The sequence below is a fragment of the Mycobacterium sp. ACS4054 genome (assembly GCF_001667275.1).
Classification (GTDB): Bacteria; Actinomycetota; Actinomycetes; order Mycobacteriales; family Mycobacteriaceae; genus Mycobacterium.
In genome coordinates this window covers 288,356-346,026 of record NZ_LZHV01000041.1, presented here as the reverse complement: position 1 = coordinate 346,026, position 57,671 = coordinate 288,356, and the positions used below count along the sequence as shown (strand labels likewise).

51 protein-coding genes, 2 tRNA genes and 1 pseudogene (2 of these 54 running past the window's edge) are annotated in these 57,671 nt (G+C 68.0%); 34 read left to right on the top strand and 20 right to left on the bottom strand.

The window, feature by feature from the left end:
• The 11 genes and pseudogenes from A5730_RS10450 to A5730_RS10400 form a co-directional block, all read left to right on the top strand.
• On the top strand, positions 1–603 hold the 3' end of the coding sequence (locus A5730_RS10450) for an aromatic ring-hydroxylating dioxygenase subunit alpha (RefSeq protein WP_067899163.1). The gene continues 666 nt to the left of window position 1, outside the view; 603 of the gene's 1,269 nt are visible here — the last part of the coding sequence; the start codon falls outside the window, past its left edge; its stop codon occupies positions 601–603.
• Positions 600–938 carry a hypothetical protein gene (locus tag A5730_RS10445; protein ID WP_197506224.1) on the top strand — a complete coding sequence of 113 codons (339 nt, stop codon included), beginning with the start codon at positions 600–602 and terminating at the stop codon, positions 936–938. The genes A5730_RS10450 and A5730_RS10445 overlap by 4 nt, the downstream gene beginning before the upstream one ends.
• The gene (locus A5730_RS10440) at positions 935–2,197 is read left to right on the top strand and encodes an amidohydrolase family protein (protein WP_067899161.1); all 1,263 of its coding nucleotides are present in this window, start codon (positions 935–937) and stop codon (positions 2,195–2,197) included. The genes A5730_RS10445 and A5730_RS10440 overlap by 4 nt, the downstream gene beginning before the upstream one ends.
• Complete coding sequence (locus A5730_RS10435) at positions 2,181–2,633, top strand: MarR family winged helix-turn-helix transcriptional regulator (RefSeq protein ID WP_067899158.1); 453 nt, start codon at positions 2,181–2,183, stop codon at positions 2,631–2,633. The genes A5730_RS10440 and A5730_RS10435 overlap by 17 nt, the downstream gene beginning before the upstream one ends.
• Before the next feature lie 115 nt (positions 2,634–2,748).
• Positions 2,749–3,018 (top strand): annotated as a pseudogene (locus A5730_RS10430) (2Fe-2S iron-sulfur cluster-binding protein); the annotation flags it as partial.
• Between the two features lie 11 nt (positions 3,019–3,029).
• Positions 3,030–3,773: an SDR family NAD(P)-dependent oxidoreductase gene (locus tag A5730_RS10425; RefSeq protein ID WP_067899653.1), complete on the top strand. Its 744-nt coding sequence runs from the start codon at positions 3,030–3,032 to the stop codon at positions 3,771–3,773.
• 19 nt (positions 3,774–3,792) lie between these two features.
• A complete protein-coding gene (locus A5730_RS10420; protein WP_067899151.1) occupies positions 3,793–5,061 on the top strand; it encodes an aromatic ring-hydroxylating dioxygenase subunit alpha in 1,269 nt (422 codons plus the stop codon).
• A 16-nt stretch (positions 5,062–5,077) separates the two neighbouring features.
• Positions 5,078–5,401, top strand: coding sequence for a hypothetical protein (locus tag A5730_RS10415; protein ID WP_067899147.1), 324 nt, complete (start codon positions 5,078–5,080; stop codon positions 5,399–5,401).
• Positions 5,402–5,429: 28 nt separating this feature from the next.
• Entirely contained in the window at positions 5,430–6,269 is an 840-nt protein-coding gene (locus A5730_RS10410; protein WP_067899144.1) for a TauD/TfdA family dioxygenase, read from the top strand.
• Positions 6,270–6,271: 2 nt separating this feature from the next.
• Positions 6,272–6,814, top strand: a complete 543-nt coding sequence (locus tag A5730_RS10405) for a carboxymuconolactone decarboxylase family protein (RefSeq protein WP_231994661.1) — start codon at positions 6,272–6,274, stop codon at positions 6,812–6,814.
• Between the two features lie 11 nt (positions 6,815–6,825).
• On the top strand, positions 6,826–7,230 hold the full coding sequence (locus tag A5730_RS10400) for a hypothetical protein (protein ID WP_231994660.1): 405 nt from the start codon (positions 6,826–6,828) through the stop codon (positions 7,228–7,230).
• A 9-nt stretch (positions 7,231–7,239) separates the two neighbouring features.
• On the opposite strand, the gene A5730_RS10395 is transcribed toward A5730_RS10400, so the two are convergent.
• The 5 genes from A5730_RS10395 to A5730_RS10375 are packed head-to-tail and all read right to left on the bottom strand — an operon-like array spanning position 7,240 to position 12,992.
• Positions 7,240–8,742, bottom strand: a complete 1,503-nt coding sequence (locus A5730_RS10395) for a class I adenylate-forming enzyme family protein (RefSeq protein WP_067899139.1) — start codon at positions 8,740–8,742, stop codon at positions 7,240–7,242.
• Positions 8,739–9,674, bottom strand: coding sequence for an acyl-CoA dehydrogenase family protein (locus A5730_RS10390; RefSeq protein WP_067899136.1), 936 nt, complete (start codon positions 9,672–9,674; stop codon positions 8,739–8,741). The genes A5730_RS10395 and A5730_RS10390 overlap by 4 nt, the downstream gene beginning before the upstream one ends.
• A complete protein-coding gene (locus A5730_RS10385) occupies positions 9,671–10,828 on the bottom strand; it encodes an acyl-CoA dehydrogenase family protein (protein WP_197506223.1) in 1,158 nt (385 codons plus the stop codon). The genes A5730_RS10390 and A5730_RS10385 overlap by 4 nt, the downstream gene beginning before the upstream one ends.
• On the bottom strand, positions 10,825–11,931 hold the full coding sequence (locus A5730_RS10380) for an acyl-CoA dehydrogenase family protein (protein WP_067899134.1): 1,107 nt from the start codon (positions 11,929–11,931) through the stop codon (positions 10,825–10,827). Before A5730_RS10380 ends, A5730_RS10385 begins: the two co-directional genes overlap by 4 nt.
• On the bottom strand, positions 11,928–12,992 hold the full coding sequence (locus A5730_RS10375) for an acyl-CoA dehydrogenase family protein (protein ID WP_067899130.1): 1,065 nt from the start codon (positions 12,990–12,992) through the stop codon (positions 11,928–11,930). Before A5730_RS10375 ends, A5730_RS10380 begins: the two co-directional genes overlap by 4 nt.
• Positions 12,993–13,069: 77 nt before the next feature.
• Here A5730_RS10375 and A5730_RS10370 point away from each other — a divergent pair, with 77 nt between their 5' ends.
• Positions 13,070–13,942, top strand: coding sequence for an LLM class flavin-dependent oxidoreductase (locus A5730_RS10370; RefSeq protein ID WP_067899127.1), 873 nt, complete (start codon positions 13,070–13,072; stop codon positions 13,940–13,942).
• Here A5730_RS10370 and A5730_RS10365 read toward each other — a convergent pair.
• Together A5730_RS10365 and A5730_RS10360 are read right to left on the bottom strand one after the other, a co-directional pair.
• Entirely contained in the window at positions 13,905–14,624 is a 720-nt protein-coding gene (locus A5730_RS10365) for an SDR family oxidoreductase (protein WP_067899125.1), read from the bottom strand. The two genes, A5730_RS10370 and A5730_RS10365, sit on opposite strands and share 38 nt — an antisense overlap.
• Before the next feature lie 10 nt (positions 14,625–14,634).
• Positions 14,635–15,456, bottom strand: coding sequence for a FadR/GntR family transcriptional regulator (locus A5730_RS10360; protein ID WP_067899122.1), 822 nt, complete (start codon positions 15,454–15,456; stop codon positions 14,635–14,637).
• 96 nt (positions 15,457–15,552) lie between these two features.
• Between A5730_RS10360 and A5730_RS10355 the strand changes: the two genes are divergently transcribed.
• On the top strand, positions 15,553–17,937 hold the full coding sequence (locus A5730_RS10355) for a CoA transferase (RefSeq protein WP_067899119.1): 2,385 nt from the start codon (positions 15,553–15,555) through the stop codon (positions 17,935–17,937).
• 17 nt (positions 17,938–17,954) lie between these two features.
• The gene (locus tag A5730_RS10350; RefSeq protein WP_067899116.1) at positions 17,955–18,146 is read left to right on the top strand and encodes a ferredoxin; all 192 of its coding nucleotides are present in this window, start codon (positions 17,955–17,957) and stop codon (positions 18,144–18,146) included.
• Here the strand turns inward: A5730_RS10350 and A5730_RS10345 are convergent.
• Positions 18,143–19,426 carry a cytochrome P450 gene (locus A5730_RS10345; RefSeq protein WP_369829870.1) on the bottom strand — a complete coding sequence of 428 codons (1,284 nt, stop codon included), beginning with the start codon at positions 19,424–19,426 and terminating at the stop codon, positions 18,143–18,145. The two genes, A5730_RS10350 and A5730_RS10345, sit on opposite strands and share 4 nt — an antisense overlap.
• Positions 19,427–19,529: 103 nt before the next feature.
• On the opposite strand from A5730_RS10345, the gene A5730_RS10340 reads away from it, so the two are divergent.
• From A5730_RS10340 to A5730_RS10320, 5 genes are all read left to right on the top strand, one after another.
• On the top strand, positions 19,530–20,657 hold the full coding sequence (locus tag A5730_RS10340; protein ID WP_055402513.1) for an aromatic ring-hydroxylating dioxygenase subunit alpha: 1,128 nt from the start codon (positions 19,530–19,532) through the stop codon (positions 20,655–20,657).
• Complete coding sequence (locus tag A5730_RS10335) at positions 20,657–22,234, top strand: AMP-binding protein (RefSeq protein ID WP_067899113.1); 1,578 nt, start codon at positions 20,657–20,659, stop codon at positions 22,232–22,234. Before A5730_RS10340 ends, A5730_RS10335 begins: the two co-directional genes overlap by 1 nt.
• A gap of 95 nt (positions 22,235–22,329) precedes the next feature.
• Positions 22,330–22,755: a nuclear transport factor 2 family protein gene (locus A5730_RS10330; protein WP_067899111.1), complete on the top strand. Its 426-nt coding sequence runs from the start codon at positions 22,330–22,332 to the stop codon at positions 22,753–22,755.
• 62 nt (positions 22,756–22,817) lie between these two features.
• Positions 22,818–23,291 (top strand): MaoC family dehydratase N-terminal domain-containing protein, encoded by a 474-nt coding sequence (locus tag A5730_RS10325; RefSeq protein WP_197506228.1) that lies wholly within the window; start codon positions 22,818–22,820, stop codon positions 23,289–23,291.
• Complete coding sequence (locus tag A5730_RS10320; protein WP_067899108.1) at positions 23,288–23,740, top strand: MaoC family dehydratase; 453 nt, start codon at positions 23,288–23,290, stop codon at positions 23,738–23,740. The genes A5730_RS10325 and A5730_RS10320 overlap by 4 nt, the downstream gene beginning before the upstream one ends.
• A 17-nt stretch (positions 23,741–23,757) precedes the next feature.
• Here A5730_RS10320 and A5730_RS10315 read toward each other — a convergent pair whose 3' ends face one another.
• Positions 23,758–25,224, bottom strand: a complete 1,467-nt coding sequence (locus tag A5730_RS10315) for an aldehyde dehydrogenase (RefSeq protein ID WP_067899105.1) — start codon at positions 25,222–25,224, stop codon at positions 23,758–23,760.
• Positions 25,225–25,317: 93 nt separating this feature from the next.
• Here A5730_RS10315 and A5730_RS10310 point away from each other — a divergent pair, with 93 nt between their 5' ends.
• Positions 25,318–26,664, top strand: a complete 1,347-nt coding sequence (locus tag A5730_RS10310) for a lipocalin-like domain-containing protein (RefSeq protein ID WP_067899102.1) — start codon at positions 25,318–25,320, stop codon at positions 26,662–26,664.
• 60 nt (positions 26,665–26,724) lie between these two features.
• Here the strand turns inward: A5730_RS10310 and A5730_RS10305 are convergent, their stop codons facing one another.
• Positions 26,725–27,873, bottom strand: a complete 1,149-nt coding sequence (locus A5730_RS10305; protein ID WP_067899101.1) for an aromatic ring-hydroxylating dioxygenase subunit alpha — start codon at positions 27,871–27,873, stop codon at positions 26,725–26,727.
• 40 nt (positions 27,874–27,913) lie between these two features.
• Between A5730_RS10305 and A5730_RS10300 the strand changes: the two genes are divergently transcribed.
• The 5 genes from A5730_RS10300 (at position 27,914) to A5730_RS10280 (ending at position 41,102) form a co-directional block, all read left to right on the top strand.
• Entirely contained in the window at positions 27,914–28,807 is an 894-nt protein-coding gene (locus A5730_RS10300) for a MerR family transcriptional regulator (protein WP_067899098.1), read from the top strand.
• 60 nt (positions 28,808–28,867) lie between these two features.
• Entirely contained in the window at positions 28,868–29,590 is a 723-nt protein-coding gene (locus A5730_RS10295) for a DUF1906 domain-containing protein (RefSeq protein ID WP_067899095.1), read from the top strand.
• A gap of 541 nt (positions 29,591–30,131) precedes the next feature.
• Positions 30,132–39,356 (top strand): type I polyketide synthase, encoded by a 9,225-nt coding sequence (locus A5730_RS10290; RefSeq protein WP_067899092.1) that lies wholly within the window; start codon positions 30,132–30,134, stop codon positions 39,354–39,356.
• Positions 39,357–39,367: 11 nt separating this feature from the next.
• Positions 39,368–39,766, top strand: coding sequence for a holo-ACP synthase (locus A5730_RS10285; RefSeq protein WP_067899090.1), 399 nt, complete (start codon positions 39,368–39,370; stop codon positions 39,764–39,766).
• 10 nt (positions 39,767–39,776) lie between these two features.
• The gene (locus A5730_RS10280; RefSeq protein WP_067899087.1) at positions 39,777–41,102 is read left to right on the top strand and encodes a dipeptidase; all 1,326 of its coding nucleotides are present in this window, start codon (positions 39,777–39,779) and stop codon (positions 41,100–41,102) included.
• Positions 41,103–41,126: 24 nt separating this feature from the next.
• On the opposite strand, the gene A5730_RS10275 is transcribed toward A5730_RS10280, so the two are convergent.
• Complete coding sequence (locus A5730_RS10275) at positions 41,127–41,633, bottom strand: DUF3060 domain-containing protein (RefSeq protein WP_067899084.1); 507 nt, start codon at positions 41,631–41,633, stop codon at positions 41,127–41,129.
• A gap of 66 nt (positions 41,634–41,699) precedes the next feature.
• Positions 41,700–41,993 carry a hypothetical protein gene (locus A5730_RS10270; RefSeq protein WP_156745754.1) on the bottom strand — a complete coding sequence of 98 codons (294 nt, stop codon included), beginning with the start codon at positions 41,991–41,993 and terminating at the stop codon, positions 41,700–41,702.
• Between the two features lie 178 nt (positions 41,994–42,171).
• Between A5730_RS10270 and A5730_RS24250 the strand changes: the two genes are divergently transcribed.
• Entirely contained in the window at positions 42,172–42,435 is a 264-nt protein-coding gene (locus A5730_RS24250; RefSeq protein ID WP_082946789.1) for an MmpS family transport accessory protein, read from the top strand.
• A gap of 12 nt (positions 42,436–42,447) precedes the next feature.
• On the opposite strand, the gene bcp is transcribed toward A5730_RS24250, so the two are convergent.
• Positions 42,448–42,921, bottom strand: coding sequence for a thioredoxin-dependent thiol peroxidase (bcp, locus tag A5730_RS10265; protein ID WP_067899079.1), 474 nt, complete (start codon positions 42,919–42,921; stop codon positions 42,448–42,450).
• Positions 42,922–43,018: 97 nt separating this feature from the next.
• On the opposite strand from bcp, the gene A5730_RS10260 reads away from it, so the two are divergent.
• Complete coding sequence (locus A5730_RS10260; RefSeq protein WP_067819696.1) at positions 43,019–43,246, top strand: DUF3618 domain-containing protein; 228 nt, start codon at positions 43,019–43,021, stop codon at positions 43,244–43,246.
• 4 nt (positions 43,247–43,250) lie between these two features.
• Here the strand turns inward: A5730_RS10260 and A5730_RS10255 are convergent, their stop codons facing one another.
• Positions 43,251–44,993, bottom strand: a complete 1,743-nt coding sequence (locus A5730_RS10255) for a DUF3556 domain-containing protein (protein WP_067899075.1) — start codon at positions 44,991–44,993, stop codon at positions 43,251–43,253.
• Between the two features lie 291 nt (positions 44,994–45,284).
• On the opposite strand from A5730_RS10255, the gene A5730_RS24675 reads away from it, so the two are divergent.
• Positions 45,285–45,677 carry a hypothetical protein gene (locus tag A5730_RS24675; RefSeq protein ID WP_156745753.1) on the top strand — a complete coding sequence of 131 codons (393 nt, stop codon included), beginning with the start codon at positions 45,285–45,287 and terminating at the stop codon, positions 45,675–45,677.
• A 256-nt stretch (positions 45,678–45,933) separates the two neighbouring features.
• Positions 45,934–46,947, top strand: coding sequence for a cupin domain-containing protein (locus A5730_RS24245; RefSeq protein WP_369829869.1), 1,014 nt, complete (start codon positions 45,934–45,936; stop codon positions 46,945–46,947).
• A 374-nt stretch (positions 46,948–47,321) separates the two neighbouring features.
• Here the strand turns inward: A5730_RS24245 and A5730_RS10250 are convergent.
• A tRNA-Lys gene (locus A5730_RS10250) sits at positions 47,322–47,394 on the bottom strand.
• Positions 47,395–47,551: 157 nt separating this feature from the next.
• On the bottom strand, positions 47,552–48,790 hold the full coding sequence (locus tag A5730_RS10245; protein WP_067899071.1) for a GNAT family N-acetyltransferase: 1,239 nt from the start codon (positions 48,788–48,790) through the stop codon (positions 47,552–47,554).
• A gap of 193 nt (positions 48,791–48,983) precedes the next feature.
• Between A5730_RS10245 and A5730_RS10240 the strand changes: the two genes are divergently transcribed.
• The 3 genes from A5730_RS10240 (at position 48,984) to A5730_RS10230 (ending at position 53,620) form a co-directional block, all read left to right on the top strand.
• The gene (locus tag A5730_RS10240) at positions 48,984–51,338 is read left to right on the top strand and encodes an MMPL family transporter (RefSeq protein ID WP_067899069.1); all 2,355 of its coding nucleotides are present in this window, start codon (positions 48,984–48,986) and stop codon (positions 51,336–51,338) included.
• 51 nt (positions 51,339–51,389) lie between these two features.
• Positions 51,390–52,292, top strand: a complete 903-nt coding sequence (locus tag A5730_RS10235) for a DMT family transporter (protein ID WP_067899066.1) — start codon at positions 51,390–51,392, stop codon at positions 52,290–52,292.
• 131 nt (positions 52,293–52,423) lie between these two features.
• Positions 52,424–53,620, top strand: coding sequence for an Ig-like domain-containing protein (locus A5730_RS10230; protein WP_082459959.1), 1,197 nt, complete (start codon positions 52,424–52,426; stop codon positions 53,618–53,620).
• Between the two features lie 4 nt (positions 53,621–53,624).
• On the opposite strand, the gene A5730_RS10225 is transcribed toward A5730_RS10230, so the two are convergent.
• From A5730_RS10225 to orn, 3 genes are all read right to left on the bottom strand, one after another.
• A complete protein-coding gene (locus A5730_RS10225; protein ID WP_156745752.1) occupies positions 53,625–54,014 on the bottom strand; it encodes a hypothetical protein in 390 nt (129 codons plus the stop codon).
• A gap of 86 nt (positions 54,015–54,100) precedes the next feature.
• Positions 54,101–54,176, bottom strand: a tRNA-His gene (locus A5730_RS10220).
• Positions 54,177–54,206: 30 nt separating this feature from the next.
• The gene (gene orn / locus A5730_RS10215; protein ID WP_067899061.1) at positions 54,207–54,854 is read right to left on the bottom strand and encodes an oligoribonuclease; all 648 of its coding nucleotides are present in this window, start codon (positions 54,852–54,854) and stop codon (positions 54,207–54,209) included.
• A 110-nt stretch (positions 54,855–54,964) separates the two neighbouring features.
• On the opposite strand from orn, the gene A5730_RS10210 reads away from it, so the two are divergent.
• Positions 54,965–56,524 carry a helicase HerA-like domain-containing protein gene (locus A5730_RS10210; protein ID WP_067899631.1) on the top strand — a complete coding sequence of 520 codons (1,560 nt, stop codon included), beginning with the start codon at positions 54,965–54,967 and terminating at the stop codon, positions 56,522–56,524.
• On the opposite strand, the gene cmrA is transcribed toward A5730_RS10210, so the two are convergent.
• Positions 56,525–57,331, bottom strand: a complete 807-nt coding sequence (gene cmrA, locus A5730_RS10205; RefSeq protein ID WP_067899059.1) for a mycolate reductase — start codon at positions 57,329–57,331, stop codon at positions 56,525–56,527.
• A gap of 100 nt (positions 57,332–57,431) precedes the next feature.
• On the opposite strand from cmrA, the gene A5730_RS10200 reads away from it, so the two are divergent.
• Positions 57,432–57,671: the 5' portion of an MFS transporter gene (locus A5730_RS10200; protein ID WP_067899625.1), read on the top strand. 1,101 nt of this gene lie beyond the right edge of the window; the window shows 240 of its 1,341 coding nt (coding positions 1–240); the start codon lies at positions 57,432–57,434; the stop codon falls past the right edge of the window.

Below are 57,671 nucleotides of genomic sequence, written 5' to 3'. Positions count from 1 at the left end.
CATGCGAACCAGTCACCGACCGCGTACTCAAAAGCCGCCGCCGAGGCCGGGTTCGAGGCCCCGCACTATCGATTGGACGGCCCGCACCGGTTGGTCAGCACCTCGGGCGTGCGGGCCTGGGAGATGTCGGCGGAGATGCGCAAGCCCATCGAGGACATCTGCCAGAGCGGGCTGTTCGGCCCGTGGGACAAGCCGGATCTCGGCGAGATGCCCGCCGGGCTGAACCCGGCGAAGTGCGACCCGTGGGGGCTGGACTCCTTCCAACTGTTCCCCAACTTCGTGATTCTCTTCTGGGGGCAGGGCTGGTATCTGACCTACCACTACTGGCCGACCTCCTACAACTCGCACATCTTCGAGGGAACGCTGTACTTCCCGCAGCCGCGCACCCCGCGTGAGCGCGTCGCCCAGGAACTGGCGGCGGTCTCGTTCAAGGAATACGGGTTGCAGGACGCCAACACGCTCGAGGCGACGCAGAGCATGATCGAGTCCCAGGTTCTCGACCGGTTCTTGCTGTGCGACCAGGAGATCCTCATCCGGCACCTGCACAAGGAGACCGCCGCGTGGATCGATCAGTATCGCCGCACCTTGCCGGCGGGAGTGTGAGCGCGATGTCGCCCATGCTGCCAAGCGAATTCGCCGACCTGGAGCCGTTCACGGACTGGTGCCTGGGTTCCGAGCCGGAGCGCTACGCCAAGAGGCTGGCGAGCACCATGACGGACATGAAGGCCTTCTACGACGCCATCACGCCGCGGGCGGAAGAGGCCCTGGCGTACTGCGACAAGTTCTCCCTGGACGACCTGCCCGACGACGTGCTCAATCTCATGCACCTGCTGTATTCGATGATCATGGTGTCGTTTCCGGTGGAGTGCTGGAAGCAGCCGCGGGTGCCCGACTCCGGTGCGTCCACCCTGGATTGCGTGTCCGAGCCCGTTCCATGACCACCGTCTTACGGGCCGCGCGGTGGGCCGACGTGGTCGACGGCCGGGTGCGCTCGCCGGCGGTGGTGGTCGTGGAGGGCGAGCGCATCGCCGCCGTCAATCCCGAAGGCGGGGTGCCGGATTCGGCCACCGTCATCGACCTGGGCGACGTAACGCTGCTGCCGGGGCTGATGGACATGGAACTCAACCTGCTGATCGGCGGCCCCGGTGGACCCGAGGGTTTGCCGTCACCGATGCACGGCGTCCAGGATGACCCGGCCTATCGCACGTTGCGGGGTGCGGTCAATGCTCGCACCACGTTGGATGCGGGCTTCACCACCGTCCGCAACCTGGGGCTGATGGTCAAGACCGGGGGCTACCTGCTCGACGTGGCGCTGCAGCGCGCCATCGACCAGGGCTGGCACGCGGGGCCGCGGATCTATCCAGCCGGCCACGCCGTGACGCCGTACGGCGGGCACCTGGATCCGACGGTGTTCCAGCGGCTCGCGCCCGGCATCATGCCGCTGTCGGTGGCGGAGGGCATCGCCAACGGTGTCCCGGACGTGATCGCCTGTGTGCGTTACCAGATTCGGCACGGTGCGAAGCTGATCAAGGTGTCGGCGTCCGGCGGCGTGATGTCGCACAGCACGGCCCCGGGCGCCCAGCAATACTCCGACGCCGAGTTCGCCGCGATCGCCGACGAAGCGCACCGGGCCGGGGTGCGGGTGGCCGCACATGCCATCGGCGACTCGGCGATCCGGGCTTGCATCCGGGCCGGGATCGACTGCATCGAGCATGGATTCCTGGCCAGCGACGACACGATCCAGATGATGGTCGATCACGGCACCTTCCTGGTTTCGACCACCTATCTGACCGAGGCGATGGCCGTCGACCGCATCGCGCCGGAGCTGCGCAAGAAAGCCGAAGAGGTGTTCCCCCGGGCAAAGGCCATGCTGCCGAAGGCGATTGCCGCCGGGGTGCGCATCGCGTGCGGAACCGACGCGCCGGCGATTCCGCACGGCCACAACGCCAAGGAGCTTGGGGCGCTGGTGCAGCGGGGGATGACGCCGATGCAGGCGATCCGGGCCGCCACGGTGGTGGCCGCGGAGCTCATCGACGCCGACGACGAACTGGGCCGCCTGGCTCCCGGGTGCCTCGCCGACGTCATCGCCGTCCCCGGCGATCCCTCGCAGGACATCGGCACCACGCTCGAGGTGTCGTTCGTCATGAAGGGCGGCGAAATCTTCAAGCAGGGAGGCGGCGATGGAACTCACCGATAACATCTTGTGGTTGCTCAAGCAGGCCTTCTATTACTCGCTGACCACGATCAACGATTCGATGCGGGTGCACGGGGTCAGCACCGCCCAGATCGGCGTGCTGCGCCAACTCGCCAACGAGCCCGGCCTTTCCGGAGCCGAACTCGCGCGACGCCTGTTGATCAGCCCGCAGGGCGTTCAGCTCGCGCTGACCGCTCTGGAGCGCCGCGGCCTGGTGGAAAGGAAGCGCGACCCCCAGCACGGCCGCATCCTGCAGGCCTACCTGACGCAGGAGGGCCGCAATGTCGCGGGGACGGTCGTCAACGATGCCATCGCCGCTCACGAGAGGGTTTTCGGTGTCCTCACCGTGCAGGAGCAGCAGACCCTGCGGGAACTGTTGGGCCGCGTGGTCGAAAAGGGCACCGGCCATGAGCTTTTCAACGATCACGTCGACAACTGAAGAGCGAATATCTAGTACTTGATAATGATCGCAAGTAGTTGATATTGTCGGGGGGATGTCAGAGCCCACTGCGACCACCGGGGCGGGGTCGCGCGATAGCGACGGGGTCGTGACCGAGAAAGTGACCATAGAGCTGGACCGGCGCACCACGACGGTGCCCTACAGTGCGGGCGACACCCTGCTGCAGACCGCCCGCATGGCGGGTTTGGCCGCACCGTCGTCGTGCGAAACCGGTTCCTGCGCAACGTGCATGGCGCGCCTGACGCAGGGGAGCGCGCGCATGCTCAACAACGACGCGCTCGACGACGACGAGGTCGACGAGGGTTGGGTGCTGACCTGCCAGGCGTTGCCGACCAGTCGCACGGTGCACGTGGTCTACGAGTGAACGGAGAGTCGATGGGCAGGGTGGCCGTGGTGACGGGTGGCGCCTCGGGCATGGGCGAAGCGACCTGCCACGAGCTGGGCCGGCGCGGCCACCGGGTCGCCGTGCTCGACGTCAACGAGCAGGCGGCGCAACGCGTCACCGACGACCTGCGTGCGGGGGGCGTGACCGCGATCGGCGTGGGCGCCGATGTCACCGACCGGCCCGCGCTCGAGCAGGCCTTCGCCAAGGTTCGTAGCGAGTTGGGCTCGGTCACGGTGTTGGTGACGAGCGCCGGCCTGTTCGATTTTTCGCCCTTCGCCGACATCACCGCCGAGGCCTGGGCACGGATCGTCGACGTCAATCTGACGGGCACCTTTCATTGCTGCCAGATCGCGCTGCCGGACATGGTCGACGCCAATTGGGGCCGGATCGTGATGATCTCGTCGTCGAGCGCCCAGCGCGGCTCACCGTTCGCCGCCCATTACGCGGCGTCCAAGGGCGGCGTTATCACGCTGACCAAATCCCTGGCGCGCGAGTACGCGTCGCACGGGATCACGGTCAACACCATCCCGCCCTCGGGCATCGAGACGCCGATGCAGCATCGGGGCCAGGCCGCCGGCTATCTGCCCTCCAACGAGCAGATCGCCGCCAACATCCCGCTGGGCCACCTGGGCACCGGGGCGGACGTCGCCGCGGCGGTGGGGTTCCTGTGCTCGGAGGAGGCCAGGTTCATCACCGGCCAGGTCTTGGGTGTCAACGGTGGGGCGGTGTTGTGACGTCGATCAGGAGGCTGCGATGACGCGATCAGGCAGGCCCGCGGAGGGGTCCTGGACCGAGCACTATCCCGAATTGGGCACCGGCCCGGTGTCGTTCGCCGACTCCACCTCGCCCGAATTCTACGAACTCGAACGGGAGGCGGTCTTCAAGCGTGCTTGGCTGAACGTCGCCCGGGTCGAGGAGCTGCCCCGCGTCGGCAGTTACCTGACCAAGGAGATCGACGTCGTCGGGACGTCGGTGATCGTGGTGAAGGGCCGCGACGAGCGCATCCGCGCCTTTTACAACGTCTGCCGACACCGGGGAAACAAGTTGGTATGGAACGACTTTCCCGCCCAGGAGACGAGGGGTACCTGCCGGCAGTTCACCTGCAAGTACCACGGATGGCGCTACGACCTCGAGGGCGCCCTGAAATTTGTGCAGCAGCAGGGCGAATTCTTCGACCTCGACCCGTCCGAGTACGGGCTGCGGCCCGTGCACTGCGACGTCTGGAACGGGTTCATATTCATCAACCTCGACGCCGAGCCCCGCCAGACGCTGCGGGAGTTCCTCGGGCCCATGGTAACCGGCCTCGACGGTTACCCCTTCGACAAGTTGACCGAGCGCTACGAGTGGGTGGCGCACAACAACAGCAACTGGAAGATCTTCGCCGACGCGTTTCAGGAGTACTACCACGTGCCCTCCCTGCATCCGCAGCAGGTGCCGCCCGACGTTCGGGACCCGAACGCCGGATTCACGTGCGGGCATTTCCAGCTCGACGGACCGCACCGGTTGGTGTCGACGGCCGGGCGGCGACGGTGGCTGTTGCCCGAGGAGTACATGTACCCGATCGAGCGGGCCACCAAGAGCGGGCTGGTCGGACCCTGGCGCACACCGGATGTCGGCGAGCTGCCGCCCGGCCTCAACCCGGGCGGCATCGAGCCGTGGGGGATCAGCAATTTCCAGATCTTCCCCAACATCGAGATATTGATCTACGGCGGCTGGTATCTGCTCTACCGGTATTGGCCCACCTCGCACAACACGCATCGCTTCGAGGCCTACACGTACTTCCACCCCGCCCGCAGTGTGCGCGAACGCGTCGAACACGAGGTGGCGTCGGTGGTGCTCAAGGAATTCGCGCTGCAGGACGCGGGGATGCTCGGTGGCACGCAGGCGGCGCTGGAATACGGCATCGTCGACGAGTTTCCGCTGAGCGACCAGGAGATCCTGGTGCGCCATCTGCACAAGGTCGTCGTCGATTGGGTCGACGCCTACCGGCGCGAACGCGCCGCCGAGCCGGCGGGGGTGTAGCCCGGTGTCCGATGCCATGCTGCCCAGCGCGTTCGCCGAGTTGGAGAAGTATGCCCAAAGGTGGTGTTTGGCAACCGAAACCGAGCGCTGGAACGCCAGGGTCACCAGCTCGATGCCCGAGATGCACGAGTTCTACGACGCGTTCTTCCCGCGGCTCGAAGAGGCGATCGATTATTGCGACAAGTTTCCCCTCGACAGCCTGCCCGACGACGCGCTCAACCTCCTGCGCATGATCTATTCGCTGATCATGGTCGCGATGGCGGTGGAGATCATGCACCAGCCCGTTCCGGTCAGCGCCGCGGACGCGGTCATGATCCGGACCGTCGAGCCGGCGCCGTGACCCGGCTCTCAACCAGGAAGGACGGACCATGAGTCTGCTCACCATCACCAAGCTCACGGCGTCCGTCGGCGCGGAGGTGACCGGCCTCGATCCGGCCCGCCTGGCTGCCGACGAGGGCGGGGCCATCCTGGATGCGTTGGAGCACAACGGCGTTCTGGTGTTCCGCGGTCTGGGGCTCACCCCCGAGGTCCAGGTCGAGTTCTGTCGCCGGCTGGGGGAGGTCGATCACTCGGCCGACGGCCACCACCCGGTCGCCGGCATCTATCCGATCACGCTGGATCCGTCGAAGAACTCCTCGGCGGCCATCCTGAAGGCGACGTTCGACTGGCACATCGATGGCTGCACGCCCCTCGACGACGAGTACCCGCAGAAGGCCACCGTGCTGTCGGCGGTGCAGATCGCCGACTGGGGCGGCGAAACGGAATTCGCCAACTCCTACGCCGCCTACGACGAATTGACCGACGAGGAGAAGCGCCGCTTCGGTTCCCTGCGTGTGGTGCACTCTTTGGAGGCCTCGCAGCGGCGCGCCCATCGGAACCCCACACCCGAGCAGGTGGCCGCCTGGCGATCCCGGCGCACCCATGAACACCCGCTGGTATGGACCCATCGCAGCGGCCGAAAGTCACTGGTGCTGGGCGCGTCGGCCGACTACGTGGTGGGCATGGACCTCGACGCGGGCCGGGCGCTGCTCGAGGAACTGCTCGAGCGGGCCACGGGGGCGGACAAGGTGTACAGCCACACGTGGTCGGTGGGTGACACCGTCATCTGGGACAACCGCGGGGTGCTGCACCGGGCCGCTCCCTATGATCCGAGCTCGCAGCGCGAGATGCTGCGCACGACCGTGCTCGGTGACGAGCCGATCCAATAGCCGTGACCGGTCCGCGCCCAATTCGGTTGACGCCCTTGCCCGCCGAGGAATGGGATGAGCGCGCCCGCGCCTCGCTGGCGTCACTGATACCCGCGGAGCGGGCGAATCCCGGCGGCGCGGGCAACGTCTTGTCGACCCTGGTGCGCCATCCCGACCTGACCCGCGCCTACCTTCCGTTCAACGCCTACCTGCTCAAGGGCTCGACGCTGTCGCCGCGGATTCGCGAGGTTGCGCTGCTGCGGGTGGTTCACCTCGCCGACTGTCACTACCTGTGGTCGCACCACCTGCCCATCGCGGAACGAGCCGGACTGAGTTCGCGGGATATCGACGGCATCCGCTGCGGGGAGGGTCTGGATCCGTTGGACCGGACGGTGATTCGCGCCGTGGACGAGTTGACGGCCGACAGCAACGTCAGCCAGTCCACCTGGGACGAGCTGGGCCGCGCCTTCGGCGACCGGCAACGCATGGATCTGGTCTTCACCATCGGCGGATACCTGTTGCTGGCGATGGCCGTGAACACCTTCGGCGTTGCGGACGAGTCGTAAGGTTGTCTCCTGTGTTGACAAAATCGCTGACCGCCGCGGCGACCGCCTTGGCCGGTGCCGTTGCCTTCGTTCCCTGCGCCGCCGCGGATCCGGACAACTACGTGGCCTTCCTGTCCCCGTCGCGCAACATCAGCTGCGAGATCGACTACCAGCGCCGCGGCATCCCCGATGGGGCGTTCTGTTTCAGCATCACCCCGCCGCAGTCGGTGACCATGGACGCCGCCGGTGTCCTTTCGCGCTGCGCCGGTGAGGGTTGTCTGGCCAATCCGCCGGAAGGCACGCCGAGCCTCGGCTATGGCCAGACGGCCGGCGCCGGGCCGTTCAGCTGCCGGTCCGAGACGGCCGGCGTGACGTGCACGGTGACCTCGGGGCGCGGCTTCACCATATCCAACGCCGGGATAACGGCCGTGGGCTGACTTCGGCCCTCAGCCGCCCCGCGCCTCGATCATCGCCGAGCGGTTGACCTTGGTCGCCGCGGTGCGGGGGATGGCGTCGACGAACTCGACGGTCTTGGGGGCCTTGTAGTGGGCGAGCCGGCTCTTCGCGTACTCGATCACGTCGTCCTCGGTGAGCGTCGCGCCGTCGGCGAGCTGCACCACCGCATGCACCCGTCGTCCCCACTGCGCATCGGCGAGGCCGATCACGACGACGTCGGCGATCTCGGGGTGGCCCGCCAAGGCCGACTCCACTTCCGCCGGAAACACATTCGCGCCGCCGGTGACGATCATGTCGACCCGGCGGTCGACGATGTAGAGGTAGCCGTCCTCGTCGAGGTAGCCGATGTCGCCCGCGGAGCGGAAGCCGTCCTCGGTCGAGGGCAGCGGCGCCGCGCCGCCCACGTAGCGGGACCCCGCGCTCATCGGTGCGCGCAGATAGATTTCGCCGTGCTCGCCCGGGCCGAGCTGTCTGGTGCCGGCGTCGAGAATCCGGATCTCGGTGTCCCGGAATCCGCGGCCGACGCTGCCCGGATGAGCGAGCCACTCGTCACCCCGCAGTGCGGTCAGCCCGAGGTTCTCCGTCATGCCGTATGCCGACACGATCTGCTGCGGGCTCAACAACTCGAACCAGGTATGCATGAGCGACGGCGGCATCACCGCGGCGCCCTGCAGGACGAACACGATGCTGGACAGGTCGCGTTCCCGGACATCCGGCCGGGCCGCTATCCGGGCGAGCATCGTGGGCGTGGCCGTGAAATTGGTGATCTTGAAGCGTTCGATCACATCGAGAACCAGTGCGGCATCGAACTTTTCCAGTATCACCAGATGGTCGCCGGCCAGCAGGAAGAAGAAGGTGGCGAAGCCGTTGGTGTGATACATCGGCGCGGGCACCATGATGGTCTGCGGCTGGGCCACCGGCGTCCAGTTCGACAGGAACGGCTCGCCGTGCTGTGGCGTCCAGAGCGACGGCGCCAGGCTGAGGATCACCTTCGGGATTCCGGTCGAACCGCTGCTGCAGATGCCGTTGACGTTGGGGGACACGGCCACCGGCATCGGGTCGTTGGACTCGGCCGCGGCCTGCCCCTCGAGGCGCCACCGACTCGCCTCATCGACGACGACGGCGGGATCGATGACCTCGCGCACCCGGTCCCGCTCCCATTCGGGCAGATCCCAGTGCATGGGAACGGGGACGGCGCCGATCTTCCAACAGCCCAGCGTGGCCAGGACCAGGTGCGCCGAATTCGGAATTGCCAGCGCCACAAGGGAACCGAGCTCGGCTCCGTTGGCGGCCAGCGCGCGTCCCCACTGGTTGGCGCGGGCGTCGAGCTCACCGAACGTCAGTGACTCCGCGGTGCCGTCGAGGGCGACGATGGTCACCCCCGGCTCGTCTCGACGCTGCTCGGCGAGCTCGGAAAGCTTGACCCCGAACGGGATTCCGTCAGCTAGCGGGTTCGCCGCGCCTTCGGCCTCGATCGGTTCGGTGGTGCTCACGCCGATACCGGCCCGCTGAACAGCGTCTCCAGGGAGCCGTCCGGGACGCCCGGGATGAGCCGCAACGCCAGCCCCTCGGCACCCAGCGGCAAGCGGATCAGCGGTTGGGTGTGCCGGTCGAGCACGCTCACGTCGGACTCATCGCAGAAGCCCAGCGCGCCGAGCAATTGATGGGACGTGCGCAACACCTGCCGGGCGGTGTCGGATGCCTTGAGCCGCAGAACCAGCGCGTCCGAGGAGCGAACCTGCGTCGGCAGCGATTCCGGGCGGCAGATGGTGTATTTCGCCAACTCGTGCAGTCCGCGCACGGCGACGGCGGCCTCGGCCACGGCGAACCTGACGGCCTGGAAGTCCGCCAGCGGCTTGCCGAACTGGATGCGGGAGCGCACGTGATCGGTGACGATCTGCAGCGCCTGCTGCACCGATCCCAGAATCCGCCATGATCCCAGCACGAGATGAAGGTTAACGTCGTCGGCCGGAATCGTGCCATCAGGTGCGTCGAGGGAAGCGGGCACCAGGAACGGGCCCAGTTTGGCGTCGGTGCGTGACGCGGCCCGGGGGCGGTACCGGTTGCCGTCCAAGTCAGCGGCCACCCAGTCGCCGGGCAGGTCGCCGTGGTCGATGCGCGGCGCCTCGGGGTTGACCAGGGCGAGCCGCGCGCCGTCGATCGAGAGCAACTCCTCGACGAGGGGATAGGGCAACACAGTCGCCCCGGCCGCGCGGCACAACACGGCCGCCGCGAGCAGGTCGTCGGGCGCCGACCGGACATCGAGCTCGAAGGCGCCGACCTCGGTCAGGGCCGCGCGGGCGGCGTCCCGGACACCGTCGTCCGTTTCGGCGCGCAACGCCGCCTGCGGGCCGCCCAGCCGGGTGAGCCGCTTGGCCGCGACGGCGGCGAAGTCGCTGATGTCTTGTGGCAGATCGGTTTTCACCGGTGTTCTCCCAACACGTCCCGGGCCACCAGCATCTTCTGCACCTCGATGGTGCCCGATGCCACGGTGGCCGCCTGTGCGTAACGCCAATGGTCTTCGATCGCCCCGTGCAGTGCGGCACCGGCGCCGCTGTCCAACGCGACCGGGCCCAGCACGTCGAAAAGTAGTTCGGCGACCTGCTGGTCGCAGGTCGTGGTGGCGATGCGGGCGGCGCGGGCCGCCGCGCCGGCCGCGGGGTCGTCCTGCAACGACACCGCGCGATACGCCAGCAGCCGGGCCACCCGCAGATCGACGAGCGCCCGCACCCACCGGGAGCGCAGCGATTCCGGCAGCGCGCCCCAGTCGTCACCGAGCGCGGTGCTCATTCGGTCGAGCAGGGATTCGCAACGCGCGTAGCGGGCGATGCCGACCCGCTCGAAGGCCAGCGCCTCGCGCATGACGCGCCAGCCGTCGCCGACCTCGCCGAGAACGTCGCCGGGGAACGCCTGCACGTCGTCGAGGAACATCTCGTTGAGGTGATGCGGTCCCAGCATCGACCCGATGGGTCGGACGGTGAAGCCGGGGCGGTCCATCGGGATCAGAAAGAGCGTGAGGCGCTTGGGTTTTGGCGCCTCGGGATCGGTGCACGCCGCCAGCACGCACCACGACGCCATCAAAGCGTACGACGTCCATACCTTCTGGCCGGTGATGCGCCAACCGTCCCCATCCGGGACGGCACGCGTGCGCAGCGAGGCCAGGTCGGTACCGGCCTCCGGCTCGGAGAAGCCCTGGCACCAGATCACGTCGCCGGCGGCGATGGCGGCCAGGTGCTTGGCCTTCTGTTCGGCCGTTCCGTAACGCATCAGGGCCGGACCCACCCAGTTGATTCCCATGTACTGCGGGCCGCGGGGCTCGTGCTGGGCCCACATCTCCTCGCGCAGCACGGTCTGCTGCCAGACCGAACCGCCGCCGCCGCCATGCTCTTTCGGCCAGGCCAACGCCAGCAGGCCCTCGGCCGCCAGCAGTTTGCAGAACGTCTCGGTGGTGGCCAGGTCGCGCGGGTTCTCGGTGCAGGCGCCGAGGAAGTCGGCGGGGATGTTGTTGGAAACCAGCTCGCGCAGGTGCTTTCGCAGTTGAGCGGCGTCGTCGCCGAGGTCGTAATCCATCGTCGTCATCCCTTCGGCAGCCCGAGCAGCCGCTCGGCGATGATGTTGCGCTGGACCTCCGATGTTCCGCCGTAGATGGTCGCGGCCAGCGCGTCCTGGCGTTCGAAGAGCAGATCCGGATCGCAGAGCGACTGCGTCCCCTCGGCGACGGCGGCCAGCTCCCAAACGCGCTGCAAGGTAACCGATCCCAGCAGCTTCATGGTGTCGGCCTCCGGGCTCGGCCGTCCGGCCAGCTCGTTGCCCATGGCGCGGTAGCCGGTGGCCCGCAACGCTTCGGCGTCCGCGAGCAGCGAGCCGAGCTCCGTGCAGATGTCGGCGGTCGGCTGCGCCCCGCGCACCGCATCCAGCCCGCGCTTGATTTCGACCCAGTTCATGATCCAGATCATCTGGCGTTCGTGGTGCAGCGACGACAAGGCGACGTTCCACCCACCGTGCAGGGGTCCGAGCAGGTTTTCCGCGGGCACCTCGACGTCGTCGAGAAAGACCTCGCAGAAAGTCTCGTCGGAGATCGAGGCCATCCGGATGGGCTCGATGCGCACCCCGGGCGAGTGCAAGTCGAGGATGAGGCACGAAATGCCACGGTGTTTCGGCGCCGCCGGGTCGGTCCGGGCGTACAGCGTGCACCATCGCGACTCGTGGGCTTGGGTGGTCCAGATCTTGTGCCCGTTGACGCAGAAGCTGTCCCCGTGGCGTTCGGCGCGCGTGCGCAGGCCGGCGAAATCCGAACCGGCTTCCGGCTCGGACATGCCCAGCGCCCACCATTCGTCACCGCGCAGCAGCGGCACCAGGAGGCGGTCGACCTGGGCCGGCGTGCCGAACTGGCGGATGCCGGGTGCGGCGACGTTGGGGCCGGCGATGTTGGGCAGCTTGGGGGCGGACCGCATCGCCGCCTCGAGCCGCACCTCCATGGCGTCGCGCAGGCCCAGCGACCGGCCGCCGTGTTCGCGAGTCCAGGTCGGTTGTAGCCAGCCGGCCTCGAAGGCCGCCCGCTGGTAATCGCGCCGCAGCTTCAGGTCCCAGCGGTAGTCGCGATAGTTGTCGTAATAGTCCCTCGGCAGAAAGTCCGTCAGCCACGCGCCGAATTCGTCGACTATCGATACAGGCGCGGTCATGCCGCGCCTCCCGCGAAGCGGCGGCCCACCTCGTGATAGAGCGCGCGGCTGTCGCCCAGCATGGCGGCGGCCTGCCAGGCGTGCCGGACGTAGAGGTGGGCGTCGTGCTCCCAGGTCTGCCCGAGCGCGCCGTGCACCTGGACCGCGGTTCGCGCGCAATTGCCGGCCGCATCACCGGCCGCCGCCTTGGCCAGCGCCGCGGCGGTCCAGGCATCCGCGGGGTGTGTGGCCGGGTCGCCGAGGCGGGCGGCGGCTGCGTAGGTGAGGCTGCGGGCGCGCTCCAGTCCGACGTAGTTGTCGGCGAGCGCGTGCTTGATTCCCTGGAACGCGCCGATCGGTGTGCCGAACTGGCGGCGCGTCTTCGCGTGTTCGACGGCGCGATGCAGGGCGGCGCTCGCCGTGCCGACCAGGTCGGCGGCCGCGGCGACCATGGGCGCCGTCAACGCCTTTTCGATGTCGACGGGCGCGGTGGCCAGCGGCTCGGCGTCGACCTCGACGTCCGCCAGCGGCTGCGCGGGGTCGGTCGATTCCCCCGCGACCACGGTCACCCCCGCGCCGCAGCGGGCGACCGCAACCACGGTGCCGTCATCGGAGTGCGCCAGGGTCACCAGCAGTTCAGAACGGGACAGGTTGGGGACCGCGACCGCTCGCCCGCGCAGGCGGCCGCCGCGCAGCGTCATCGGCGCACCGGGCAGCCGGGATCCCCGGGAGTGCACGGCCAGGGTGGCGACGACACCGCCCGCGATGTCGTCGAGAACCGCGTCGAGGCCGGCGCCCCGCAACGCGCCGGCGGCCAGGCCGACGCTGCTCAGCAGCGGAATCGGCGCGATCGCGGCGCCGCATTCCTCGAGCACCACGGCGAGCTCGACCGGTCCGTAGTCGCCGGCCCCGGGCGCCGCCAGTTCCGTCCAGCCGAGGTCCACCACCGTCTTCCACAGCGTGCGCCAGCGCTCCAGATCCGTCATCGCCTGGCGAGCGGAGTCGGGCGGGCACTCCGCGCGGAGGATGTCGCGCACGTTGTCGCGCAGCGACAGCTGCTCCGAACTCAGTCCGACATCCATAAGACCCCTAACATAATAAAAATAGTAAACTAGCGGCCCGGTTCGCAATCGCACGGGAACACGCATTAGGTGGGCGCATGGTCGAGTGGTATTTGTTCCTGCCGCAGGTGCGGCTGTCGGTGGCCGACATCGCGGAGCGGGCACGTCACGCCGAGGCCAGCGGCTTCGACGGCATGGCGTTCATCGATCACCTCGAGGCGCCGGGCCTGCCCGACGAAAGCATCTGGGAGGCAATGGGCGTCGCCAGCTGGGTGGCGGCCAAGACCGAACGGCTGCGCATCGGCCACCTGGTGCTGTGCGACGCGTTTCGGCACCCCGCCGTGTTGGCCAAACAAGCCGTCACCCTGTCGGAGGCGTCGAACGGCAGATTCGATCTGGGCCTCGGCGCGGGGTCCTGGCCCGCGGAGTTCGCCCGATTCGATGTCGGCCAGCGGGATGCGGTGGCCAGGGTCGAGCAGCTGGAGCGGCACCTGGCGCTGCTGCGGCGGTACTGGGGTGACGATCCGCAGGCCGGCCCGGCCGCGCAGGCCCCCCGCAGGTCTCATCCGATCCCGCTCGTCCTGGGCGGCACCGGGCCCCGGATGATGAAACTCGTTCGCACATACGCGGATTGGTGGAACCTACCGGCGAACCACCTCGACAAGCTGTCCACGCTGGTTCCCGCCGCGGGGACGGCCCGGGTCTCAATTCAGCAGATGGTGGGGTTCGTGCGGGTGGGCGGCGATCCGGACAAGGTGCGCGAAGTGAGCACGCGCCGGTTCGGCAACCTGGGGTCCGGGCTGGTGTGCGGCGACGCCGACGAGCTGATCGCTCACTTCGCCGGGCTGGCCGCCCAGCGGGTGGAGCGGTTCTATGTGTGGTTCGCCGACTTCGCGGTTCCCGATTCCCTGCACGAGTTCGGCGAAACGGTGATCAAGGCGTTTGCTGCCGCCGGCGCCGGGCTTCCGTAGGCACGACGGGCGGCCGGGCGAACGGCCCGCGCGGCACCGCGCTGAGCCGGATCTCCGGCAGGTCGACCGACGGGTCGACGGTGTCCAGCCACGCGACGGCCTCGGCGACGTCGGACACCTGGATCGCGTGCATCTCGAAGGGAACGTCCTGCAGCATCTCGGTTTCCACCGGGCCCGGCGTGACGATGTGCACGGCGATGCCGTCGCGGTCGACTTCGGCCGCCAGGGCGCGGGCGAACGCGTTCATGCCGGCCTTCGACGCCGAGTAGGCGGTCCGGGCCATCATCGGCTCGTGCGCCGCCGACGACGAGACGAACACGAACCGCGAGCCCGCCCGCATCCGTGGCAGCGCGGCGGCGGTCACCACGAAGCAGGAATCCAGGTTGGCCGAGAGGATGGTCCGCCACTGCTCGAACGTCTGCTTGCGGGCGTACGTTCCGCCCAGCGTGCCGGCGGCGTGCACGAGGAGGTCGATCCGCTCCAATACGCTTGTGGCAGCGGCAAATCCGGCCGGGTCCGATGCATCGGCCACGATGTGGCGCGCGCCGATCTCCGCGGCGGCCGCCCGCAACGGGGCCTCGCGGCGCGCCGCCAGCACCACGTCGTAGCCCAGCTCCACCAGCTTGCGAGCGCACCCCTTGCCGATCCCGCCGCTGCCGCCGGTGACCAATGCGGTTCTCAAGGCTGCCTCTTTAGGGTTGGCGGAAGTCCCGCGTCCGCGACAGCGCCTGCGGCGACAGCGCGTGAATTCGTTGATCGTGCCGGCCGGAGAGCACATAGGTCTGGGTGTCGGCGAGATGACGACCCGCGATGCGGCGCGCCCGGTCCACGTCGCCCTCCGCGATGGTCTCGGTCAGCTTGACGTGCGTGCTGAGCACCGCGCGGCGTTGAGCCAGCGACGGGTAGGTGCCGCGCGCCGCGCTCTCGTCCGCCCACTGTTGTTCGTGGCTGGTCCACAGCGTTTCCAGGCTGCCGACCACCGCGATGATAGTGTGGTTGCCGCAGCCGCGAACCACGAGATCGTGGAATTCGCGGCCGATTTCGGTGAACAGGCCGCCGTCCTCGATGTTGTCGGCCATGGACTCGTTGACGCGGTTGAGCTCGGGGACCAGGGTGTCGGCCCGGTCGGGGCGGCGCGCGGCCAGCGCGGCGCACGCGGGCTCGAGTTCCTGCAACGCCATGCCGAGGTCGGCGACCGCGACGGACTCGCTTTGCAGCAGCAGCCCGAGCATGTACGCGGCGCTGGTCTTCGCCGGGGCGTGCACGACGGCGCCCCCGCGGTTACCCCGCCGGACCGAAACCAGCCCCTCGGTTTCCAGGATCCGCAGCGCTTCGCGCAGGGAAACCAGGCTCACGTTGAACTGTTCGACGAGCACCTCTTGGCGCGGCAACAGGTCGCCGTCGGCGAGCTCGCCGTTGATGATCTGGCGGCGCAGCTCGTCGGCTACGATTTCGGCGATCCGCGGCGCCGACAATCGGCGACGGGCGTCGTGCCCAATTCCCAAGGCGGTCATCCGATCCTCGAAAAAACAACTCGCTGGCTTAGCTATTTTAGCAGTAATGGTATAAATAGCTTCTTCGATCGCGTGCCGGTCGGGAGGGCGGTGTAAGTGAGCGAGCGGTCCGACAGCCACCCGGCACCGCTGCATGACCTGCGTGTCATCGAGATCAGTGACCGGATAGCCGGCAGCTACTGCGGGAAGCTACTGGCCGACGCCGGCGCGCAGGTGCGCAAAATCGAACCGGCGCAAGGAGATTGGCTCCGCCGGTACTCCGCGACGCAATCGACGGTGCCGGACGGGCAGAGCTCGCCGTTTTTCGCCTACCTCAACGCCGGCAAGCGCAGCATGACGTACCCGCCCGACACGCAGCGGTTCTCGGACGAACTGGCCGGCGCGGACGTCGTCGTGGTCACCGCGGGCCGGGCGCGGGCCGCGGCGCTGGGCGTCGACCCGCAGCGGCTGCTGGCCGCCTCGCCGCACGCGATCGTCGTCACGATCTCCGACTTCGGGTGGACGGGCCCCTATGCGGAGCGGGCCGCCAGCGAATTCACCCTGCAAGCGTGGGCGGGCTCGCCGGGCTTCCGTGGCGATCCCGCCGGGCCGCCCATCTCCATCGGCGGCGACCTGGGGGAGTACATGGGCGGCGTGTACGCGGCTTTCGGCGTACTGGCCCTGCGCCGTCGGGTGGAGCGTGGCGGCCCCGGCGAGCACCTCGATCTGTCCATGCTGGAGGCGTTGACCGCGATGCAGAGCAGCGAATGGCTGCACTCCCAGCTGCTGCGCGTTCCCCCGGTCCGTCGCACGCTCGAGGTGCCATCGATCGAGCCCGCCAAAGACGGCTACGTCGGGATCACCATGGTCACCGGCCAGCAGTGGCTGGACTTCTGCGCGATGGTCGAGTGCCCGCAACTGGAGGAGATCGAGCAGCTGCGCTTCCAGATCGGCCGGTGGGCCTATCGCGACATGATCCGCGAACAGATCGGCCCGTGGCTGGCCGAGCGGACGGTCGAGGAGGTCGTCGAGCTCGGCCAATTGTTCCGGTTGCCCATCGCGGCGCTGGGCAACGGCTCCACGATCCGCCAGTTGGAGTACGTGACGCAGCGGGGGGTGTTCATCGCCAATCCCGCCGGCTTCCACCAGCCCCGGCCGCCGTGGCTGATGTCGGCGTGCGCGCCCGCCCCGCGGCAGGCCGCCCCGGCCCTGGGTGCCGACAACGACGAGAATCCTTGGTGGCTAAGGGGATCCGAGGTGAGCCCGGACGTGCGTGGGCTGCCCCTGGCGGGTGTGCGCATCGTCGACCTGACCGCGTTCTGGGCCGGTCCCGCGGCCACCCATCTACTGGCCGCGTTCGGTGCCGACGTTGTCAAGGTGGAGTCGATCCAGCGGCCCGACGGCATCCGATATTCCGGCGGCATGCGCACCGATGTCGACGATTGGTGGGAATACGGCTGGGTGTTCCACGCGATGAACACCAACAAGCGTTCCGTCACATTGGATTTGGGTTCCGACGACGGGCGTCGCCTGTTCACCGAGCTGGCCGCCGGTGCGGACGTGGTGATCGAGAATTTCTCGCCGCGGGTGATGGACCAGTTCGGCCTGACCGCCGAGGCGCTGCTGAACGTCAACCCCAAGCTAGTCGTTGCCCGGATGCCCGCGTTCGGGCTGGGCGGGCCGTGGCGGGACCGGGTCGGGTTCGCCCCGACCATGGAGCAGATCGCCGGTCTGGCCTGGGTGACCGGGTTGCCGGATGCCCCGCCGGTGACCCCGCGCGGGGCCTGCGATCCGTTGGCCGGGGTGCACGCCGCGTTCGCCGTGCTGGCCGCGCTGACCTTCGCCGACCGCACCGGTTCGGGCCAGCTGGTCGAGCTGCCGATGCTGGAAACGGTGCTGAACGCCACCGCGATTCAGGCGATCGAAGCTGAGGTCTTCGGGACGACGATGACCCGCCGGGGCAATCGCGGTCACGGCGAGGCGATCCAGAACATCTACCGGTGTGCCGGCGACGACGACTGGATCGCCGTCACCGTGCGCGACGACGCCCAGTGGCGTGCCCTGGTCGAGTTGATGGGCCGACCCTCGTGGTGCGACGAGGGGCTGGCCACCGTCGCCGGGCGGCGGCAGCGGGCGGACGACGTCGATCGCCGGCTCGCGGATTGGTTTGCAGGCCAACCCCTTCAGTCGACGGTGGAGCGGCTGGCCGCCGCCGGCGTTCCCGCCGCGCCGGTGGTGTCGCCGTCGCTGGTCACCGACAATCCGCAGCTACGCCATCGGGGGTTTTTGGAGACCCTGCACCACCCGAGCACGGGCGCGGGCCTCTATCCCTGCCCACCGTTCGCCCGGCTGGCCGGTCAGGACGAGTGGCTGCGGCGTCCGCCGCCGCGGTTGGGCGAGCACAATGAGGAGATACTGCGCGAACGGTGCGGGCTGAGTTACGAAGAACTGACGCGCCTCGCAACCAGCGGGGTGATCGGGACCCGACCCAAGGGCCTTTAAGGAGTGGAGGGCAGCTGATGCGCGTGACGGTTGATGAAAACCTGTGCGAGGCCAATGGCTTCTGCGAATCGCTGGCACCGGAGGTTTTCGAACTTGGCGACGAGGACGTCGTGCAGATCGCGGAGGGCCCCGTCCCGCCGCGGTTGGAGATCGACGTGCGCGCCGCGGTGGACCAGTGCCCCAAGGCCGCGCTGCGGCTGATCGATTAGCGCGCGGTCACCGAGATCGGCATGTCGTCGTAGATCGACATGTTCGTCATCAGGTTCGGGTGAGCCACAGTGGCCGGCCCGATCTCGATATCGTCGCAGCGCAACAACAGCTCGTCGAAGACCGCGCGGAGTTCGGCGCGGGCCAGCATCGCGCCGAGGCAGTGGTGCGGTCCGCCGCCGCCGAACGCCACGTGCGGGTTCGGTTGCCGGCCGATATCGAACGTGAACGGTGAGGAGAAGACGTCCTCGTCGCGGTTCGCCGACCGCAGCGTCGACACCACGCGCTCGCCCTTGGCGATGTGCTGGCCGTCCATTTCGACGTCGACCTTGGCGGTGCGCGTCCAGTAGGCCACCGGGGACGCCCAGCGCAACACCTCCTCGATGGCCGGCGGCCGCAGGCCTTCGTCGGAGCGATAGCGCTCGACCTGCTGCGGGTTGGCCAGGAAGGCCTGCAGCCCGATCGCCAGGGCGTTCTTCGTGGTGTCGCTGCCGGCGAAAGCCAGGACGAAGAAAAAGAATTCGAGTTCGTTGGGGGGCAACCGGAATTCCACGCCGTCGTCGCCGGTGATCACCGCCGACGCGAGGGTGCTCCAGATGTCATCGGTGGGGTTGCGCCGCTTCTCGGCGGTCAGCTCCATCGCGTAGTCGAATACGGACGCAAAGAGCTCCACTTCCACGTGCCCGCTCGGGCTCGCTTCCGGGGCGAGCGCCTTCAGGATGCGGTCGAAGAGGTCGAAGACCCGCGGTCGGTCCTCCTCCGGGATGCCGAGGATGTCGCCGATCACCGTCATCGGCAACGCGTCGGCGACGTCGGCGATCCAATCGCCGCCGCCCGCGGCGAGCAGGTCGTCGATCATCCGTCGCGCGCGGGCCCGGATGCCGTCCTCCAGCTTGGCGATGGCTCGGGGATTGAACGCGTTCGAGATGAGTTTGCGGCGTTTGTTCAGGTCCGGAGGGTCGAGCGTGATGATCGTCGGCGACGAGGAGAACATCGCGACCGGCTGGATGAGCGGCCCGTCGGCCGCGGTGAACGACTCGGTGTCGCGATGCAGGCGGACGGCGTGCCGGTGTTTGGTCGCCACCCAGAAATCCCGGTGCACCGTCTGGGCGACCCCGGGGGTCAGTTCGTGCCGGAACAGGGGCCGGCTGCGCCGCAACTCCGCGAACAACTCGTCGGGAAACCCGTTGCGCCACAGGGCAAAGTCGGAAAGGTCGACTGCCGCAGCCGTCATCTGGAACTCCGCTCTGGCCGGGCGCGTTGGCGCCGCGTTGACGTTCAATGCTTAAAATAGTAAAAATAGACCTTGTCGTCGAACCGCGGTGAGTGATGGGCGGCCCAGTTGCGCTCGGCTCGCCTCGGTCAGGGCGGGATATGGAGAGCTCGTGACGCATACAATTTCGGACCCGGCGTCGGATCCGGCCGGAGATCCCTCGGAACGCGAGTTCGGGCAGTCCGGCATCGCGCTGTCGACCTATCGGTTCCCGACGGGCTGGTTCATCGTCGCCTTCGGCTCCGACCTGGCCGCCGGTGACGTCAAGCGGGCGCACTACTTCGGCGAGGAGCTCGTCATCTTCCGCACCGAGTCCGGCCGGGTGCACGTGATGGACGCCTATTGCCAGCACCTCGGCGCCAACCTGGGTGTCGGCGGCACGGTGGAAGGCGACAACATCGTCTGCCCGTGGCACGGCTGGCGCTGGCGGGGCGACGGCACGAATGCGCTGATTCCCTACAGCAAGATCGGTTGCAAGAACAACGTCCGCATCCGCACCTACCCGACCGTGGAGTGGTACGGCTTCGTGCTGGCCTGGCACGAGCGTCACGGCCGGGCGCCGTACTGGCAGCCCCCGGTGCTGCCCGAGCTGGAGACCGACGAGTATTACCCGCTGCACCCGCACACCCAGATGCTCAACCGGGTGAAGGTGCACCCGCAGATGATCATCGAAAACGCCGCCGACCCCTACCACGTGCAATACGTGCACAAGGCCGCCAACCCGGCCACCACCGCGTCATTCGAGGTGTCCGGCTACCACCTGCACGCCACCGTCAACGCCCATTTCGGCGGCGGCCGCGCGTCAACCTGGCTGACCCCCAACGGGCCCGTCGACGCCAAGATCATTTACGACAACTACTCGCTGGGGCTGGGGGTCGTCCGGTTCCCCAGCGAGCTGGTGGCCACGGTCCAGGTGACCGGGCAGACGCCGGTGGACGAGGACTACACCGATTACTTCTATACCCAGGCGTCCGTGCGCGAGCCCGGCGACACGGGCGACGTGCCGACCGGTCGCGCGGCCAAATTCCTGGCGCTGCAGCAAGAGGTCATCAAACAGGACTTCTTCACCTGGGAGAACATGAAGTACCTGGAGAAGCCGAACCTGGCTCCCGAAGAGGCGCATGACTATGCGGCCCTTCGCCGCTGGGCCCACCGCTTCTACCCGGGCCCGCAGCCCGCGCCGTCCGACTTCGGCTACACCGCGGCCGGTGAGCCCGACCCGGCGGCCGCCAAAGCCTGATGCCGAGTCAGCCGCTGGGGCCCTCCGACTTCGGCGTCGACAGCTTCACCGTGCCGGCTGTGCTCGATCGGCGCGCCGAGCAGCATCCCGACCGGGTGATGATGTCGATCGGCGGTGTCGACGTGACCTTCGAGCAGATGCGGCGGCGGTCCTGCGCCGCGGCGAACATGCTGACCGACTTGGGTGTTGGCCGCGGCGACGGCGTGGCCTTGTTCACCGGAACGTGCCCGGAATGGGTCTACTTCTGGTTGGGTGCGGCGCGCATCGGCGCGATAAGCGCGGCGGTCAACGCCGCGAACAAGGGCGACTTCCTGGCGCACACCCTGCGGCTGTCGCGGGCCAAGGTGATCCTCACCGATGCCGAGCGCCGGGCCCGGGTCGACGAGGTCGCCGGCGCGCTGGATCACGTGCCTAGCGTTGTGCTGCAAGGTGATTCGCTCGAGGCGGCGCTGAACCGTGCCGCCGGCCGGCCGGTCGCCGACGCCGCCGAGGGGGCGGGGGAGGTGGGCTGCCTCTTCTACACGTCGGGAACCACCGGCCCGTCGAAAGCGGTTGCCACGACTTGGCATTACCTGTTCACGGTGGCCGCGACGGTCGCGTCGGCCTGGGAATTGCGCGCCGGGGAGGTGCTGTGGACGGCGATGCCGCTGTTTCACCTCAGCGCGGCGCCCAGCGTGCTGGCGCCGATGCTGCTGGGCGCGACGACGGCGCTGGCCCAAGCGTTTCACCCCGGCCAGGTGTGGGACGACATCCGCGCCCGCGGCGCCGCCGGCTTCGCCGGCGCCGGCGCGATGGTAGCCATGCTGCGGAATTTGCCGGCGGATCCGCGCGACGGGCAGCTGCCGTTGCGGTTCATCTCCGCGGCACCGATTCCCGCCGAGGCCTACCGCGACATCGAAAAGCGTTACGGCTGCCGCCTTGTGACGATGTACGGGATGACCGAGGCCTTCCCGATCGCCGTCAAGGCCCTCGCCGACGACGGGGTTCCCGGGACGTCGGGCCGGCCGAATCCGAATTTCGACGTCCGGATCGTCGACGACGGTGGCGATCCGGTGCCCGCCGGCGCGCTCGGCGAGATCACCTGCCGGCCGCGCCATCCCCACGTCATGAGCGAGGGCTACGTCGGCCAAGGGCTGCGGGTGATCCCACACCAAGAATGGTTTCGCACCGGCGATCTCGGCCGGTTCGACGCCGAGGGCAACCTGACCTACGTCGACCGCAAGAAAGACTCGCTGCGCCGGCGCGGCGAAAACGTCTCCTCGGTCGAGGTGGAAACCGTCGTGATGAGCCATCCCGCCGTGGCCGAAGCCGCCGCGGTCGGAGTGCCCAGCGACTTGGGCGAAGACGACATCCTGGTGGTGGTGACGTTGCAGCCCGGGGCCACAGTCGATTACACCGAGTTGCTCGATTTCTGCGCGGCCCGGATGCCCTACTTTTGCGTGCCGCGATTCGTCGAGACCGTCGACGAGCTCCCGAAGAATGTCATCGGGCGGATACGCAAGGACTTGTTGCGCGAGCGGGGGGTGACTCGAAAGGCGTGGGATCGTGAAGCTCAGGGTTATATCGTTAGCCGGTAAGTTACGTTAATGTTACGTAATCGTCGGAAAGTTACTTTAATGTTACGTCCGTCCCCTCATTGGCAGTCGTTTCCCAGGAGAGTCTGGAGTCCAGAATGACCATGTCCTACCAGGAGCAGCAGATGCTGCAGGCCGCCACGGGTCGTGACGCCATCCTCAACCTGAACGCTCGGCACAACCGGGCCTACTCCGACGGCGATCTTCAGCGCTGGATCGCCACCTTCCGCCACGCCGGCGCCACCTATCACCGCGACGGCGAGACATTCGAGGACCTGCGGGCGGCCTTCGACGGCGGCGACGGGCAGCGCCTGGTCACGGTCGACCACGAGATCCGGGTGGACGGCGTCAATGCCACGCAGCGTTGCGTCGCCGTGCTTTACGCCGCGATGTTCGGTGACACCACGCTGCGGGCCACCGGGATCTTCCGCGACACGCTGATCTACGAGCGCGGCGGCTGGTACTTCACTTCCCGCTCGCTGCAATGGGATTCGGTGCCCAGTCGGCACCCGCTCGTTATGTGAGCGGCGTGGACCCGGACCTCAGTTACCAGCTGGCCTTCGGCACCTACGAAGACGCGCTGGCGATGGTCGGCGCGACCAGTGAGCCGCGCACCGCGGCCACGGCGGTCAGCGGCGCGCGCATCCAGTTGTTCGCCGCGATGGTCCACGACGGCAATCGCTCCTACTGGGACGCCGAGTTCGCCCGGAGCAAATGGGGGGGCCTCCTGGCGCCGCCGGCCTTGCTGATGGGATGGCTGATCCCGCCGCCCTGGGAGCCGCGAGGCCGGCCGCCGGTGGCATCCCTGGTGTTGCGGGTGCCGCTGCCGGGCACCACATTCATCAACGCCGCCAACGACGTTGAGTTCAAAGAGCCCATCGTCGAAGGCGACGTGCTCACCGTCGTCGAGGAACTGGTGTCGGTGTCACCGGAGAAGCGGACGCGGCTGGGTGTCGGCCATTTCGTCGAAACGCTGGAGACGTACCGCCGCCGGGACGGGGCGGTGGTCGCCACCTCTCGCAACACGTTGTTCCGGTTCACGCCGGGGGCGGCGTCGTGACCGCAGACGACCTGAGCTTCGACGAAATCACCGTTCCGGTCGACCTGCCCGAGGTGGTCGACCACATCAGCTACCAGCGGGTGGTTGAGAATGCCGGAGCGACGTGGGATTACTTCCCGGGCCACTTCGACCCCGAATACGCTCGGCGGCAAGGCAATCCGACGATCTACGTCAACACGATGCACCTCGCCGGCTTCGCCGACCGCGTCGCGACCGATTGGGCGGGCCCGAGCAGCCGCGTGGTGCGGCGCTCGTTGCGGTTGATGGGCTCGATGTACGCCGGCGACACCATGATCGGCCGGGGTCGCGCGGTGGCCAAGCGGCTGGACACCTCGGTGGACCCGCCGCGCTGCCTCGTCGACCTCGAGATCCAGGTGACCAATCAGCACGGCGCGCTGTGCTGCCCGGTCGAACTCACTTTGCAGATGCCGCACGGCCCCGGGCGATGACGAGGTCGCCGCAGGTTTTATAAGGGCGGCAACTGCCCTTTGCACACCAGGGTCTGAAGCTCGACATACTCGTCGAGGCCCTCCGGGCCGAACTCGCGCCCGATCCCGGACTGCTTGAAGCCGCCGAACGGCGCGCCGATGTCCAGCGTGTACATGTTGATGCCGTAGGTGCCGGTGCGCACGCCCGCCGCGATCTCCAGGCCGTGCGCGATGTCGGAGGTCCACACCGAACCGGCCAGGCCGTAATCGCTTTCGTTGGCGATCCGGATCGCGTCGTCCTCGTCGCGGTAGCGCAGCACGGTCAAGACCGGGCCGAAGATTTCCTCCCGGGCGATGCGCATGTCGTTGGTGGCGTCGGTGAACAGCGTCGGCCGCACATACCAGCCCCGGGCCGACGGGCTGTCCTGGCCGCCGAGCACCATGCGGGCGCCGTCGGCCTGGCCGGACTTGATGTAGTCCTGGACGCGGCGTTGTTGCCGTTGCGCGACAAGGGGTCCGATGTCGGTGGCGTCATCGGCGGGATCGCCGACGCTCAGGCCCGACATCATGCCGGCCAGCGCGTCGACAACCTCGTCGTGGCGCCGGTCGCTGACCAGGATGCGGGTCTGGGCGACACAGGCCTGACCGTTGTTCATCAGGCCGGCGGTTTTCAGGCCGGCGACGGTCTTGTCGATGTCGGCGTCGTCGAGGATGATCGCCGCGGACTTGCCGCCGAGTTCCAGGCTGACGCGTTTGAGCTGTTCGCCGCACAGGGCGGCGATGCGACGCCCGACGGCGCTGGAACCGGTGAACGCGATCTTGTCCACACCCGGATGGCGCACGAGCGCCTCGCCGATCTCGGGGCCGCCGGGCAGCACCGAGACGACGCCGTCGGGAAGGTCGAGCTGCTCGATCATTTCCGCCAACCACAAAGCGTCCAAGGGCGTTTCGGGTGCCGGCTTGATGATGACCGTGCAGCCGGCGATCAACGCCGGGATGAGTTTGGGCATGATCAGGAACTGCGGCACGTTCCACGGCACGATCGCGCCGACCACGCCGACCGGGGCCCGGCGCAGGTGCACCTCGCCCAGCACGCCCTGGCGCCGCTCCTCCCAAGGAAAGTCGCGCGCGGCGGCCAGCGCCAGGTGGATGAGCGTCGCGGCGGCCGCCGCCTGGCCCAGCCGGCTGAAACTGCGCGGCGAGCCCATCTCGTCGGTGATCAGGTCGGCCATCTCGTCGATGTGGCCGGCGTAGATCCCGGCGAGCTGTTCCACCTTGGCCATGCGCTCGGCGTGCGTCATCCGCGGCCACGGCCCGCGGTCGAAGGCCTCTCGAGCGGCGGCGACCGCGGCGTCGACGTCCTCGGGCCCGGCCAGCTGAACGTGGCCGATCGGTTCCTCCGAGTGCGGGGAGATGACGGCCAGCTGCCGGGGGTTGGCGGGCTTGCGCCACTGCCCCCCGATGAAGAGTTCGCTGTAGGACCGGTGGTCGACAACTGCTGTCATCGGACACTTCCTCGTGGGGTTGGGCGCACCTGGCACAGTGACCGTGATTTCGCTATTGACGCTAACATAGCGAAAAAAGCAGCGAGGGCCGATATGACCAGCGATTGGCGCAGTTACCCGTTCCAGTTGGTGCCCGGCGACAGCCAGCTGGATTTCCCCGCCGCCGAGGGCGAGCATCCGGACCAGGAGTCGGACACCTGGTTCATCGCCGGGCAGCTTGATGCCGCCGAGACCGGCCGGTCGTTCGCCTTTCTGACGATCTTCAACAAGAACCGGCCCGGCGGCACCGTGGTCGCGGATTTCTACACGCTGGCACTGTTCGATCTGGATTCCGGTGACTACGGCACCTACACGGACTACGACATGCCGCCGGCCAACCTCAAGCCCGGAGCGCAGCACAAGTTGGCGTTGACCCCCGGCTATCTCGACATCCATTACGCCAGTGGGGCCGGCACCGCGTCCTGGACCACCTGCCGCGACGGCGATGGCGGGCTGCTGCCCTACACCTACCGCGTCAGCCTGGTCGGCGAGGACCAGTCGGGCCGGCCCATGCGGCTGGACCTGGCCGTAACACCAACGCGCGCACCGACACCGGTGGGCGCGTCGACCTACAACGGAAAGATCTGCTGCTTCGGCCAGACCGAAACCTATTCGTACTTCCAGACCGGCATGGCAATGACGGGCACCCTGCGCTGGGGTGACCTGGTCCAGCAGGTGTCCGGCAGCAGCGGGCACATCGACCGGCAATGGTTCCCGAAATACGCCGGCGGCGGGGGAACCGGGGGAGACCCGAGGGCCCGCTCGCACGAATGGCGCACCATCAACTTCGACAACGGCGTGGACCTGAGCATCTGGCGGCAGTTCGACCGCACCAATGGCAATGCGCTGCAACCGTTTACCGGCGTGACAACCAGCCATCCCGATCCCGCCGTGCCGCCGGAATGCGCCGAAGACGTCGAGGTGACGGTCAGCAGCTACGTGCGATGGCCGGACGCGGTGCAACCGTTGGTGCGGCCGCACGCGGACGCCCGCTACCTGCCGGACCGGCACCGGATCACCTGCCGCACCATGCAACTCGACATCGTCGGGGAACCGCTGGTGCCCGCGCCCGCCCACGGACTGCCCATCGAGTACATGGAGGGCCCGTACCGGTACCACGGAACGTTGTGGGGCGAGCCCGTGACCGGCTTCGCGTTCAACGAGCGTTCCCTGGCCCTGTACCGGGACTGGGAGCTGGTCGAGGTGCTGACCACCACGGTGGCGAACATGGAGCCGGCCGACCGGGACCTGCAGACGGCCGCCGGCCTGCTGGTGCAGCTGCTGGCCCGGGGCCGCCGAAGCGAAGCGATCGGCTTGTTGACCACGGTGCGTTCGGGCCAAAGCGACACGCTCACAACGCTGTTGGACGATCTGGTAACGGCGCTGTCCGACGAGGGTTGAGGGAATGGGGCCGCGAGACTGAAACCACGCACGTGTGTTGCGGCGTGTCGTGTGCGTGGTTTAAGTGTCGCGAATCTTGGCAAGCGCCTGGGCCCAGGCGTTGTGGCGATGCTGAAGTCCCGGTTCGTTGCGGCCGAACAGCAGGTGTTCGCGGGCACCGGACTCGAGGTTGGCCTGCAGGCCTTCGACCAGCCGGTAGTCCTCGTCGCGCACCGTGGCGTGGGCGTAGTCGAAGACGGCCTGCGCGCCCGCGGCCACCGATTCGTCCGAAAGGTCCAGCGGCGTCGAATTCTGATGCACCGTAATCGATCTCCCCGGGCGATCACCGGGGTAGATGCGAAACAGCTCGCCGTTGGCGATGGTCACCGACAGCACGATGTTGGGGAACAACGCGTAGATGACGACCATGTTGTGGAAGGGATCCCATTGCTCCTCGGGCACTTCGTCGAGCCCCAGGATCGTGTTGAGCGGGAAGATCAACCGATGGTGCGGACCGAACGCGTCGAACACCGTGCAGTTGCTGCGCGCGATGGTGGCGAAGGTCTGCTGGTGCACGGTGGCGAAATGGTAGTTCTCCGAGAAGGTGTCGACCGCAAGCTTCCAGTTGATCGGGCAGTCGAGCACCTTTTCGCCCAGCGGCGCCCAGCGTCCGATGCCCCACGAATCCAGCTCGTCGGCCAGGGGGCCGAGGTGCGCGGCCACGTCCAGCACGGACCCGGGATTCAATGCGACCCAAAGGAATCCGGCGAACTCGGCGGCCGGGAGCTCGGTGAGCCCGTCGGCTTTCACCGTGATCTCCGGAAATCCCTCCCGGCCCGGCAGCGCGACCAGCCGCCCGGTGTTGTCGTACGTCCACGCGTGGTACGGGCAGGTGAACCGCTTCGCCGTGCCGCAGCCGGTCACCACCTGCGACTGGCGATGCAGGCAGACATTGTCGAACGCCTTGACCGACCCGTCGGTCGTCCGGGTCAACAGGATCGACCGGCCCATCACCGTCTTGGTGCAGTACGCGCCGGGGCCGGGCAGCTCCGAGACGTAGCCGACCAACTGCGGGCTGGCCATCACCATGGCCCGATCCCGTTCGTGGCGCTCGGCCGACGTGTACGCCCGCGCCTCGATCCGGGCCTGCGCCGGGGCGAGGTCGGTGGTCTTGTCGCGCGCCAGCTTCAAGGCGCGGCGGGTGAGGTCGATCAGCTGGTCGCGTTCCATCTGACCAGTACAGACCTTGCCACAGTTGTAAGGTCAAGGAGTGGCTGAGCAGTTGCTGATCGGCGACGTCACGGCCCTGACCGGGATCGCGTCCGGCCGCATCCGCCACTACGAGAAGGTCGGCCTGCTGCGCGCCGAGCATCTGTCCAACGGCTATCGGGTCTTCGACGTGGGGCAGGTGCTCGACCTGCTGCGCATCGACCTGATGCGAAGTCTCGGCCTGAGCATCAATGACATCCAGCGCCTGATCGAGGGCGGGCGCACCACCCTGGCGGGTGTGCTCGACGAGCACCGGGCGTTGCTGATGCGCCAGCGCGACCGGCTGGACCAGTTGATCGCGGCCATCGACGCCGCGACCGACCGTCCCGACGCCGACGTCGGCGAGGACATCCTGCGCCGGCTGGCGACCACGCACCGCGACAGCATCGGCGTCATCGGGCGGCTCAGCGCGCCGTTGGCCGCGCCCGTCGCCGCCATGTACGCCGACCTGTTCGACGAGTGGGAGTTGCCGGTTCCGGTCTTGTTCGGCCAGATGGTGCTGCCGCCGGCGGCCAGCACCCTGCTGGCCCAACTGGCCGAGACCCCGGGACGCGAGGTGCTGTTCGACCGGTTGCGCACCCTCGCGGGCGACGTGATCGGGTTGGGTGACGATCGATCGGCCGCGACGGAACTCGCGCGCAGCTGGATCGACAAGCAGCTGGCCGACCCGCTGCCCGACGACGTGGTCGGCGTGCTGCGGGGCGTGCAACCGTCGTTGGAGCGTGATCCCGTGATCGTGCAGGGCTTCCGCGCCTGGGCGGGATCCATCAACCCGGCGGCCGCTCATTTCCTGGACGAGGTCGCGCGCGAGACGTCCCGCCGCGGCCTGGAGGCCGTCAGCGTCATCGTCCTGCCCGCGTCGGCGCCGTCCCAAACCGACGATGCGGCACTGTGATGCACATGTGACCTGTGTGGTCAATGTGTCAGATGGTACTTCTGTCGTACCCTGTCGCTTGTGTCCTCGGTGTCGCGGCGTGACCTGCTCAAATTGGCGGCGGCGACGCCCCCCCGGGGCGGCCGGGGCGGCGCCGGCGCCTCGTTGCGCTCGGCCACCGCGGCGGCGTCGCTCGGCACCCTGCTCGACTACGCGGCCGGGGTCATCCCGGCCAGCCAGATCCGGGCCGCCGGCGCCGTGGGCGCGATCAGGTACGTGTCGGACCGGCGCCCCGGCGGCAACTGGATGCTGGGCAAGCCCATCGGAGTCGACGAGGCGCGCGACCTCAACAGCAGCGGACTGAAGATCGTCTCCTGTTATCAGTACGGCAAGGGCAACACCGCCGACTGGCTCGGCGGCGCCAACGCCGGCATCCAGCACGCGCAACGTGGGATGCAACTCCACGCCGCCGCGGGCGGGCCCGCCACCGCGCCGATCTACGCCTCCATCGACGACGACCCCTCTTACGACCAGTACAAACAGCAGATCGCGCCGTACCTGCGGTCCTGGGAGTCGGTGATCGGTCATCAGCGCACAGGTGTGTACGCCAATTCCAAGACCATCGACTGGGCGCTGCACGACGGATTGGGCTCTTACTTCTGGCAGCACAACTGGGGCTCGCCCAAGGGATTCGCCCACCCCGCGGCCCATCTGCATCAGGTCGAAATCGACAAACGCAGCGTCGGCGGGGTCGGGGTGGACGTCAACGAGATCCTCCAGCCGCAATTCGGGCAGTGGGCCTAGCCTCGCCGGCCCTTCCGCCGGCACCGGCGGGCCGCGACTCTTAGAGATCCCAGCAAACACTCGTTCGCTCATTTCCGGAAAAGGCGGAAGCGGCCGACGCCGCGACGACGCGACGGAGGCGGCCTCCGCGCGGCTCGACGGCTCGAAATTTTTACATAACGATTACATAACAAAACTGCTTTGATCAGCGCAGTTATAGCTACTCGACCGTAACCACCTGCATGCAGCGGGTTTGTTCGGCGCGCCCGCGCCGCGGCCTAAACCCGGTGTTACCCACGACACGGTTACCCGTGCGTAGAACTCACCAGTAACCGATCAGCACGCAAAACGAGGGCCGATCCTTATGACACTCTTAGTGGGGCCGATGCAGTCCGCCGCGCCGCTCGAGCCATACGGCGGCCCGCCGACAACACACCGGCCAGACGGATTTTGTCGCGATTCGATGCGGAATCGACGGACTCTCCAGAGTTCCTGTCCCCTTCGGACCGGCTGAACGCACTGATACGTAAGACGTACATGACGCATTGAGGGAGATACAGACGTGACGATCCACGAGCACGACCGGGTGTCCGCTGAGCGCAATCCGAACGGACCGCACACCGCCCATGCTCTGGTCGACCGTCTGACGGCCGGGGAGCCGTACGCCGTCGCGTTCGGGGGCCAGGGCAGCGCCTGGCTGGAAACCCTCGAAGAACTGGTGTCGTCGGCGGGCATCGAATCCGACCTGGCAACGCTGGTCGGTGAGGTGGAGCTGCTGCTCGAGCCGGTGGCCAAGGAGCTCGTCGTGGTGCGCCCGATCGGTTTCGAGCCGCTCGCCTGGGTGCGCGCGCTGGCGGCCGAGGACCCCGTCCCGTCGGCCAAGCACCTGACGTCGGCCGCGGTGTCCATCCCCGGCGTGTTGCTCACCCAGATGGCGGCCGTGCGCGCGCTGGCGCGCCAGGGCATGGACCTCAACGCCACCCCACCGGTGGCCGTCGCCGGGCATTCGCAGGGCGTCCTGGCCGTCGAGGCGCTGAAGGCCGCGGGCGCCCGCGACGCCGAGCTGCTCGCGATGGCCCAGCTGATCGGCGCGGCGGGCACGCTGGTGGCCCGACGGCGCGGGATCTCCGTGCTGGGCGACCGCCCGCCGATGGTGTCGGTGACCAACGCCGACCCCGAGCGCATTCGCCGGCTGCTCGACGAGTTCGCGCAGGACGTCCGGACCGTGCTGCCGCCCGTGCTGTCCATCCGCAACGGCCGGCGTTCGGTCGTGATCACCGGCACGCCCGAACAGCTGTCCCGGTTCGAGCTCTATTGCCAGCAGATCGCCGAGAAGGAAGAGGCCGACCGCAAGAACAAGCTGCGCGGCGGCGACGTCTTCTCGCCGGTCTTCGATCCGGTGCAGGTCGAGGTCGGCTTCCACACGCCCCGGTTGGCCGACGGCATCGACATCGTCGGTGGCTGGGCCGAGAAGGTCGGCTTGGACGTCGCGCTGGCTCGCGAGCTGACCGAGTCGATCCTGGTGCGCTGCGTCGACTGGGTGGACGAGATCACCCGCGTGCACGACGCGGGCGCGCGCTGGATTCTCGACCTGGGGCCCGGCGACATCCTCACCCGGCTGACCGCGCCGGTGATCCGCGGCCTGGGCGTCGGCATCGTGCCCGCCGCGACCCGTGGCGGGCAGCGCAACCTCTTCACCGTCGGGGCCGTTCCCGAGGTGGCGCGCGCGTGGTCGACCTACGCGCCCACCGTCGTTCGCCTGCCCGACGGCAGGGTCAAGCTCTCCACGAAGTTCACCCGGTTGACCGGACGCTCGCCGATCCTGCTCGCGGGCATGACCCCGACCACCGTCGACGCCAAGATCGTCGCCGCCGCGGCCAACGCGGGACATTGGGCGGAGCTGGCCGGCGGTGGGCAGGTCACCGAGGAGATCTTCGCCGCGCGCATCGAGGAACTCGGCACGCTGCTCGAGCCCGGCCGCACCTATCAGTTCAACGCGCTGTTCCTCGACCCGTACCTGTGGAAGCTGCAGGTCGGTGGAAAGCGGTTGGTGCAGAAGGCCCGTCAGTCCGGGGCGGCGATCGACGGCCTGGTGATCAGCGCCGGCATCCCCGACCTCGAGGACGCCGTCGAGCTGATCGAGGAGCTGAACGAGGTTGGCATCAGCCACGTCGTGTTCAAGCCCGGCACCGTCGAACAGATCCGTTCGGTCATCCGCATCGCGACCGAGGTGCCCACCAAGCCGGTGATCATGCACATCGAGGGTGGGCGCGCCGGCGGCCACCACTCCTGGGAAGACCTCGACGACCTGCTGCTGGCAACGTATTCCGAGCTGCGGTCGCGGCCCAACATCACCGTGTGCGTGGGCGGTGGCATCGGCACGCCCGAGCGGGCCGCCGAGTACCTGTCCGGGCGGTGGGCGCAGGCGTACGGTTTCCCCCTGATGCCGATCGACGGCATCCTCGTCGGCACGGCGGCGATGGCGACGAAGGAGGCCACCACGTCGCCGTCGGTCAAGCGGATGCTCGTCGAGACCCAAGGCACCGACCAGTGGATCGGCGCCGGAAAAGCCGTGGGCGGCATGGCTTCCAGCCGCAGCCAGCTGGGCGCGGACATTCACGAGATCGACAACAGCGCCTCGCGGTGCGGCCGGCTGCTCGACGAGGTCGCCGGTGACGCGGAGGCCGTCGCCGAGCGCCGCGACGAGATCATCGCGGTGATGGCCAACACCGCCAAGCCGTACTTCGGCGACGTCGCCGACATGACCTACCTGCAGTGGCTGCAGCGCTACGTCGAGCTAGCCATCGGCGAGGGCAACTCGACGGCCGACACCGCCGCGCCCGGCAGCCCGTGGCTGGCCGACACCTGGCGCGACCGCTTCCAGCAGATGCTGCAGCGCGCCGAAGCGCGTTTGCACCCACAGGATTTCGGCCCGATCGAGACGCTGTTCGACGACCCCGCGCTGCTGGAGAGCCCGCAGCAGGCCATCGCCACGCTGCTGGCCCACTACCCGGACGCCGAGTCGGTGCAGCTGCACCCGGCCGACGTCCCGTTCTTCGTCACGCTGTGCAAGACGCTGGGTAAACCGGTCAACTTCGTGCCGGTCATCGACAAGGACGTGCGGCGCTGGTGGCGCAGCGACTCGCTGTGGCAGGCGCACGACGCCCGCTACGACGCCGACCAGGTCTGCATCATCCCGGGCACTTCGGCCGTGGCCGGCATCACCCGGATGGACGAGCCCGTCGGCGAGCTGCTCGACCGTTTCGAGCAGGCCGCCATCGACGAGGTGCTGTCGGCCGACGGGCAACCGCGGGACGTGGCGTCGCGCCGGCGGGGCCGCCCCGACGTGACCGGGCCGCTGGCCGTCGTGCTCGACGCCCCCGACGTGCAGTGGGCCGGCCGCACCGCCACCAACCCGGTCCACCGCATCGCCGACCCCGGCGACTGGCTGGTGCACGACGGTCCCGAAAGTCGGCGCGCCACCCACTCGTCCACCGGGGCCCGGCTCCAGGTTGACAGCGACCGTGTGGTGCTGAGCGTTCCGCTGTCGGGTACCTGGATCGACATCCCATTCACCTTGCCCGCCAACACCATTGATGGCGCCACCCCGGTGGTGTCCACCGAAGACGCCGCCAACGCCATGCGCGCGGTGCTGGCGATCGCCGCCGGTGTCGACGGCCCGGAATTCCTGCCCGCGGTCGTCGACGGCACGGCCGCCGTCACCGTGGACTGGGACCCCGAGCGGGTCGCCGACCACACCGGCGTGACGGCGACCTTCGGCGAGCCGCTGGCGCCCGGCCTCACCACCGTGCCCGACGCGCTCGTCGGCCTGTGCTGGCCCGCGGTCTTCTCCGCGATCGGCTCGGCGGTCACCGACGCTGGTGTCCCGGTCGTGGAAGGCCTGCTGAGCCTCGTGCACCTCGACCACGCCGCCCACTTGGTCGGCGCGTTGCCCAAGGAGCCGGCCGAATTGGCCGTCAGGGCAACGGCTTTCCCGGCCGTCGATACCGACATGGGTCGCGTCGTGCGGGTCGCGGTGACGATCACCGGCGCCGACGGCGCGACCATCGCCAGCCTCGACGAGCGGTTCGCGATCCTGGGGCGCACCGGCACCGGCGAGTTGACCGACCCGGTGCGGGCCGGTGGTGCGGTGTCGGAGAACGCGACCGACACCCCGCGGCGCCGCCGCCGCGACGTCCGGCTGACCGCCCCGGTCGACATGCGGCCGTTCGCGGTGGTCTCGGGTGACCACAACCCGATTCACACCGACCGGGCGGCCGCGCTGCTGGCCGGCCTGGAATCGCCCATCGTGCACGGCATGTGGCTCTCGGCCGCCGCGCAGCACGCGGTGACCGCCACCGACGGGCAGGCCCGGCCCCCGGCCCGACTGGTCGGTTGGACCGCGCGGTTCCTGGGCATGGTGCGTCCCGGTGACGAGGTCGACTTCCGCGTCGACCGCGTCGGAATCGACCAGGGCGCCGAGGTTTTGGAGGTCGCCGCCCGGATCGGATCCGACCTGGTGATGTCGGCGACGGCGCGCCTGGCCGCCCCGCACACGGTGTACGCGTTCCCCGGTCAGGGGATTCAGCACAAGGGCATGGGCATGGACGTCCGCGCCCGGTCCAAGGCGGCCCGCAAGGTGTGGGACAAAGCGGACAAGTTCACCCGCGACACGCTGGGCTTCTCGGTGCTGCACGTGGTGCGCGACAACCCGACCAGCATCATCGCCAGCGGCGTGCACTACAACCACCCCGAGGGCGTGCTCTACCTGACGCAGTTCACCCAGGTCGCGATGGCGACCGTGGCGGCGGCGCAGGTCGCCGAGATGCGTGAGCAGGGCGCCTTCGTCGAGGGCGCGATCGCTTGCGGCCATTCCGTCGGCGAGTACACCGCCTTGGCCTGCGTCACCGGCATCTACGAACTGGAAGCGTTGCTGGAGACGGTGTTTCACCGCGGCTCGAAGATGCACGACATCGTGCCGCGCGACGAGCTGGGCCGCTCCAACTACCGCCTGGCCGCGATCCGGCCGTCCCAGATCGACCTGCCGGACAACGAGGTGCCCGCGTTCGTCGCCGAAATCGCCGAGCGCACCGGTGAATTCCTGGAGATCGTCAACTTCAACCTGCGCGGTTCGCAGTACGCGATCGCCGGCACGGTCCGCGGCCTGGAGGAGCTGGAAGCCGAGGTGGAGCGGCGCCGCGAACTCACCGGCGGCAAGCGCTCGTTCATCCTGGTGCCGGGCATCGACGTGCCGTTCCACTCGCGGGTGTTGCGGGTCGGGGTGGCGGAGTTCCGCCGCTCGCTCGAGCGCGTGATGCCGCGCGATAAGGATCCCGACGTCATCATCGGCCGCTACATCCCCAACCTGGTGCCACGGCCGTTCACCCTGGACCGCGACTTCATCCAGGAGATCCGCGACCTGGTGCCCGCCGAGCCGCTCGATGCGATCCTCGCCGACTACGACACCTGGCTCACCGAGCGCCGAAACGAGATGGCGCGCATCGTCTTGATCGAGCTGCTGGCGTGGCAGTTCGCCAGCCCGGTCCGCTGGATCGAGACCCAGGACCTGCTGTTCACCGAGGAGGCCGCGGGCGGTCTGGGCGTGGAGCGGTTCGTCGAGATCGGCGTGAAGTCGGCGCCGACCGTCGCCGGATTGGCCACCAACACCCTGAAGCTTCCCGAATATGCCCACAGCACAGTCGAAGTGCTCAACGCCGAGCGCGACGCCGCGGTGCTGTTCGCCACCGACACCGACCCCGAGCCGGAGGCGGAAGACGTTGCGGAGCCGGCCGCCGAGTCAGCCGAGGGAGCTGCGCCCGTGGAGGCCGCCCCTGCGGCGCCCGCCACTGCTCCGTCGGGTGCTCCCCGACCCGACGACATCGGGTTCGACGCCGCCGACGCCACCCTGGCGTTGATCGCGCTGTCGGCGAAGATGCGCATCGACCAGATCGAGGAGTTGGACTCCATCGAGTCCATCACCGACGGCGCCTCGTCGCGCCGCAACCAGTTGCTGGTGGACCTCGGTTCGGAGCTGAACCTGGGCGCCATCGACGGCGCCGCCGAGGCCGACCTGGCCGGCCTGCGGTCGCAGGTGACCAAGTTGGCGCGCACCTACAAGCCTTTCGGCCCAGTGCTTTCCGACGCGATCAACGACCAGCTGCGCACGGTGCTGGGGCCCTCGGGCAAGCGGCCCGCCGCGATCGCCGAACGGGTCAAGAAGACCTGGGAGCTCGGCGACGGCTGGGCCAAGCACGTCACGGTCGAGGTCGCGCTGGGCACCCGCGAGGGCACCAGCGTCCGCGGCGGCGCCATGGGCCACCTGCACGAGGGCGCGCTGGCCGACGCCGCCTCGGTCGACAAGGTCATCGACGCCGCCGTCACGGCGGTCGCCGCGCGCCGCGGCATCGCGGTGGCGCTGCCGTCGTCGGGTGGCGGCGGCGGTGCGACCGTCGACGCGGCGGCGTTGAGCGAGTTCACCGACCAGATCACCGGTCGCGACGGCGTGCTCGCCTCGGCGGCCCGGCTGATCCTGGGCCAACTGGGACATGACGACCCGGTGAGCGCGATGCCGGCGGCCACCGACGCCGAGCTCATCGACCTGGTCACCGCCGAACTGGGCGCGGACTGGCCGCGGTTGGTGGCGCCCGCTTTCGACGCCAAGAAGGCGGTGGTGTTCGACGACCGCTGGGCCAGCGCCCGCGAGGACCTGGTCAAGCTCTGGCTGGCCGACGAGGGCGACATCGACGCCCGGTGGACGAGCCTGTCCGAAAGGTTCGAGGGCGCAGGCCATGTCGTCGCCACCCAGGCCACCTGGTGGCAGGGCAAGGCGCTGGCCGCCGGTCGCCAGATTCACGCGTCGCTGTACGGCCGCATCGCCGCCGGCGCCGAGAATCCGGACCCCGGCCCCTACAGCAACGAGGTCGCCGTCGTGACCGGCGCGTCGAAGGGTTCGATCGCCGCCTCGGTGGTGGCGCGACTGCTCGACGGCGGAGCCACCGTCATCGCCACGACATCCAAGCTCGACGACGAGCGGCTGGCGTTCTATCGCGGGCTGTACCGCGACCACGCCCGGTACGGGGCGTCGCTGTGGGTGGTCGCCGCGAACATGGCGTCCTACTCCGACATCGACGCGCTGGTCGAATGGGTCGGCAACGAGCAGACCGAAAGCCTTGGGCCGCAGTCCATTCACATCAAGGACGCGCAGACCCCGACGCTGCTGTTCCCGTTCGCGGCGCCCCGCGTCGCCGGCGACCTGTCGGAGGCCGGCTCGCGCTCCGAGATGGAGATGAAGGTCCTGCTGTGGGCGGTGCAGCGGTTGATCGGCGGCCTGTCCAAGATCGGCGCCGAGCGCGACATCGCGTCGCGGCTGCACGTGGTGCTGCCCGGCTCGCCCAACCGCGGAATGTTCGGCGGCGACGGCGCCTACGGCGAGGCCAAGTCGGCGCTGGACGCGTTGGTGAGCCGTTGGCACGCCGAATCCTCTTGGGCCGCAAGGGTCAGCCTGGCGCACGCGCTGATCGGCTGGACCCGGGGCACCGGGCTGATGGGCCACAACGACGCCATCGTTGAGGCCGTCGAGGAGGCCGGTGTCACCACGTACTCCACCGAGCAGATGGCGGCCATGCTGCTGGACCTCTGCGACGTCGAGTCCAAGGTCGCAGCGGCCGGCGCGCCGATCAAGGCGGACCTGACCGGCGGCCTCGCCGAGGCCAACCTCGACATGGCCGAGCTGGCCGCAAAGGCGCGCGAGCGGGCCGGCTCCGCCTCGGATGACGACGCCGACGGCGTCGACGCCGAGGGCACCATCGCCGCGTTGCCGTCCCCGCCGCGCGGCTTCAACCAGGCGCCGCCCCCGCAGTGGGCCGACCTCGATGTCGACCCGGCCGACCTGGTGGTCATCGTCGGCGGCGCCGAGATCGGGCCGTACGGCTCGTCGCGCACCCGGTTCGAGATGGAGGTCGACAATCAACTGTCGGCGGCCGGCGTCCTCGAGCTGGCCTGGACCACCGGGCTGGTCCGCTGGGAGGACGACCCCCAACCCGGTTGGTATGACACCGAATCCGGTGAGCTGGTCGACGAGACCGAGCTGGTCGAGCGCTACCACGACGTCGTGGTCGAGCGGGTGGGCATCCGCGAGTTCGTCGACGACGGCGCGATCGACCCCGACCACGCGTCGCCGCTGCTGGTGTCGGTGTTCTTGGAGAAGGACTTCGCCTTCGTGGTGTCCTCGGAGGCCGACGCCCGCGCCTTCGTCGAGTTCGACCCCGAGCACACGGTCATCCGGCCGGTGCCCGATTCCAGCGACTGGCAGGTCATCCGCAAAGCCGGCACCGAGATCCGGGTGCCGCGCAAGACCAAGCTGTCGCGGGTCGTCGGCGCGCAGATCCCCACCGGGTTCGACCCGACCGTGTTCGGCATCAGCCAGGACATGGCCAGCTCGACCGACCGGGTGGCGCTGTGGAACATCGTCGCGACCGTCGACGCGTTCCTGTCGTCGGGATTCACCCCGGCCGAGCTGATGCGGTGGGTGCACCCGGGCCTGGTGGCCAGCACCCAGGGCACCGGCATGGGCGGCATGACGTCGATGCAGACCATGTATCACGGCAACCTGCTCGGCCGGAACAAGCCGAACGACATCCTGCAGGAAGTGCTGCCGAACGTCGTTGCGGCGCACGTCATTCAGAGCTACGTGGGCAGCTACGGTGCGATGATCCACCCGGTCGGCGCTTGCGCCACCGCGGCCGTGTCGGTCGAGGAGGGCGTCGACAAGATCCGCCTCGGCAAGGCCGAGCTGGTGGTCGCGGGCGGCTTCGACGACCTGACGCTCGAGGCCATCATCGGCTTCGGTGACATGGCCGCCACCGCCGACACCTCCATGATGCGTGGCCGCGGCATCGACGACTCGAAGTTCTCCCGGCCCAACGACCGGCGCCGGCTTGGCTTCGTCGAGGCGCAGGGTGGCGGCACCATCCTGCTGGCGCGCGGCGACCTGGCGCTGAAGATGGGCCTGCCGGTGCTGGCGGTGGTGGCCTACGCGCAGTCGTTCGCGGACGGGGTGCACACGTCGATCCCGGCCCCCGGGCTCGGCGCGCTGGGCGCCGGCCGCGGCGGCAAGGACTCGCAGTTGGCGCGCTCGTTGGCCAAGCTCGGCGTCGGCGCCGACGACGTCGCGGTGATCTCCAAGCACGACACCTCGACCCTGGCCAACGATCCCAACGAGACCGAGCTGCACGAGCGGCTGGCCGACTCGCTGGGCCGCTCCGAGGGCGCGCCGCTGTTCGTGGTGTCGCAGAAGAGCCTCACCGGCCACGCCAAGGGCGGCGCGGCGGTGTTCCAGATGATGGGGCTGTGCCAGATGCTGCGCGACGGGGTGATCCCGCCCAACCGCAGCCTGGATTGCGTCGACGACGAACTGGCCGGCTCGGCGCACTTCGTCTGGGTGCGCGAGACGCTGCGGCTCGGGGAGAAGTTCCCGCTCAAGGCCGGCATGCTGACCAGCCTCGGCTTCGGCCACGTGTCCGGGCTGGTGGCGCTGGTGCACCCGCAGGCGTTCATCGCCGCCCTGGATCCGCAGCAGCGCGCGGACTACCAGCGGCGCGCCGAGGCGCGGCTGCTGGCCGGTCAGCGGCGGTTGGCCTCGGCCATCGCCGGCGGTGCGCCGATGTACGAGCGGCCGGCGGACCGTCGCTTCAACCACGACGTGCCGGAGAAGCGCCAGGAGGCGGCGATGCTGCTGAACCCGGCGTCGCGGTTGGGCGACGACGACGCCTACGAGGTCGTCCGTTAGCCTGGCCTGCCATGGGAATTGTCGGTGTGGGGATCGATGTCGTCTCCATCCCTGATTTCGCCGAACAGGTCGACCAGCCCGGAACCGTCTTCTCCGAGACGTTCACCCCGGGTGAGCGCCGCGACGCCTCGGACAAGAGTTCGTTCGCGGCGCGCCACCTGGCGGCCCGCTGGGCCGCGAAGGAGGCGGTGATCAAGGCCTGGTCGGGATCCCGGTTCGCGCAGCGACCCGTGCTGCCCGAGGACATCCACCGCGACATCGAGGTGGTCACCGACATGTGGGGGCGGCCGCGGGTGCGGCTGAGCGGCGACATCGCCAAGCATCTGGCCGACGTGACGATCCATGTGTCGCTGACCCACGAGGGGGACACCGCCGCCGCGGTGGCGATTTTGGAGACCACCGCCGACTAGCCTCGGACCCATGAGCGAGCTTGTCGAGCACGTCCGCGAGGTGTTGCCGTCGGTGCGCCGCGACCTCGAAGACCTGGTGCGCATCGAATCGGTGTGGGCCGACCCGGCCCGGCGCGACGAAGTGCACCGCAGCGCGCGGGCGGTGTCGGAGCTGTTGTCACAGGCCGGTTTTAATGACGTGCGAATCGTCAGCGAGGGCGGCGCGCCCGCGGTCATCGCGCGCCATCCGGCACCCCCGGGCGCTCCGACCGTGCTGCTGTATGCCCACCACGACGTCCAGCCCGAGGGCGACGCCGGCCAGTGGGCGTCGCCGCCGTTCGAGCCCACCGAACGCGACGGGCGGCTCTACGGCCGCGGCAGCGCCGACGACAAGGCCGGCATCGCAACGCATTTGGCCGCATTCCGGGCGCACGGCGGCCAACCCCCGGTCGGCGTGACCGTCTTCGTCGAGGGCGAGGAGGAATCCGGCTCGCCGTCGTTGGGCCGGCTGCTGGCCGCTCACCGCGAGGCGCTCGCTGCCGACGTGATCGTCATCGCCGACTCCGACAACTGGAGCACCGACGTTCCGGCGCTGACGGTTTCGCTGCGGGGCCTGGTCGACTGCGTGGTCGAGGTCGCCACGCTCGACCACGGGCTGCACTCCGGCATCTGGGGCGGCGTGGTGCCCGACGCCTTGACCGTCCTGGTGCGCCTGCTCGCCAGCCTGCACGACGACGACGGCAACGTGGCCGTGGCCGGCCTGCACGAAAGCACCGCCGCCCCGGTGGATTACCCGCCCGAGCGGGTGCGCGCCGACTCCGGACTGCTGGACGGGGTGGCCGAGATCGGCTCGGGTCCGGCGCCGCAGCGGCTGTGGGCCAAGCCGGCGATCACCGTGATCGGTGTCGACATCACGCCCGTCGAGAAGGCGTCTAACACGCTCATCCCGCGGGCCCGCGCCAAGATCAGTATGCGGGTCGCGCCGGGCGGCGACGCCGCGGCGCATCTGGACGCGTTGACGTCGCACCTGCACGAGCACGTGCCGTGGGGCGCGCGCCTGACCGTCACCCGCGGTGACATCGGCGAGCCGTACGCCATCGACGCCAGCGGCCCGGTGTACGACGCCGCGCGCGCGGCTTTCCGGCAGGCGTGGGGTACCGATGCGATCGACATGGGGATGGGCGGCTCCATCCCGTTCATCGCCGAGTTCGCCGAGGCCTTCCCGCAAGCCAAGATCCTGGTCACCGGCGTCGAGGACCCAAACACCCAGGCGCACAGCATCAACGAGAGCCTGGACCTCGGCGTGCTGGAACGCGCCGCGATCGCCGAGGCCCTGCTGCTGGCCAACCTGGGCTGACGGGTGCCCTTGCGTACCAATAGGTTACGGCCGCTGAGAGACGGCGTTGTTGTTTCCCGTCTTCTCGATCCTCGGTGAGCCCGAGTGGAAGGTCACCGCGTTGTCGTCGCCCAAGACGCTGATGGTGTCGGCGCTGTCGGACGCGACGCGATTCCCGCTGCCGAAGACCTCGAGCCTCTTGCAGTGGCCGGTGACCGTGTAGGTGTTGTTGTCGCCGTCGAGCTTCAGGTTTCCGTTGTTGCAGTCGATCTTGTCCCTCGCGCCGCTGTTGATCATCACGAGGTTTCCCTGCACGGTGGTGCCGGAGTGGCTCAAGAAGAACCCGATCGCGAACACCGCCACGACCGAGCACGCTCCCAAGATCACCTTGCCCCGCGGCGTGTTCAGTGACTTCACGAAATCCGCGAACGTGCGTAGGCCGCCGGGCTGCCCGTCGTTAACCGTGCCGAACGGCTGTGGCGTGGACCCGTTGCCCTGGCCGGCGCGTTGCTCGAGGTTGCGAATGTATTGCTCGGGGTCGTCCGCGTCCACGGCTAGATGATCCGCTTCTCGCGGTGTGCAGCGCAATGGTCTGCTGGCAAGGGCGGCATCAACCCGTCACGGCCAGGGGAAGCCGGGCGCCGGCGGCGGAACCTGGGACGGATCGGCTTCCGCGAAGTGATACACCGGGCCCGACGGGCCGTTCTCAACGGTGACGGCGAACCAGTGGCACACGCTCAGGTCGAATCCCGGGGGTATCGGAACCGTGTATCCCCACCTCTGGCCGGGGCAGTAGTGCCAATACGACGGGCCGGCCCCGGCGGGCGCGGCCAAACCCATACCGGCCACCGCCACGCCGCCGGAAAGCAGCGCGGCCGCAATGACCCGCCGCAAAGAGCGAGGTGCGTTCATCTGATGGTCCTTTCGTTGCTGATTGTGCCGCACGCCAAAGCGCACCACTAGCGAAATTCTCGGTGTTCGCTCGCGCTACCGATCTCAACTTCGTTGACGTGCACACCGGTGCAGAAGTTGCCGAAGCTCCGTAGTTGGCGCAGAGTACGCGCAGCGGGGGCGGCAGAAGGGAGCACTGATGAAGTCGCAAATCGCTGGGGCCTCCGCACTGTTGGTGTCGTACATCGACGCGGCAGGCGTTCTGCAGATGGTGACCAATCAGCCGTCGCCGTGGTCGATCTCGTTTACCAGTAAGGACACCAGTCCCGCGGCGGTGCTCACCGTTGCCGCGAACCCGACCGGCCAGAAGACGACCTGCACGATCACGGTCAATGGGACGGTGAAGGACACCAAGTCGACGACGGGCACGAGTGAAGCCGGCCTGGCGCAATGCGCCGCGTAACCGACAGCCGGCTCAGACTGACAGGTCGCGGCGCAGCTTGGCGACGTGGCCGGTGGCCTTCACGTTGTATTGAGCGACGGCGATCTTGCCCTTCTCGTCGACCACGAACGTCGAGCGGATGACGCCCTGCACGGTCTTGCCGTACATCTGCTTTTCGCCGTAGGCGCCCCAGGCCGTCAACACCTTGCGGTCGGGATCCGACAGCAGCGGGAACGTCAGCTTCTCGGCGTCGCGGAACTTGGCCAGCTTCTCGGGCTTGTCGGGGGAGATGCCGATGACGTCGAGGCCGGCGTCACTGAGTTCGTGCAGGTTGTCGCGGAAGTCGCAGGCCTGCTTGGTGCAGCCCGGCGTCGAGGCGGCGGGGTAGAAGTACACGATGACGCGACGGCCCTTGTAGTCGGACAGCGACACCGCGTTGCCGTCGGCGTCGGGCAGGCTGAAGGAGGGCGCTTTGTCACCAGGCGCAAGCCGCGCGGTCTCGGCCAATTCTGGGCCCCTTTCTGTTCACCGGAGCGTTGGGGTTATCGCCAGCTGATCTAGGGTAGTGCCTCAGGTGCATCAGGCCGATTGGGAGGACAGACACGTGGCGGACCGGGACCCCGAGGCCATCAAGCGCGACATCGACGTCGCTCGCGACCAGCTGGCGGCGACCGTCGACTCGCTGGCCGTGCGGGCCAACCCGCGCCGCCTGGCCGACGACCTGAAGGTCAAGGTGGTCGAGTTCGTCAAGAAGCCCGCGGTGACGGTCTCGCTGGCCGGGGTCGGTGTCCTGGTGGTCGTGGTCGTGGTGCACCGGGTGCGCAACCGCTGACCCCTCAGGTCATGCCGGCGCCCGTGCCGCTCTGAACGTGCACCGGGAGGTCGTCGGCCCAGGGCTGCGTCGTGACCATGTCCTCGACCTCGACGTAGCCGCGTTCGAATTCGCCGGTCGCCGCGTCCACCAGCCGGTACTCCTGTCGCTGGAGGTGGATGGGCTGCGCGTCCAGGATCACCACCCGGACGTCGCCGGGCTGGAAGTCGCACCGCTGCTGTAGCGCCTCGATGAGGCATTCGTTGTGCATGTGCCCGTCGCCGAAGTTCCAGCCCAGCACCATCGAGCACAGCACCTCGCCCTCGCACAGGTTGTAGTCGTCCTCGTCGTAGCCGGCCAGCGCGCGGTGCACGAGGGTGAACAGCGCGCGGCCGTGCGTGTTCATCCCGCGGAACGCCATGGCCAGGTGCAGCGGAACCAGGGTCTCTTCCTTGGAGCCGTAGAGCCGCTCGAGCTGCAGGTGTTGCATCGGCCCCAGCGCGCGCGAGCCGGTGCGGAACTTGTCGTCGACCGAGGGCTTGACGCACCACACGGTGGTGTCCCAGTTGCCCGCGTAGTACCGCATGCCCGGCAGGAAGGACACCTTGCGGGGGTAGAGGTTTCCGACGACGACGACGCCGGCGATGACGACGAACAGGATCGCCACCGGCACCGGGTTGGCCAGGTCGGACAGCCCGAGGGATGCGTGCGCGACGAACAGCGAGAGCACGCCGAAGATCATGAAGACGTTCCACTCCAGGGGCACCCCCATCGGGAAGGCCAGCAGGATGTTCAGGTGGAAGACGATCATCACGAACGCGGCGATGGCCGTCGGCCAGCCGCCGTGCGAGAAGAGCAGCGCCAGCGGCACCAGGCCTTCCACTGCAGTGGAGAAGTGCGCGATGAATCCCGCCAGCGCACTGGGCCGCAGGTCGTCCGGATAGCGCTTGAACATCGACCGCTTGAGCGCCCCCGAGGGGATGAACGGGTTGTTCGCCAGCATCGTCGAGATCACGAACGGGAAGTGCCGGTTGAGTTTTGAGGTGGCCGCCCCGAGCCAGATCACCATGAAGACGACCTTGGCCCCGATGATGGAGTCCGCCCCGGCGAACAGGAAAACCAAAGCCAGCGGCGCGTAGACCTCGCCGCGGGCGGCCAGGAAAATCACCTTGTCCCGCAGGCCGAGGACGGCCAGCACGGCCAGGATCGCGACGGTGTGCCAGGGCGCCAAGACGCCAATGTTCGTGTGCAGGGCCGGGATTGGTCCGGTCCCGTCGGACACCAGTGCGGTGGTGAGCAGCACCAGCAGCGCGCCGTAAAGCATCGCGTCGATCGGGCTTCTCACGCTGCCCTTGGTCAGCGGCACCCGGTCGGGCCACGGCGGCAAGCGGATGGTGCCGGGCCGCAACCAGTACAGGATGGAGCCCATTGGCGGGAAGTAGCGGCCGGCCAGCGGACCGAAGCAGCAACCGAGGCCGATCACCTCGAACAGCATCGTGTACAGCACGGCCTTCTCGAACACGATCGGTTCCGACCACCACGCGGCGACGCCCGTGAAGCTGCCGATGCCGGTCGTGCACCACCCGAACACCCAGCCGCCGAGGATGTAGAGCGCGATCTTCACGCCATACATCACGTGCATGATCAGCGGGGTGCCGAAGCCGTTCTCGGCGATGTGGCGCACCATCGGCACGATCCGCTGCGCGCGGGTCTGCTTGCTCCATTCGGCCACGTCGACGACGGGCAGATTCGGCTGGATGAACCCCATTGCAGCTCCTTCGACGCGGCTCGTTTCCAGGGGCACTCGCTGTGAAGGAGAAGCTACCGGCAGGATCAGTCGCGCGGCGGGCAAATCACGCCGAAAAAGTCGGGTGAACACAACTCCGCGGCTGATTTTGGCTAGACACTGGCATGACTGATTGCGAATCATTCGCTCGCTGTTTAGGGACTTTCGGCACTTGTGGGCTTGAGCATTCGCACTTTAGCTGAGCAAAGACTCGGCGGATATCAGCCACCGCCTGGTTCTCCCCATACAGGTAGTGATTCGAAGGAGATTTCGATGTCTGACGTCGTCGAACCAGTTGGCGAAACCCTATGCGATGAGGACCTTAAAAGCGAGAAGCAGCTCGGCCGTCGTCGATCAATACGTACCGCCGCCGCTGCCGTTACCGGTGCCGCCATCGCCGCAGGTGCGGCGTCAATACTTGGTGCCGCCGCTCCGTCGGCGCAGGCGGCCAACCAGTCCGACGGTATCGCGACGTCGACCGTGATCGCGCCCGAAGGGATCGACCTGACAGACGGAGATCTGACTTCAGGTACCGAGGCGGGACCCGTAACACCAACTGATTTGACGGATATGAAAGGTAACGCATGTCCGGTCGGTGGCGACGAATGGAAGGGCGTTTATGCCGACGGGCAATGTAGAAAGAAGGATAATTACCCGTGGCAGTAGTCGGCCTGAAATCTAAGATGTCTTAGTCAGATATCACCTCCCAAGACAGGCCAAGGTAATTTTGATAGAATATAGTTTAGAGACTCTCCTTAGTCCGCTTGGTCTGGCTCGATTTTTTGGGGAATATTGGGAGAAACGACCCTATCTCGGCGTCAGAAATTCACCAAGTTTCTATTCAGGGCTTTTCTCTGTTGCGGACATGGACTCTGCTCTTCAGCTGACATGTATCCATTCATCTGGAGACGACGTAGCACTCGTGAAAGCGCATGATGCTGAATCATCCACTCGATCTGTACCACGCGCCTGGGATGGAACGCCCGACATCTACGCGCTATACGATGCCTACAATTCCGGGTACACAATAATCATCAACAGACTCCAGGCGCGTTGGGGGACCATCGCGATCTTATCCAGGAGACTGGAGGAGTCGCTGCGACATCCGGTAAACGTGAATTTGTACTTTACCCCTAGGCATTCCCAAGGTTTCAGTCCTCATTTCGACGACCATGATGTTTTCATTTTGCAGTTAGCGGGCGAAAAGCGTTGGCGACTTTATGATTTCCAATCGGACGCGCTTCCCCTCGCGGCGGCTGACCGACCGGTCTTGAAAGACGAGATCGGTCCGCCCCGAGATGAGCACCTCTTAAGCCCGGGAGACGTCCTGTACATTCCACGTGGACATATTCATGAGGCGTTGAGCACAAACGGCTCGTCGTTGCACCTGACCGTGGGCGTCAATGTTTTTCGTTGGGTCGACTTGCTCCAAGAAGCGCTCCGCGTCGCCGCCGACGAGAATGTGCGCCTTCGTGAGGCGGTGCCGTCAAGTCTTCTGCAACAGAGTTCGCCGACAAGTGACGCCATGGACCCTCTCCGCGAGTTGCTTAACACGCTGCCGTGGGACTCCTACGGTTCGACCGCAGTCGGTCGGCTAACACAACGCATGCACGAGGGACGATCTCCGGCTCCGGATGGCCATTTTCTCTCCCTTGATCGGATTCATGAGATCGACTCGGCAACGGTGTTTTTGCGGCGGTCTGGTATGACTTGCTCTGTGTCTGTAACAGATGGGCAAGCAAGCATCCAATTCCCTGGGAATAAGGTCTCAGGCCCCGTTGCCATTGAACCGGCCTTGAATGTGATCGCAAAGACGGAACGGTTCTCCGCGCAAGAATTGCCGGGATCTCTCACTGAGGAGGCCAAGTTGGTATTGGTTCGCCGGCTTGTTCGCGAGGGGCTCCTTTCGATCGCAGAGCCCGATTCACAGGTCTAACCGCAATGCGTAGTCAAAGTTGGCGGTGTTGTTAAGGGTCCCGTTCGCGCATTCGGTTTTTGGCTAAAGAGGAAGGGTGTTGATGATACTGGTGAGTGGTGTGCTGGCTTCGGTCGGAGAGGTACCCGGTGTAATGCGACTGTGGGGATTTAGCCGTGTCCGGCTCATCACCAGAGGCTCTTAAGGGCGAGGAGCGGTACGCGATATCAGCTGCGACACGATCGACCACATATGCAAGTTGGTTTGCTGCGTGCACAGGCTCCGGCAGCGTGGAGGCGTTGTCGCGGCCATTTCGATCCACTCCGAATTCCTGGCGGCAGTCGAACAACACGATTCAAATGGCAGTTGCCGCTCGAGCTGCGGTAGTGGGTTTGTGCGCCGTCAGGGTTTCGAACCCCGGACCCGCTGATTAAGAGTCAGCTGCTCTACCAACTGAGCTAACGGCGCTTTCGACGGCCTAGACCGCGTACGCGACAATAACAGGCGTCCTGCCGCGAAGTGAAATCACGGATCCCCTCCTGCGTAGACGTCAGGGTGGGCGGTAGCGCGCACCCGGGCGCTCCAGTGATTTCGAGCGCCGGAAGTGACTGCGGCGCAACGTCTCTCAGAAGAGTGTCCCGCAGTACGGCGCGCGATCCGTGCGGAAGGCGGCATCCAGGTCCCGGATCGCACCCGGGCGCTCTTCGGTGATCCGGCCGGCTCGCAGGAGCTCGGATGAGGGGTGCGCGCCCAGGTAGATGGTGGCCAGGTCGGCCAGGCCGATCTTGACGTCGGTGGGCCCGTCGTGCGGGGTGCATTTCCCCACGCCGTCGCGGGCCTGCAGGAGAAACCGGCCGCCGGCCAGGTCGAGGGGGTCGGTGACCTCAAACGCGAGCTCGATATCCGCGGCGTACGCGCGGGTGCCCAGCACCTCGGGCACGTCGTTGATGCGCACCCAGAGGAAATCGCTGACGCCGGTGGTTTCGGCGGCCCGCAGGTCGGTGAGCTTGAGAGGCAACGGGTCGTCGACGGGCACGTCGATCTCGACGGTGTTGAACATCTCCAGGACCAACAACGTCTGCAGTAATTCGGTGTGGGCCTCGTCGGTGATGGGGCAGAAGTCTTCGACCACCACGGTGCCCAGCGGCGGCCGGTAGCCGTGATCCGCCTCACCGACGACGCGGTAGGTCAGGAAGCCGTCCGGGTGGATCGTGTAGTTCAGCGCGGTCCCGTTGCCTCGCTGCGTCGGCAGGTCCTGCAGGTGATCCGCCCACCACGCCTCGTCGCGGGCGACCGCGCCATTCGTTGTGGCACACCATCGTTCGTAGATTTCCGGCAGGTGGCTTTTCGCCTCCGCGGCGGTGATCTCCCGAGCGCGGATTTTTTTCGGTGGCGTTCGCAGCTTGGCGAAGCGGCGGTCGATCGAGTAGCTGCGCAGGTAACTGCCCACGCCGGCGCCGAAGCCGTCGTACATCGCGGTCTGGGTCGGCACGCCGAAGACGATCGGATAGCCCCGCTCGATCAGGATGCCCAGCCCCTCGGCGCTGAGCTGTCCCCACACGCCCTTGCCCTGATGCGTGGACGCGACGGCGATCATCGTCAGCCACGCGGCTCGCAGGGTGGCGCCGCCCGGCACCGTCAGCTGCGTGGGATAGATGATCGACGTGCCCACCAGGAACGGCTGCCCCGGATCGGAGACGTCCTCGGCCACCAGAATGTCATCGACGTCGACGCGGCGTTTCCACGCCTCGATGCCACGTGGGTCGACCGGATCGCCGAACGTGCGGGCCTGATTTTCGTAAACGGCGGCCAGGTCGTCTTCGGTTGGATGTCGCATGCTGATGGCGTCGTTTGTCGAGTTCATCACGCATCCAATCCGCTTATAGCCCAGCCAAACCGGCGCTCCGTAGAGCGAATGCCGTACTGAGGGTGCCCCTTTGAACCCGATACCCGAGCGGTGGATAACCAAACATGGCCGCCGTCCGACGGATATGGGTCAGGTCGTGTCGTTCGGGTATAGGGATACGCCGGGGGATTCCTACCGGAAAGGACCGAGGATGCTGCAAGCGATCACCCGACTTGCCATCGCCGCGCCGCGCCGCATCATCGCGGTTGCGGTCTTGGTCCTGGTGGGAGCGGCGATCTTCGGTCTCCCGGTGATCAAGAGCTTGTCCGGCGGCGGCTTTCAGGACCCGACTTCGGAGTCCTCCCGGGCGTCCGGAGTCCTTCGCGACAAGTTCAACCAAACGGATCAGCAAATGCTGATCGTGGTGAGCGCCCCCGCCGGCGCCCAAAGCGATCAGGCGCGGCGGGTCGGCTTGGACATCGTCGACCACCTGCGCCGATCGCCGTGGGTGTTGGACGTGTCCTCGGCGTGGACGTCGTCGCCGCAGGCCGCAGCCCAACTGATGAGCAAGGACCAAAAATCCGGGATGGTGGTGGCGGGCCTGAAGGGCGGGGAGAACGACGCCCAGAAATACGCCAGCCGGCTCACCGACCAACTGGTGCACGACCGCGACGGTGTCACCGTGCGCGCAGGGGGCATGGCGGTGGCGTACGCCCAGATCAACGACCAGAACGAGCGCGACCTGCTCTTGATGGAATCCATCGCGATCCCGCTCAGCTTCGCGGTGCTGGTCTGGGTGCTGGGCGGCGTGGTCGCGGCCGCGCTGCCGATCGTGCTGGGCACCCTCGCCATCGTCTGCACCATGTCGGTGCTGCGGCTGATCAGCTTCGCGACCGACGTGTCGACCTACGCGCTGGACCTGAGCATCGCGATGGGACTTGCCCTGGCGATCGACTACAACCTGCTGATCATCAGCCGTTTCCGTGAGGAGCTGGCGCGCAGCGGCGACCGGGAGCGGGCGCTGATAAGGACCATGGCCACCGCCGGCCGGACGGTGTTGTTCTCGGCCACCACCGTCGGGTTGTCGATGGCCGTGATGGCGGTCTTCCCGATGTACTTCCTCAAGTCGTCGGCCTACACGATCGTGGTCACCGCGATCATCGTCGCGGTTGCGGCGGTGGTGGTCACCCCGGCGGCGATCGCGCTGCTGGGTCCCCGGCTGGACTCGCTGGACGGCCGCCGGGTGCTGCACCGCATCCTGCACGGGCAGCGGTCGTTCCGCGACCACGCGCACAAACCGCTCGAGGAGCAGTTCTGGTACCGGTCGACCCGGTACGTGGTGCGCCACGCCATGCCGGTCGGCCTGAGCGTCGTCGCGCTGCTGCTGTTGCTGGGGGTGCCGTTCCTGGGCGTGAAGTGGGGGTTCCCCGACGAGCGCGTGCTGCCGCGGTCGGCGTCGGCGCGCCAGGTCGCCGACATGTTGGACAACGACTTCGCCAACGGGTTCGGCAACGGGGTCACCGTCGTCGTGCCCGACGCCCGCGGCGTGGGAGCCGCCGCCCTGGATCACTACGCCGCCGAGCTGTCCCGGGTGTCCGACGTGTCCGCGGTCACCGCGCCGACCGGGACGTTCGTCGCCGGGAGCCGGGTCGGCCCGCCCGCCGGACCCACCGGCGCCGCCAACGGCAGCGCGTTCCTCACCGTGGCCAGCCGCGCACCGCTCTACTCGGCCGCCTCGAACACCCAGCTCGACCGATTGCACCAGGTCGCGGGGCCCGCGGGGCGGGCGGTCGAGATGACCGGGTTGGCGCAGATCAACCGCGACAGCGTCGGCGCGATCACCAAGCGGCTGCCCGTGGTGTTCGGGCTGATCGCCCTGATCACCTTCGCGCTGCTGTTCTTGCTGACCGGCAGCGCCGTGCTGCCCCTGCAGGCGCTGACGTGCAACCTGCTGTCGCTGACGGCCGCGTTCGGGGCGATGGTGTGGATCTTCCAGGACGGCAACCTGGGCGCGCTGGGGACCACCCCCAACGGGACGTTGAACGCCAACATCCCGGTGTTGTTGTTCTGCATCGCCTTCGGTCTGGCCATGGACTACGAGGTGTTTCTGGTCTCGCGGATCCACGAATACTGGCTGGCGTCGCAGGCGATTCAGGAGACGCCGCCGACGCCGGCCGAGGCGCGTGCCGCCACGGACGAGAGCACGGCCCTGGGCATCGCCGGCATCGGCCGGGTGGTGACCACCGCGGCGGTGGTGATGTCCATTTCGTTCGCCGCGTTGATTCCCGCGCAAGTGTCGTTCATGCGGATGCTCGGCGTCGGGCTGACCCTGGCCGTGCTGGCCGACGCCACGCTGGTGCGGATGGTCCTGGTGCCCGCGTTCCTTCACCTGCTCGGCCGGTGGACGTGGTGGGCGCCCAAACCGCTGCAGAGGCTGCGGGAACGGTCCGAGACGGGTGAAGACGCGGCCGCGGCGGTGGGGCGGCGGCGCTGGGCCGACGACGCGCCCGAGCCGCGGCCCTCGATCCGGAGGTGGCCCGCCAAAGCCGCGACCTACCGTGGCTAGCCCGCTCTTTCGTTGCAGCGCAACGGTATTCGAGGCCGGCGGAGAAGCCTGATGGCCAACACGGAAATCGCCGTTGTGCTCGGTTTGAGTTCCGCGCTGTGCGTCGCGCTCGGTGACGTGCTGCAGCAACGGGCGGCGCATTGCATCGAGGACACGTCGATCGGCCACGTCGAATTGTTCGCCAACCTGCTGCGCAGCCCGCGTTGGTGGTGGGGCGCGCTGCTGCTCGCGGCGAGCGTCGGGTTGCAGGCGGCCGCGCTGGGCCAGGGTTCGGTGCTGCTGGTGCAGGCGCTGCTCATGTTCTCGCTGCTGTTCGCGCTGCCGATCAACGCCCGGTTGTTCCATCGCAGGGTGAGCGCGGCCGAGTGGATGTGGGCCGGCCTGCTGACGGCCGCCGTCACGGTGATCGTCGTCGTCGGCAATCCGCGGGCCGGTCAGGTGTCCGCGCCGCTTCGGACCTGGGCCGTGGTCGCCGTCGTGCTGGGGCCGCTGCTGGTCGCGTGCCTCGTGGCCGGCCGGATTTGGGGTGGCTCCGCGGCGGCGGCGCTGTTCGCCCTCGTCTCCGGTTCGCTCTGGGGAATCTTCGCGGTGCTCGTCAAGGCCGTCGTCGCCCGGCTCGGAGATGGCGGCTGGGCGGTGATCCGAACCCCGGAGCTCTACGCCGCGATCCTGGTGATCGTGGGCGGCGTGGTGTGGAGCCAGTCGGCGTTCCGGGCGGGCCCGTTGACCGCGTCAATGCCCACGCTGGAGGTGTCGCAGCCGGTCGTCGGGGCGGTGCTGGGGGTGGTGGTGCTCGACGAGACGCTGGACGCCGGCCCGGCCGGGCTGATCGCCCTGGCCGTGGCGCCGCTGGTGATGGCGGCGGCCATCGTCAAACTCGCGCGCGTCGAGGCCCTCACGACCCGGGAGCGGGTCGAAGCGGAACTGAGCGACAGGGTCGGCCAACCGGCCTGAGCGCGCCGGCGCGTGACACCTGATCACGCACCTGTCAAGGTCGGCATGCGAACACACAAAACGCATTACAATGCATGGACTGTTTCTGGTCAGCGGTGACCAACTGGATCAAATTCGTGGAAGGTCACTCGATGACGCCTTTGCGCAGACGACGATCGTGGCTGGCTGCCGCGATCGCTTCGGTTGCTGTGTTCGGCGTTGCGTGCGGTGGCAACCACACCGCGGCGCCGGCGAAAGTGATCTTCGACAAGGGCACCCCCTTCGCCGACCTGCTGGTGCCGAAGCTCACCGCCTCGGTGACCGACGGCGCCGTCGGCGTCACCGTCGATGCGCCGGTGACCGTCAGCGTCGCCGACGGCGTCCTCGCGTCGGTCACCATGGTCAACGAGAACGGCAAGTCGATCGGCGGCCAGCTGAGCCCCGACGGGCTGCGCTGGTCCACCACGGACCAACTGGGCTACAACCGGCGTTACACCCTGAGCGTCAAGGCGCTGGGCATGGGCGGCGCGGCGAGCCGGCAGATGACCTTCCAGACCAGCTCACCCGCCCACCTGACCATGCCCTACGTCGCCCCCGGCGACGGCGAGGTCGTCGGCGTCGGCGAGCCGGTGGCGATCCGGTTCGACGAGAACATCGCGGACCGCGCCGCGGCGCAGAAGGCCATCAAGATCACCACCAACCCGCCGGTCGAAGGCGCGTTCTACTGGCTCAACAATCGCGAAGTGCGTTGGCGCCCAGAGCATTTCTGGAAGTCGGGCACGGCCATCGACGTGGCGGTCAACACCTACGGTGTCGACCTGGGTGACGGAATGTTCGGCGAGGACAACGTCAAGACCCACTTCACCATTGGCGACGAGGTCATTTCCACCGCCGACGACACCACCAAGACCGTGACCGTGCGCGTCAACGGCGAAGTGGTCAAGACGATGCCGACGTCGATGGGCAAGGACAGCACGCCGACCGCCAACGGCTTCTACATCATCGGTGGGCGGTTCAAGCACATCATCATGGACTCGTCCACGTACGGCGTTCCGGTCAACTCGCCCAACGGATATCGCACCGAGGTCGACTGGGCCACCCAGATGTCCTACAGCGGCGTCTTCGTGCACTCCGCACCCTGGTCGGTCGGCGCCCAGGGGCACACCAACACCAGCCACGGCTGCCTGAACGTGAGCCCCAGCAACGCCGAGTGGTTCTACGACCACAGCAAGAGCGGCGACATCGTCGAGGTCATCAACACCGTGGGGTCGACGCTGCCGGGCACCGAGGGGCTGGGCGACTGGAACGTCCCCTGGCCGCAGTGGAAAGCGGGCAACGCCAACACCTGAGGCGTCAGCCGACCTTCTGCCAGACCCCGCAGTTTCTGGTCATGAATGCCCGGTCGGTCGGCAGGATCTGCACCGCCTGAGGGCCGTCGTTGACGTTGTTGTCGATGACGTCGTTGGTGTTCAGGCTGCGCAGCCTGGCCCAATAACAACCGCTCTTGCCGGCGCTGCGGTAGGTGCCCGGTTCGATGTCGGTGCCGACGATGAACGTGCCGTCCGACTCGATGGTCGTTTTCGGCCCGGGCGGGGGTGGCGGGGTTACGGTCACCGTCACCGTCTTGGTCTCCGCGGGCAGGGTCGAGGTGACGGTGGCCGCCGGGTGGCTGGCCCCGCCGCAGCCCGCGAGCAGCACTGCGCAGCCCGCGGTGGCCGCCCGGATCCGATGGTTGCTCGGCACGGCCCGCTGTCCCTTCCGCTCACGGGTGCAAACGCGTGGGTCGTCGAGGACCCGAGCGGGCGGGAAGGCAACGCCTCCCAGCCGATTGGGGTGGCTGACGGGGCTCGAACCCGCGACATCCAGGATCACAACCTGGTGCTCTACCAGCTGAACTACAGCCACCATTGCCGCCAACGAGCGGCGACGTCGATACTAACCGGTCGGTGGCTCCGGGGCCGAATCGATTGATCCCGATGCGCCTTCGCCGCCGCCCAGATCGGCGACCACCGCCTCGATCTCGCTGGTAGACGGTCCCGGCGGCGCCACGAACGCCGTGCGGCGGTAAAACCGCAGCTCGTTGATGGATTCGTGGATGTCGGCCAGCGCCCGGTGGGCGAGCCCCTTGACCGGCTGGCCGAAGTAGATTCGCGGATACCAGCGCCGGCAGAGTTCCTTGATCGAGCTGACGTCGATCATGCGGTAGTGCAGGAACGAGTCCAGCGCGGGCATGTCGCGGGCGATGAAGGCGCGATCGGTGGCAATGGAATTGCCCGCCAGCGGCGCCGTCTTCGGTTGCTTGACGTGCTGGCCCACGTAATCGAGCACCATCGCCTCGGCGGTCGCCAGGTCGACGGTGGACGCCCTCACCTCGTCGATCAGCCCTGAACGCGAATGCATTTCGGAGACGACGTCGATCATCGACGACAGCGCCGCGTCGTCGGCGTGGATCACGACGTCGACACCGTCGCCCAGAATGTTCAGATCGGCGTCGGTGACCAGGGCCGCGATCTCGATCAACTTGTCCGAGCCGAGATCCAGCCCGGTCATCTCGCAGTCGATCCACACCAACTCGTCACGCACAGCGCTCACACTAAGCCCCCGCGGCGCTCACGCCGCCCGTCACCCCCGCCGGAGAAGTAGTGTGAGCGGTGCCGGACTGCATGCCGAACCACTCGAAGGGCCGCAGCACGATGAGCACCGAATCGGCGGAGACACCCGCGCGCCGGATCGCCAACGGCTACGCCGTCGACGGGCGGGCGCTCGAATTGGGCACGGTGGTCGTCGACGGGGTGGCCGACCCGACCGCGCAGATCCGCATCCCGCTGGCCACGATCAACCGGCACGGCCTGGTGGCCGGCGCGACCGGGACCGGGAAGACCAAAACGCTGCAGCTGATCGCCGAACAACTCAGCGCCGCCGGTGTCGCGGTGCTGATGGCCGACGTCAAGGGTGACCTGTCCGGTCTGGCCCGGCCGGGGGAGGCCAACGACAAGACCGCCGCGCGCGCCAAAGACACCGGCGACGCTTGGGCGCCGACCGGGTTCCCGGTCGAGTTCCTGTCGCTGGGCACCGGCGGAGTGGGCGTGCCGGTGCGCGCGACGGTTGCCAGCTTCGGCCCGGTTCTGCTGTCGAAAGTGTTGGGGCTCAACGCCACTCAGGAATCGACGCTGGGGCTGATCTTCCATTGGGCGCAGCAGGCCAACCGCCCGCTGGTCACCCTGGACGATCTGCGCGCAGTCATCAGCCACCTGGCCAGCGACGCGGGCAAGGCCGACCTGAAAGACCTAGGCGGCGTTTCGTCGACGACGGCCGGGGTCATCCTGCGGGCGCTGGTGAACCTCGCCGCCGAGGGCGGCGACACCTTCTTCGGTGAGCCCAAGCTCGATCCCCAGGATCTGCTGCGCGTCGACGCCCAGGGGAACGGCATCGTTTCGCTGCTCGAGTTCAGCGGTCAGTCGTTGCGCCCGGTGATCTTCTCCACGTTCTTGATGTGGGTGCTCGCCGACCTGTTCGCGGTGCTGCCGGAGGTCGGCGACGTCGACAAGCCGAAGCTGGTGTTCTTCTTCGACGAGGCGCACCTGTTGTTCGCCGATGCGTCGAAGGCCTTCCTCGAGCAAGTCGAGCAGACCGTCAAGCTGATCCGCTCCAAGGGTGTCGGGGTGTTCTTCTGCACCCAGCTGCCCACGGACCTGCCCAACGACGTGCTGTCCCAGCTGGGCGCCCGAATTCAGCACGCGTTGCGGGCATTCACGCCCGACGATCAGCAGGCGTTGAGCAAGACCGTGCGGACATATCCGAAAACCGATGTCTACGACCTGGAGTCGGCGCTGACGTCCCTTGGTATCGGCGAGGCCGTCGTCACGGTGCTCTCCGAGAAGGGCGCTCCCACGCCCGTGGCGTGGACCCGCATGCGGGTGCCGCGCTCGTTGATGGCCTCGATCGGCACCGACGAGATCACGAAGGCGGCGAAAGCCAGTCCACTGCAAGCGAAATACGGCCAGACGGCCCAACGACCGGCGCCGCCGCCCGACGTCGGTGCCCAGCCCGCGCCGCAGCCACCGGCGCGGTCCGACTACCCGCCGGTCCCGTCGAACGAGCCGCCCCCGCCGATGCCGCAACCGGCGGAACCCAAGGGGCCCGCCTTGTGGGAGGACGTGCTCAGCAACCCAACCGTGAAGAGCGGGATCAATACCGCCATCCGGGAAGCGGTTAAAGGAATCTTCGGCACCGGCCGGCGCGGCCGGAAATAGCTAGCCGCCGCCGAGCTTCTTATAGAAGCTGCCGACGATCGGCGCGACGATGGCGCGCGGCGCGTACCCACTGGCCACCGACATCGCCTTCGACGTCAAACCCGGAACGACGCGCATCTTGTTGCGCTCCAACGCATCCAGTGACAGCTGGGCGGTGTGCTCGGTGGAGATCCACAAGAAGTCCGGCACCAGCCGCTCGACCAGCGAGCGTTCGGCGTCATCGGGCAGGTCGGTGCGCACGGGACCGGGCGCGAGCAGCGTGACGTGCACCCCCGAGTTGCGCAGCTCGCCGCGCAGCGATTCGCTGAAGGTGTTCGCGAACGCCTTGGTGGCCGCATACGTTGCGTTATAGGGAATCGGCGAATTGCCCGCCGCCGAACCGGAAATCAGGATGCCGCCGGCCCGGCGCTCGACCATGCCGGCCAACACCGCCAGCGTAAGGTCGTGCACGCCCAGCACATTCAGCTGCAGTTGGGCTTTTTCGCCCGCCGGGTCCAGCGTGGCAACCGGACCGAACGTGGCGGTGCCCGCGTTGGCGCACAGGATCGAGATGGGCCGGGCCGCCAGCTCGTCGCACAGTTTCGCCCGTTCCGTCGGGTCGGCCAAATCGGCGGGCCGCACGTCGACCGCGACGCGGTACTTATCGGTCAGGCGGGCGGCCAGCTGGTTGAGCAGGTCTTCGCGTCGCGCGGTGACGATCAGGCTGTGTCCGCGCGCGGCCAGTTCGGTGGCCAGCGCTTCGCCGATATTCTGCGAAGCCCCGGTGACGACGGCGCGCGCCTCTGGGCTGGGAGCTGGGATCGGCATAGGGCAATCGTAGACAGCGGGCGCAGCGACGCTGGGCGCGGCGGGTCGGCTGCCGAACGCATGCCGCGCGTGGTGTGGGAGAACACATAGAGTGCCGGGCATGGCCCAGCCGTCCTCGCGTTCGCTCACGCCCGTGCCATCGCGCGTGGTGGCGTGGGCGCTGTGGGATTGCGGCTCCACCGGCCTCAACGCGATCGTGGCCACCTTCGTCTTCGCCGTGTATCTGACCAGCAGCGTGGGAGTGGGCATCTCTGGCGGCACCACCCCGGCGAGTTGGTTGGGGCGCGCCGCTGCCATCGCCGGGCTGACCGTCGCCCTGCTGGCGCCGGCCGTGGGCGTC

Excerpts from the sequence above, each read along its gene's own strand:
- A5730_RS10440 (WP_067899161.1), top strand. The coding sequence starts at position 935 with ATGACCACCGTCTTACGGGCCGCGCGGTGGGCCGACGTGGTCGACGGC.
- A5730_RS10435 (WP_067899158.1), top strand. The coding sequence starts at position 2,181 with ATGGAACTCACCGATAACATCTTGTGGTTGCTCAAGCAGGCCTTCTAT.
- A5730_RS10425 (WP_067899653.1), top strand. The coding sequence starts at position 3,030 with ATGGGCAGGGTGGCCGTGGTGACGGGTGGCGCCTCGGGCATGGGCGAA.
- A5730_RS10420 (WP_067899151.1), top strand. The coding sequence starts at position 3,793 with ATGACGCGATCAGGCAGGCCCGCGGAGGGGTCCTGGACCGAGCACTAT.
- A5730_RS10415 (WP_067899147.1), top strand. The coding sequence starts at position 5,078 with ATGCTGCCCAGCGCGTTCGCCGAGTTGGAGAAGTATGCCCAAAGGTGG.
- A5730_RS10410 (WP_067899144.1), top strand. The coding sequence starts at position 5,430 with ATGAGTCTGCTCACCATCACCAAGCTCACGGCGTCCGTCGGCGCGGAG.
- A5730_RS10385 (WP_197506223.1), bottom strand. The coding sequence starts at position 10,828 with ATGACGACGATGGATTACGACCTCGGCGACGACGCCGCTCAACTGCGA.
- A5730_RS10380 (WP_067899134.1), bottom strand. The coding sequence starts at position 11,931 with ATGACCGCGCCTGTATCGATAGTCGACGAATTCGGCGCGTGGCTGACG.
- A5730_RS10375 (WP_067899130.1), bottom strand. The coding sequence starts at position 12,992 with ATGGATGTCGGACTGAGTTCGGAGCAGCTGTCGCTGCGCGACAACGTG.
- A5730_RS10370 (WP_067899127.1), top strand. The coding sequence starts at position 13,070 with ATGGTCGAGTGGTATTTGTTCCTGCCGCAGGTGCGGCTGTCGGTGGCC.
- A5730_RS10360 (WP_067899122.1), bottom strand. The coding sequence starts at position 15,456 with ATGACCGCCTTGGGAATTGGGCACGACGCCCGTCGCCGATTGTCGGCG.
- A5730_RS10350 (WP_067899116.1), top strand. The coding sequence starts at position 17,955 with ATGCGCGTGACGGTTGATGAAAACCTGTGCGAGGCCAATGGCTTCTGC.
- A5730_RS10335 (WP_067899113.1), top strand. The coding sequence starts at position 20,657 with ATGCCGAGTCAGCCGCTGGGGCCCTCCGACTTCGGCGTCGACAGCTTC.
- A5730_RS10330 (WP_067899111.1), top strand. The coding sequence starts at position 22,330 with ATGACCATGTCCTACCAGGAGCAGCAGATGCTGCAGGCCGCCACGGGT.
- A5730_RS10325 (WP_197506228.1), top strand. The coding sequence starts at position 22,818 with ATGGTCGGCGCGACCAGTGAGCCGCGCACCGCGGCCACGGCGGTCAGC.
- A5730_RS10315 (WP_067899105.1), bottom strand. The coding sequence starts at position 25,224 with ATGACAGCAGTTGTCGACCACCGGTCCTACAGCGAACTCTTCATCGGG.
- A5730_RS10310 (WP_067899102.1), top strand. The coding sequence starts at position 25,318 with ATGACCAGCGATTGGCGCAGTTACCCGTTCCAGTTGGTGCCCGGCGAC.
- A5730_RS10305 (WP_067899101.1), bottom strand. The coding sequence starts at position 27,873 with ATGGAACGCGACCAGCTGATCGACCTCACCCGCCGCGCCTTGAAGCTG.
- A5730_RS10285 (WP_067899090.1), top strand. The coding sequence starts at position 39,368 with ATGGGAATTGTCGGTGTGGGGATCGATGTCGTCTCCATCCCTGATTTC.
- A5730_RS10280 (WP_067899087.1), top strand. The coding sequence starts at position 39,777 with ATGAGCGAGCTTGTCGAGCACGTCCGCGAGGTGTTGCCGTCGGTGCGC.
- A5730_RS10270 (WP_156745754.1), bottom strand. The coding sequence starts at position 41,993 with ATGAACGCACCTCGCTCTTTGCGGCGGGTCATTGCGGCCGCGCTGCTT.
- A5730_RS24250 (WP_082946789.1), top strand. The coding sequence starts at position 42,172 with ATGAAGTCGCAAATCGCTGGGGCCTCCGCACTGTTGGTGTCGTACATC.
- A5730_RS10255 (WP_067899075.1), bottom strand. The coding sequence starts at position 44,993 with ATGGGGTTCATCCAGCCGAATCTGCCCGTCGTCGACGTGGCCGAATGG.
- A5730_RS24675 (WP_156745753.1), top strand. The coding sequence starts at position 45,285 with ATGTCTGACGTCGTCGAACCAGTTGGCGAAACCCTATGCGATGAGGAC.
- A5730_RS10245 (WP_067899071.1), bottom strand. The coding sequence starts at position 48,790 with ATGAACTCGACAAACGACGCCATCAGCATGCGACATCCAACCGAAGAC.
- A5730_RS10240 (WP_067899069.1), top strand. The coding sequence starts at position 48,984 with ATGCTGCAAGCGATCACCCGACTTGCCATCGCCGCGCCGCGCCGCATC.
- A5730_RS10235 (WP_067899066.1), top strand. The coding sequence starts at position 51,390 with ATGGCCAACACGGAAATCGCCGTTGTGCTCGGTTTGAGTTCCGCGCTG.
- A5730_RS10230 (WP_082459959.1), top strand. The coding sequence starts at position 52,424 with ATGACGCCTTTGCGCAGACGACGATCGTGGCTGGCTGCCGCGATCGCT.
- A5730_RS10210 (WP_067899631.1), top strand. The coding sequence starts at position 54,965 with ATGAGCACCGAATCGGCGGAGACACCCGCGCGCCGGATCGCCAACGGC.
- cmrA (WP_067899059.1), bottom strand. The coding sequence starts at position 57,331 with ATGCCGATCCCAGCTCCCAGCCCAGAGGCGCGCGCCGTCGTCACCGGG.